The sequence below is a fragment of the Streptococcus sp. HMSC064D12 genome (genome assembly GCF_001837205.1).
Lineage (GTDB): Bacteria > Bacillota > Bacilli > Lactobacillales > Streptococcaceae > Streptococcus > Streptococcus salivarius_D.
The window spans coordinates 1-57,671 of sequence record NZ_KV831736.1 but is presented as its reverse complement, the minus strand read 5'-3'; the positions used below and the strand labels follow the sequence as shown (position 1 = coordinate 57,671).

The following is a 57,671-nucleotide window of genomic DNA, read 5'->3' as shown; positions in this document are numbered from 1 at the left end:
TTGCAGTTAATAAAGCTGCAAAGGTCATTTCTTGAATTCTCTTTTTCGGTTTCATAATCTACTCCTTTTTATTGTATATACATTAGTATATTACAGTGTATAGTTATATAAGTCAATGTTTTTCAGAAAAAAACACTAGAGCAAAATGCCCTAGCGTTCTATGTTTCTTATTTACGTTTTTTCTTAGCTTTTTTCATCTTATTAGCTTGACGCTTCATCGCATGTTTCATGGCAAATGAACCAACCTTACCTTTAAGGCCACCACCAAGCATTTGGCTAAGATCCATATTTCCAAGATCTGGCATACCAGCGCCACCCATCATGCCTTCGAGAGCAGACATATCCATATTACCCATATCAGGCATATTTGGCATGTTTTTTGGCAGATTATTTGGGTTAAGACCCATTTGACGCATCATTTGCTCCATATCACCAGACATAACACCTTGCATCATTTGTTTGGCTTGGTTGAAGTCTTTAATAAACTTGTTTACTTCGATGAAGGTATTCCCTGAACCATTGGCAATACGGCGACGACGACTTGGTGTCAAAAGATCTGGATTTTCACGTTCTTCAGGTGTCATAGATGATACGATGGCACGTTTGCGCGCAATTTGTTTTTCATCTACTTTAACATTAGCCAAGGCTGGATTGTTAGCCATACCTGGCAACATCTTGAGCAAATCCTCCATTGGACCCATATTTTGTACCTGGTCTAATTGGTCAATGAAGTCATTGAAGTCAAAGGTGTTTTCACGCATCTTTTCAGCCAACTCAAGAGATTTTTTCTCATCGTACTCTTGAGAAGCTTTTTCGATAAGGGTAAGAAGGTCACCCATACCCAAAATACGACTTGACATACGGTCTGGGTGGAAAGTCTCGATATCTGTAATTTTCTCACCAGTACCCGTAAATTTAATTGGCTTGCCGGTAATCTCACGAATAGAAAGAGCCGCACCTCCACGGGTGTCCCCATCAATTTTAGTAAGAACAACACCAGTGATATCTAGCTGTTCGTTGAACTCCTTGGCAACGTTAGCAGCTTCCTGACCAATCATGCTATCCACAACCAAGAGAATTTCGTTTGGATGAGCAAAATCCTTAATATCATGCAATTCTTGCATGAGAGTCTCGTCAATCTGCAAACGACCAGCCGTATCAATCAAGACATAGTCATTCTTATTGGCACGCGCTTGTTCCAAACCATTTTTGACAATCTCAACTGCTGGTGTCTCTGTTCCCATATCAAAAACAGGAACATTGATTTGTTGCCCAAAAGTCTTCAATTGATCAATGGCTGCTGGACGATAGATGTCCGCCGCAATCATCATTGGACGGGCTTCTTGTTCCTTAATCAACTTATTAGCCAATTTACCAGCAAAGGTTGTCTTACCAGCCCCTTGGAGACCAACCATCATAATGATTGTTGGAATCTTTGGAGATTTCTCAATTTCAGATGTTTCAGACCCAAGAATCTCTGTCAATTCTTCATTAACAATCTTGATAATTTGTTGTGAAGCATCAAGAGTATCAATGATTTCGTGACCTACAGCACGTTCACGAACACGTTTAATAAATGTCTTAACGACTGGTAGCGCTACGTCTGCTTCAAGAAGTGCCAAACGAATCTCTTTAGTGACTTCTTGAACTTCTTTCTCTGAAAGTTTTCCTTTACGTCTTAAATTTTTGAAAACGCCTTGCAAGCGTTCCGTTAAGCTTTCAAAAGCCATATATCATTTCCTCTCTTACTTTCTGCTTTGATCTAATCTCTATTATCAATGCTGCTGAGCACAGTAATTTGTTCCTGAAGATAGCTATCGTCTGGGTATTTTTCCATGATATCATCAAAAATTTGGCTACGGACGATGTAATCTGAATACATATGTAATTTCATCTCGTAAGCCTCTAAAATCTTCTCAGTACGCTTGATGTTATCATATACTGCCTGACGACTCACACCAAATTCCTCGGCAATTTCTGCCAAACTGTAATCATCCGCATAATATAGCTCAATATAGTTCATCTGCTTATCTGTCAAAAGTGCAGCATAGAACTCAAAAAGGGCATTCATGCGATTGGTTTTTTCAATTTCCATAAGCTCCATTTTACCATAAAATCATGGTGTTAGCACGATTCTTGTGCAGAAAAAAGTAGTGACTTCTAATTGTTCTCCAAATAAAATTCAAAACGGTCACCAACGTAGTAACTTCGAACATATTCGAAAGCCTGACCGTCTTGGAGGAAGGAAATCTGTGTCAGACTCAAGAGAGCATCACCAGTCTTAACCTTGAGATGCTTGGCTAAACTACTATTGGCCAAACTAGCTGATATGGTCTGCTGACTTTTCCCTATTTCATAGCCATTATCGGTCAGTGTCTTGAAGAAATGTTCCGTAATTTCTGACTCCTTAAAACCTCGGATAATTTTCTCAGGGATACTGGCAATCTCATAGGCAACTGGAAGATCATCCGCAAAGCGAACACGTTCCATACGAATCACATAGGACTGTGGTAAGACACCTAAATTTTTGATTTCAAATTCATTGGGATGCACACGTTTATATGAAATAAGCTCACTAGACGGTTTCTTACCTTGAGATTTAACAATCTCTGTGAAACTCGTGGTTCCACGCATCTTTTCCTTAACTCGACTGCTAGCCACAAAAGTACCACTGCCTGGCTTACGCTCTAAAATCCCCTCATCTACTAAAAGTGTTATGGCCTGACGCACAGTCATACGACTCACATCAAAAGTGTCGCAAAGATCTCGCTCGCTAGGGAGACGTTGCCCGATTTTCCAAGTGCCGTCATCAACATCTGCCTTAATCTTATCATGTATGCGAATATATGCTGGTAGCATCTAATACCCCCTTCTTTACCCCTATTTTACAAAAAAACTAATAGAATTGTAAAGGTGACGACAAGACTTACAGTTTATCGTATAAATCTAGGTGCTAAGTCCTTAAAATTGTGATACAATGATTGCATAAGAGTCCATTTGTGACGTAAAAAGAAAGGGTAATAATGACTGACATTTCTACTTTGAATGATGTGCAGAAAATCATTGTTCTAGACTATGGTAGCCAATACAATCAGCTGATTGCACGTCGTATTCGTGAATTTGGCATTTTCTCTGAATTGAAAAGCCATAAAATTACCGCTGATGAAGTCCGTGCCATCGATCCTATCGGTATCGTACTTTCGGGTGGTCCTAACTCTGTTTATGCCGAAGATGCCTTTGGTATTGACGAAGAAATTTTTGAACTTGGTATTCCAATTCTTGGTATCTGTTACGGAATGCAACTGTTGACCCACAAACTTGGTGGTAAAGTTGTTCCTGCTGGTGAAGCTGGTAACCGTGAGTATGGCCAATCAACACTTCGCCTTCGTGCCCAATCAGAACTCTTTGCAGGAACTCCTGAAGAACAAGTCGTTCTTATGAGCCACGGTGATGCTGTTACAGAAATTCCAGAAGGTTTCCATCTTGTTGGTGACTCAGTAGATTGCCCATTCGCCGCAATGGAAAATACTGAGAAAAACTTCTACGGTATCCAATTCCACCCAGAAGTTCGTCACTCTGTATATGGTAACGATATCTTGAAAAACTTCGCTTTCGGTATCTGTGGTGCCAAAGGTGACTGGTCAATGGCTAACTTCGTAGATATGCAAATTGCACAAATCCGTGAAACAGTTGGTGACCGTAAAGTCCTTCTTGGCCTCTCAGGTGGGGTTGACTCATCTGTTGTTGGTGTCCTTTTGCAAAAAGCTATCGGAGATCAATTGACATGTATCTTCGTTGACCACGGTCTTCTCCGTAAAGGTGAAGGTGACCAAGTTATGGAGATGCTTGGAGGTAAATTTGGCCTTAACATTATCCGTGTTGATGCTTCTAAACGCTTCCTAGATCTCTTGGCTGGTGTTGACGATCCTGAGAAAAAACGTAAAATCATCGGTAACGAGTTTGTTTACGTCTTTGATGACGAAGCAAGCAAACTTAAAGGTGTAGACTTCCTAGCTCAAGGAACACTCTACACTGATATTATTGAATCAGGTACTGAGACAGCCCAAACAATCAAATCTCACCACAATGTTGGTGGTCTTCCAGAAGATATGCAGTTTGAATTGATTGAACCACTTAATACCCTCTTTAAAGATGAAGTACGTGCCCTTGGTACTGAGATGGGAATGCCTGACGAAGTTGTTTGGCGTCAACCTTTCCCAGGACCAGGACTTGCCATCCGTGTTATGGGTGAAATCACTGAAGAGAAACTTGAAACTGTTCGTGAGTCTGATGCTATCCTTCGCGAAGAAATTGCCAAAGCTGGTCTTGATCGTGATGTATGGCAATACTTCACTGTTAACACAGGCGTTCGCTCTGTCGGTGTTATGGGTGATGGCCGTACTTATGACTACACTATCGCTATCCGTGCTATCACTTCAATTGACGGTATGACAGCTGACTTTGCAAAGCTTCCATGGGAAGTTCTTCAAAAGATTTCTGTACGTATCGTTAACGAAGTTGACCACGTTAACCGTATCGTCTACGATATTACAAGTAAACCACCTGCAACTGTAGAGTGGGAATAAAATATAAACCTAATTTAAAGTGACTTGATTGATTTAACAGCATTTTGAATTGTTTTAAAACGCTAAAATCTAATTAATTATATTTGGTTCCCCACCAAATACCCCACCAGAATTTCTTTCTGGTGGGGATTTTTTATATCTTATTTAAAAAATAAACCAATAAGCAATGATACGGGGTCAGAAAAATTTTTGCTTTTAAGATGAGAGTAGCTCATAGTTTTTCCTCGAGTTCTGTTTATGTGATTACTTACAGTTTACACCAATGAAAAGCTATGAGTTTTTTGTTGCACTATATTTTACAATTTATCAAATAAAAAAACATCTTGCTTATGCTTACAGATTCATCATTTAATGGTTGTTTGACCAATCTTATATCTTCTAGCAAGATAATCACAGACTTCTCTTCGTTTAGATAGAGTTGAACTACTCTTAGTTTTTTCAACAGATTTTGGACTTCTTTTGGGCGGCAATTCACTTCTAGTGAATTATAGTATTTTCACTGTCCACTGTAAGTGGGAGTTTATCACCTTCACCGTCTCAGAGGATAGGAATTAAGAGAAGATCTCAATAGAAAAAGGACTCTGTATTGAAAAAGAATCCTTAATTTCTTATAATCCCATCAAATAATTTCTTCAAATTCCCAAAACTCACCACTGGAAAGACGAGTCCTGAGTAGAATAAGAGCACGGTGTTTAGAAAATCTACCAAGACTGAAATCCGTTGGAAACGGATGGTCAGTCGAATCATGACAAGATAATAGCCAAGGAAAATCAGGAAACCAATCAGTACTACGAGCAGTCCTTGGAAACTGATGACCTTCAAAGAAAAATGAGTTGGTAAGCTCTGATGAATCAAAAGTAAAGCAATCCAGAAAATCAAAGACAACCAAACAAAGTAAACCACTGCTCGTTGCAGGTAAATTCTATACACTGATTGCAAAGCATACTGGGTGCCAAAAGATTGCCCAGACCGAATCTCGTACTCCAACTCTTCATTTCCCAAGGAAACCACATGGGTCAAGATGAAATAATAATAGAAATAGGACAACTGAAAGTCAGAATTTCCCCTCAAAAGGCTATAAAAACCAAGAATGAAAATGACGTGGTAGAGGGTGTCAAACAGGGTATCCGCCCAGCGTCTCTTGCGAAAGAGATAAAATCGCTTCACTTCATTATACATGGAACAAACTTCCCTTCTTTTTGGCATAGGTCAAACAAGTTTGAAAGCACAAGTAACCCAAAAGCCAGTAAATCAAACCGTATCCCAGTAATAATAAAAGAACGAACCAACTTGGTTGGCGGATAAAACTCACCAAGAGATGAAAAGGCAAGAAACGAGTTAAAGTAGCAATCAAATGACTCGATTGTTCCTGAAAACCAGCCAAAAAGAGAATCCCGTAAGCAAGGAGGCTAGTAATACTGGAAATTTTTGTAAAGACAAAGGAAAAACTGGCAAAGAGAAAGCCTAGACCATAAAGGGACGCAATAACCACAAAGGACAGAAGAAAAGTAACAAATGTAACGACCCAGTCAGTAGGAAAGGCAATCTGCTGAACCAAGGCAACCAAGCAAAACAAAGGAATGGCCTTGACCAAGTCCAACAAAATCTGTACGATAATTTTGATAAAAAGCATGCCAAAGATGCTCCGCCGACTCTGAATCACGTTGATAATGGTGCGGTCTGCAATCTCATCCTCGATAAAATAGGTTGGATGGGTGATACTGTGGCTAGAAAAATACCAAGTAAAAAGCAAGATAAACAACTCAAAAGTATCTTGCTGGCTGTCAAAATAGGTCAGAAAACCCGTAACTAGAAAGAAAATTCCCAGGTTGGCAAAGAGAAGATTGACTTTGAACTGTTTGTATTCGCTGAGTTGACGACTAAACTCTCGCCCAATCGCTGATAGCATCATTTAAGCACCTCATACAGCAAATCTTCCAAAGAGGCAGATTCTCGGGTGAACTGCAAGACTTCCGTTTCTTCTAGCAATAGCCGATAAAGGTCTGGATTTCTGGTCTCTACCGAAATCCCATCATCAAGCACCTTGTAGTCCAGCTCAGGAAAGCTTTGCCTCAGTACACTTTCTGCACTCTTAGCTAGAAGCAAGTGATAGACTTCATGCTGGTGGACATTACCAAAAATCTCCTCAAAGGTTCCTTCACGATAAAGCCGCCCCTCCTGAATTACCACCACCCGAGTGCTGACCTTCTCGATAAAACTAGCGTCATGACTGGTGATGAAAATACTTGCTTGATGATAACGAGCATAATCCTGCAAAAGAGTCATCAGCTGTTTTTTTGCCAGCAAATCTAGCCCATTAGTCGGCTCATCCAAACAGAGTACTTTCGGTTTCTGTACTAAAGCTAAGATTAAGGTCAATTTCTGACGGTTGCCCTGGGACAGTTCTGAAACCAGCGTGTCCTTATAAGGGGTAAACGCCAGCTGGTCACACAAGATATCCACCTCTGCCTTGATATGAGACAAGGCAATCCCATTCAAGCCTAGAAAATATTGGAGATTTTCCATAGCTGTCAAATAACTGTACAACCCCTGCCCGCTCTCCAAGACAAACTTGACCAGCGAGTGGATTTTCTTGGAGCGATTAGAAACGCCATAGACACGAACCTCGCCCTTATCCTGCAAAAAAATCCCTGCCAAGAGCTTGATAAAAGTCGATTTACCGGCACCATTGCCACCAACGATGGAGAAGATTTCACCTGAATCCGCTTGAAAATCAGGAATGTCTAACACCAACTTCTTGTGAAAACTCTTTTGAACTTGTGAAAATGTTATGTTAGTCATTTAAGATAACCCCTTGATTTGGAAGATTCCCTTTGATTTTTTCAATATCTATATTTTCAGTATTATATCGTTGCTTTAAAAGCATTTTGACAGATTTTCTTATTTCTTATACTTTCAAAAAATTGAAACTATATTTCAGATACTTCATATAGTTCGCCTCTAGACTTATTATATAGTATTGTCTTTTTATTTCCCTTGAATTGTCAAATTAAGTGCATACTTTCCCCATAGAATACTTCATAAGGTGTTTTCCAGTTAAGACATTGATGCATATCTATCTTAAACTCTGTTTTTTGTGCTGGACAGTATACGTTTTAATGAAATTATAAACTAACAAAAACACCATCGATACAAATATATCGATGGTGTTTCTCTACTAGACCACTTTCAAAAAATGATTTAAGTGACTTATACCACACCACTCTTCAAATAATCACGATAATATTGAGTGAGATATGTTTACTTAGTGAAATCCAATACTTTACGTCCTTGAATTTCACCTTTTTCCATTTGATCAAAGACTTCTACCGCTGTATCAACAGGAACAGTTTCAACAACCGGTACTACCAATCCTTGTGCACCGAAGTCGAAGGCTTCTTCTAAGTCTTTACGTGTACCTACAAGAGATCCAACAACACGGATACCATCTAGAACTGTTTTGACAATTGAGAGCTCCATATATTCAGATGGGAGACCAACCGCAACGACTGTTCCACCAGCACGTACACTATCGATAGCCTGGTTGAAAGCAACCTTAGAAACCGCTGTTACAACAGCACTGTGTGTACCACCAGTTTTTTCTTGGATATAGCCTGCTACATCTTCAACTTCTTTACCGTTCACCACTAAATCAGCGCCAGATTCTTTAGCCAAATCAAGTTTATCTTGGTTGATATCAACAGCTACTACTCGTGCATTGAAAACCTTCTTAGCATATTGAATAGCCAAGTTACCTAGTCCTCCAGCACCATAAATAGCTACCCATTGACCAGGTTCAACTTTAGCTTCTTTAATAGCTTTATATGTTGTAACTCCCGCACAAGTAATAGATGAAGCTTGAGCTGGATTAAGTCCTTCTGGAACTTTCACAGCATAGTCAGCAGTAACCAAAGCATAGTCACTCATACCACCATCAACACTATAACCAGCATTTTTTACAGAACGACAGAGTGTTTCACGACCAGTTGTACAATATTCACAGTGGCCACATCCTTCGAAGAACCAAGCAATTGATACGCGATCACCTTTTTTAAGTGTCTCAACACCTTCGCCAACTTCTTCAACAATACCAATTCCTTCGTGGCCTAGTATACGACCTGGTACTTGGCCAAAGTCTCCATGAGCTACATGAAGGTCAGTATGGCAAACGCCACAGTACTCAACTTTAACCAAAGCTTGACCATGACCAACTACTGCTGGTTTTTCATGATCAACAACTTCAACACCTGTACTTGCTTGATTAACAACAACTGCTCTCATCTTAATTACCTCCATATGACAACTTTTAACACCTTCATTATAGCGCTTACATAAAGAATTTCTTAGCTTGCAAAACTCTCTATACAAGTTCAATAGTTCAATAAGTACTATTTCTGCTGCTGATATTGCTAAGGTTCAATCATTTCCAAGATATCTATACTGTCTCACAAGTGTCTTGGAATCAACTAGGCTGACTTCAAAATGGAAATAATGATTGCGTCCATCTCTGGCATTCTCTTTATTTAATAGAAAATAATTCTTTTGACTGATAGCCATCTCCCTCATAATATCATCCGTCAAAAAGGTTAAGGGAATATCCATGGCAGAATAGCGATAAAAGTCTTCTTCAAATTTTAAATAGCTATCAGAAAAATAATCAATTTGAAGTTTATCATCATAAATTTTTCTCTTCCTCATCTATGTTTTCAACCCCCAAACTAATTTCTAATATATCCTTTGTTCGAATACATTTATATCGCTTGCAAGATTTTATGATAACTTGATTAAAACCCAAGTCGACCACATAGCCACTACATCTACAGCGCCTACCTTGATCCTTTATCTGGAAATTTCCCAATAATTGACCTGAATAAAGCTGGTTTAATAAAGTAAACTTCTCTAAATCATCCAAATGACTCCTAAAATTTTCTTTAGTCTTATCTTCATGTAGGGAACTTGTATGTTCTGATAAGAAAAAGCCCATCCACTTCATCATTCCCCTATCTTGATGTTCCCTAGCTGATTGAAAGGGAAGGTAACTACGGTCTATCATTTTAAGCCATCTAATCCTCCAGCAGAGTGTCCACCAATAAGCTTACTTCGAGCAAGACTTCTAGATGCCTCCTGTAAAGCAGTTGCTTTTTGAATTGTCGTAAAGCCAAATTCCTGTCGAATACTATCTATAGCTGCCTGAAGTCTTTCTTCTTTATCAATGTCATCTGGATTATCAAATAAAGAAATAATTTGAAGCCTTTCATCTACAAAATTTGCATAAGAGACACTGACACTTCGAACAGCCCCTCCTTGATATTTCTTCCTAAAGAGTTCAATGACATGGCTTATTAGTACTCTTGTATTATTAGCAGGTTCAATCTTCATCTGTGCTTGTAGCGAACGCTTGCCCTCTAACTTTGAAAACCCAATACTAATGGAAACTTGACAAGCTTTCTTATGGGCTCGTCTTAACCTAATAGCTACCTGTTCTGCCATCTCTCTTAGAATCAATTCAATATCAGCTTGACGCTCATAGTCTCGTGGCAAGATTTGGGAATTCCCTAAGCCATGTGACTTTGGTTTATAAGGTTTATGAACATTACTCTCATCGATACCGTTGGCATGAAAAAAAAGATCTAAACCCACAATACCTAACTCCTTTTTAAGAGTATCAGGATTGCTATTAGCAAGTTCTCGAATAGAGAAAATCCCCAACTTGTTTAAACGCTTCTCCATCCGCTTTCCAATCCCCCAGAAATCGGTCATATGGGGGATATTCCAAACCTTAGTCTCGACATCTTCATAGGACCAGTTGGCTCTCATAGTAGCCGTATGTTTGGCCTCATTATCAAGAGCTAACTTGGCCAATAAGGGATTGCTATTAGACATCCCAACTGTCGAGTAAATACCTGTTTCCCTCCAAATATCTCTTTGAATACGCCCTGAAATCATATCTAACTTATCTTTTCTTGTAACTGTCCTATCGGGAATAAAGTAATTCAGTGACGACGTGAGATCAATGAAACCCTCATCAATGGAATAGGGAAGAATATCTTCAACACTGGCATAATTCTGGAAAATGTGTTGAATCTGAATATTCTTTTTTATATAGAGATCCATTCTAGGAGGAACGATAAAGGTAACTTTGGCCCAAGATTCGATGTAATCTACAAAATCTCTATCCGTTGGAAGTCCCTGCTTTTTGGCATTATAATAGTGAAACTTACGAGAATGAATGTCAAAAGGTAAGTCATAAGAACGACTAACATTTGACTTACCAAAAACCTGCTTAAATATGGGCGAGGAGGCTAGTATCAAGCCATTAGCATTTTCAGCCCTACTCATCACACATAGAGAAGTCTTAAGAGGGTGCAACCCACGTTCAACACACTCTACACTCGCATAGAAAGATTTCATATCTACAAAAGCAATATCACTTTGCGGTTCTCTTGAATAATCAAAATATCCCATGCTTGCCCTTTCGTTAGTTTATAAACTAACATTAGTATAAAATATAACTTGTTTTATTTCAAGTATTTTCCACAAAAAAATAACAACATCCCTTCTAGAATGTTGTTATCCTTCTATTTTTTCCCTTTAACTTGGTCGGTGGCAACATCTTCGCCAAACCATTTGTCAGAAATCTTTTGGAATTCTCCATTTTTATAAAGAGTTCTAAATCCTTGATTGATTTTTTTGATCAGTGTCTTATCTGCTTTACGAGCACCTACAGCAAAGCTTTCACCTTCATAACCAGCAGGCATAACATTATACTGATCCAGAACCCCTGATTTTTCTAAGTAGTAATTAGCATACACACGGTCAATCAATAGACCGTCAATACGTCCACTATCAAGGTCAATCAAGGCTTGAGTAAAGGTCGAATATTGGACTGCTTTTTGGTTGGCAACGATATCCTTCAAAATCTTCGGAGAAGCATTGAAAGCATCATAACCGGAAGACCCTGCTTGGGCACCTAAGGTCTTACCTGACATTCCAGCAACAGAATCAATTCCCGAAGACTTTTTGGTTACCAGTACTTGTTCATTGACCATATAAGGTTCCGTGAAGTCCGCAGACTGCTTACGCTCATCCGTGACCGAGTAACCATTCCAAATGAGGTCAATTGTCCCATTCTTCAGTTCTGTTTCTTTCATATCCCAGTCAATAGCCTGCCATTCAACATCGATACCATACAATTTAAAGACTGCAGTTGCAAGATCAATATCAAAACCAACATAGCTACCATCCTTTTCCTCATATCCCATAGGAACAAAGGTTGCATCAAAACCAATTTTGATTTTCTTTTCTTTGGTATAGGTTTGCCACTGATCTTTCTGAGTTGCAAAATGTGAGCGCGAGCTGCAAGCTGATAGCGCAAACAAAGGCAAAATGACAAGACAGCCAAGCAAAATCGTTTTTACTATTTTTTTCATGGAAAATCCTCACTATTTTGGATTGATAGTGACAATCTCATCGGCGATGTGTTGTGCAAACTGCATATCGTGAGTGATAACGATTTGCGTAATCCCAGTCTCACGATTCTGCAAAATCAATTTCTCCACTTCTTGACGCAACTCAGGGTCAAGAGCTGATGTTGGTTCATCATAGCCGACAATTTTCGGATCAATCATCATAGCACGCGCAAATGCAACACGTTGTTTTTGTCCCCCAGAAAGAGAGTAAGGATAAGCATTTCCGTGAGCTCCAAGGCCTAAACGGTCAAGCAGAGCTTGAGCTTTTTTCTGAGCATCCTCCTTAGACATTCCCATCGTCTTAATTGGCGAAAGCGTTAGATTGTCTATGACTGTTAAATGTGGAAACAGTTGGAAATCTTGGAAGACAAAACCGAGCAAATTACGACTTTCCATCTGATCCAAAGGAATCTCTTCATTTTCATAAATAATTTGTCCTGAATCAATGGTTTCAAGTCCTGCTAGCATACGCAAGAGAGTCGTTTTACCACCACCAGATGGTCCGACAATAGCTAAGATTTTTCCCTCTTCGACAGTTAGGTTATAGTTATCAAAAATTTTGTGTTGACCAAATTGCTTGGAAATATTTTTTAATTCTAACATAAGGTCTCCTATTTATAATAGTTGAATTTCTTTTCGATGTTTTTCGAAGCCACAGTCACAACACCCACAAGGATAAGATAAATAGCTCCGGCCACAAACATCGGTGCTAAGGTCGCATCACGGTTCGCAGCGGTACGACTTTCCAAAAGAAGGTCTCCAACCCCAAGAACATAAACCAATGATGAATCCTTAACCAAGTTAATAATCTCGTTAAAGATACTTGGCAAAACAATCTTGACTACCTGAGGAAGGATAATGTAGCGGATGGTTTGGAAAGGACTAAGTTTAAGCATTTTTGCTGCTTCGTATTGTCCTTTCGGAATAGCCAAGATTCCTCCACGGAAAATCTCTGCGAAATAAGCTGCATAATTAAGTGTAAAAGCAAGAATAGCAGCTGGTAGACGATCAAAGACAATCCCAACACTTGGAAGAACGTAATAAACGAAGATCAATTGTAAAAGGAGAGGCGTTCCACGCATAATCCAAACGTAAAGGGTTAATAACCAATTTAAAGGTTTGAATTTAATCTGCATTAAGAAAGCAAGTACAATCCCTAATGGAATCGACAGTACGATAACAATGAAAAATACTTGAAGTGTGACTACCGCACCGTTCAAAAGGGCTGGTAATACTTCCAAAACGTATGACATATAAACTCCTATAATTATTTAGTATTATTGAATATTATACCAATTTTTTTGAAAAAATGATATAAAATTTTGAAAATAGTAAAAAGGAGTGTGACTAGACCCAATTTTCAAAATGAGTTCATAATCACACTCCTGAGAGACTTAAATAGTCTGTCCTGAGAAACAAACAATACTTAATTCTAGCATCCCTAAAGCTTATTTTAGATTTTCTTAACAAATTCAGATTTAAGTTTCATAGCGCCAAAACCATCAATCTTACAATCAATGTTATGGTCACCTTCAACCAAACGAATATTTTTAACACGTGTACCTTGTTTAATATCTTTTGGCGCACCTTTCACTTTCAAATCTTTAATAACTGTAACAGTATCACCGTCAGCAAGACGTGTTCCATTGCTATCAAGAACCACAAGTCCTTCTTCTTCTGCAACTTCGTTTGGATCCCACTCATAGGCACATTCAGGACATACAAGCAAGATTCCATCTTCATAAACATACTCTGAGTTACATTTTGGACAATTTGGTAATGACATAATTCTCTCCTAAGATTGTGATATAGGTACTATTCTACTTTAGATTTCCTAATTAAGCAAGGGTGAAAACGATAAAAACAAACAACATCCCTTACACTGTAAGAGATGTTAGTATTTTTATTCAACAGTAACTGATTTAGCCAAGTTACGTGGTTTATCAACGTCGAGTCCACGATGGAGTGTTGCAAAATAAGCAATCAATTGTGTCGGTACAACCATTGAAATTGGTGACAAGTAAGGGTGAACATTATTAAGAACGATGTCATCACCTTCTTTAGCAACATTTTCCTCAGCAATAGTCAACACTTTAGCACCACGAGCAGCTACCTCTTGAATATTACCACGAGTGTGGCTAGCAAGAACAGCGTCAGACAAGAGCGCAATAACAGGTGTACCATCTTCGATCAAAGCAATCGTTCCGTGTTTCAACTCACCTGCTGCAAAACCTTCACATTGGATATATGAGATTTCTTTCAATTTAAGACTGGCTTCCATAGCAACATAGTAATCTTGACCACGACCAATATAGAAAGCGTTACGTGTTTCTGCAAGAAGAGCTGCCACTTTCTCGTCAATAACTTCTTTTTCAGAGAGTGTTGATTCGATAGATTGTGCTACAAGTGACAATTCATGTACCAAGTCGAAAGCTTTAGCTTTTTCATTACCATTAGCTTCACCGACTGCTTTAGCCAAGAAGGCAAGAGCTGCAATCTGAGCGGTGTAAGCTTTAGTAGAAGCTACGGCAATTTCTGGTCCAGCATGAAGAAGCATTGTGTGGTCAGCTTCACGAGAAAGGGTAGACCCCGGAACGTTTGTCACTGTCAAACTTGGAATACCCAACTCGTTAGCTTTAACAAGAACCTGACGGCTATCTGCTGTTTCACCTGATTGACTAATAAAGACAAAGAGAGGTTTCTTGCTAAGGAGTGGCATACCATAACCCCATTCAGAAGAAATACCAAGTTCAACTGGTGTATCCGTTAATTCTTCAAGCATCTTCTTAGAAGCAAAACCAGCATGATATGATGTTCCTGCCGCAAGAATATAGATACGATCAGCCTCTTGAACAGCCTTGATAATATCAGCATCTACAGTCACTTGCCCCTTGTCATCTGTGTAGGCTTGGATAAGCTTACGCATCACTGTTGGTTGCTCATCGATTTCTTTGAGCATGTAGTAAGGGTAAGTGCCTTTACCAATATCAGATAGGTCAAGTTCAGCTGTATAGCTATCACGTTCTTTTACATTGCCATCATAATCTTGAACTTCAACACTATCAGCTTTCACGATAACTAACTCTTGATCGTGAATTTCCATGTATTGATTAGTTTCGCGAATCATAGCCATGGCATCTGAGCAGACCATGTTATAGCCATCACCAAGACCAATCAAAAGTGGTGATTTGTTTTTTGCCACGTAAATTGTTGAGGCATCTTCAGAATCCATGAGGGCAAAGGCATATGATCCACGGATAATGTGAAGAGCTTTCTTGAATGCTTCAAGAGTTGACAAACCATCTTCTTCAACGAATTTTCCAATCAAGTGAACTGCAATTTCAGTATCGGTTTGACCTTTGAAATGGTGACCAGCAAGGTATTCTTCCTTAATTTCAAGATAGTTTTCAATAACACCATTGTGAACCAAAACAAAACGTTCTGTTTCTGAGCGGTGTGGGTGAGCATTGTCCTCTGTTGGTTTACCGTGAGTTGCCCAACGAGTATGTCCAATACCGGCTGTGCCTTCTACTCCTTCAGTTTTAGCAGCAAGTTCCGCAATACGGCCAACAGCCTTAACCAATTGACTAGATGCATCGCCCGCTACAAAGATACCAGCTGAATCATAACCACGGTATTCTAGCTTTTCAAGTCCTTGAATCAAGATATCAGTTGCATTTGTGTTACCTACAACACCAACAATTCCACACATATTTTTAATAATAACCTCAGATCAAAGAGGTCATGTCTCCTTCATTTAAAATTGGTATAGTCAATAAGCTCTTTAAAAAGCTTAACGAGGACAGTATATTCCATATATTTGACATTGTCAAGCATAAAAATTGGTATAGTCCTAAAAAGACTTTTTACTCGCCTCTTATCCTAAGGAATAATCCTTAAAATATGCTATAATAAGGCTATGCGAATTCAACAATTACATTATATTATCAAAATCGTCGAAACCGGCTCAATGAATGAAGCTGCAAAACAACTTTTCATTACGCAACCAAGTCTTTCAAATGCTGTTCGTGACTTGGAAAGAGAAATGGGAATTGATATCTTTATCCGTAACCCTAAGGGAATCACCTTAACCAAGGATGGCGTTGAATTTCTCTCTTATGCCCGTCAGGTAGTGGAACAAACGAATCTCTTGGAAGAACGCTACAAGAGTCATACAGAGACACGTGAATTGTTTAGTGTTTCCTCTCAACACTACGCTTTTGTTGTCAATGCCTTCGTCTCACTTCTCAAAAGAGCTGATATGACACGTTACGAGCTCTTCTTACGTGAAACACGTACTTACGAAATTATTGAGGACGTTAAGAACTTCCGTTCAGAAATTGGTGTTCTCTTCCTTAACAGCTATAACCGAGATGTCTTGACTAAGATGTTTGATGACAACCGTCTCACATATACCAGTCTCTTCAAAGCTAGACCGCATATCTTTGTCAGCAAGTCAAATCCATTGGCTAAGCATGAAGTTGTCTCTTTGGAAGATTTAGAAGACTTTCCATACCTTAGTTACGACCAAGGGATTCATAATTCCTTCTACTATTCTGAAGAGATTCTCTCTCAGATTCCCCATAAAAAGTCCATCGTGGTTTCAGACCGCGCGACACTCTTCAACCTATTAATCGGTTTGGATGGTTACACCATTGCTACAGGTATTTTAAATAGTAATTTGAATGGTGATAACATTGTCTCTATCCCGCTTGATATTGATGATGAGATTGATATTGTTTACTTGAAGCATGAAAAGGCAACCCTCTCTAAAATGGGAGAAAAATTCCTAGATAACCTCGTTAAAGAAGTCACTTTTGACAACTAATAGATGTTAGTCCCCAGCACAGAATGTTGGGGACTTTTTATCACCCAAACTATCCAATTTAGTGCACAAAAAAAGAGCCTTTCGACTCTCATTGTTATTTATAATTTTTATAGCTTGCCCAAGCCTCATCTATAGATAAGGTCTCAGCATCTGTATATGAGCCCCTATAGCTGTTCCAAACAAGGCCACTTGTTGAACCAGTTGCTTGGGTAACTGGAGCTTGATCATAGGCAGTCAAACCATAGTATGCAATAATGCTATTTAATTTAGAAGCGTAAAGACTGTCAGTTGCATAAGTTCCTGTCAATGCTTGAGTGGCATCTGCATAACTACTTGTATTTGATTTCCATGTGCCAGCATAAGTTGATGACGTCATCAAAGCAGCATAATCGGCTAAAGAATCGCTTAGACTTCCATAAGAACGGAAAGGTTCATCAATCTCATAAGTCTTCCCTGTACCATCGTCTTCCCATGTACGCATGGTCACAGAATTCCCATTATAAGTGCCTTTAATCCCGAAGAAGTTGTAATAAGGAGCTTGACTCAGACCTGACTGACCTGAATTTGATTCCAGAATGGCTTGAGCAATTAGAACAGAAGCATAGATATTGTAATCTTGACCAATCTGTCTAGCAGTCTCTCCGATATTATCAATAAAAGCCGTCGTAGTTTGATTGTAAGCAGCTTCAGCTTTAGCATTAACACTGTTATCATTTTTTCTATCTGTTGTAAAAGCTAGAACCAAAAAAAGTGAACACATAAAAGCTCCCACGGTAAAAATCATATACTTCTTTAAATGACGATACATACAACCCTTCCTTCATAAGATTTTTGATTATAATATTTTAATACTATTCTATCAGAAAAACTGACAAGTCGCAACTTTCAGAACTATTTTCCTTGATAAATAAAGCAAACATCACCTTTACATCATATTTATAATAAGCTATAATATAGTCAAATTTTAAGGAGATAGATGAATGAAAATAAAAGAATTCTTACCCGGATTAAGTATTGCAATACTTATATCTCTCCTAGCATGGTTCCTTGGAAACTTATTCCCTATTATTGGTGGGCCTGTCCTTGGTTTATTTATAGGACTTCTGCTAGGAATTATTTTAAGAGATTCTCAGAAACTTAAAGCAGGAATGCAATTCACTTCTAAAAAAGTATTACAATACGCTGTTATTCTTCTTGGATTTGGACTAAATCTTTCCCAAGTCTTTAAGGTTGGCGTAACATCACTTCCCATTATTCTAGTGACTATTACTACGGCACTGCTTACTGCTTATGTCGTCCATCGCGTGTTCAAGCTAGATAGTGAAATTGCTACTTTAGTAGGTGTTGGTTCCTCTATTTGTGGGGGATCTGCTATCGCTGCAACCGCTCCTGTAATCAAGGCTAAAGATGAATCTATTGCAACAGCAATCTCTGTAATTTTCTTTTTTAACATCTTAGCGGCTTTACTCTTCCCTCACTTGGGATCCTGGTTGGGACTTAGTAATCAAGGCTTTGCCATATTTGCTGGAACAGCTGTCAACGATACTTCTTCTGTAACTGCTACAGCTAGTTCCTGGGATAGCTTACATGGAACATCCATTCTGGAGCAGGCGACAATTGTTAAGTTGACTCGAACACTTGCTATCATCCCTATAACTCTTGGGCTTTCTGTATGGCAGTCGCGAAAGAACAATACAAAGGAAGCATTCTCGCTAACCAAAGCAGTGCCTAACTTTATCCTTTGGTTCCTTTTGGCCTCACTGATTACAACTGTTTCAATGTCACTCGGTGTAACACCTGCCGTCTTTTCACCTTTAAAAGACCTTTCGAAATTTATGATTATTATGGCAATGACAGCTATTGGTTTCCAAACAAATCTCAAAAAACTAATCACTAAAGGAGGCTCAGCACTTCTAGTGGGAGGAGTCTGTTGGTTATTAATCAGTCTTGCTTCTCTTCTCATGCAAAAGGTATTAGGACTTGGGTAAAAGACATCTAAAAAACTCACAATCTTGCTAAGTTTGTGAGTTTTTATTATAGAATCATTTTTTATACTCAAAGACATAGGTTTGAATAACCTTGTCCCCATCGTTTGTTACTTTCAAATCAACTTGATAACTTTTAGTTTCACCGCTAATATCCTGAACCCTATAAACACCGTCTTTTTTTACTGATGTAGGTGCCTGTCCAGAATAATGTTTCACATCAATATGTGAAGAACCATCTAAAGACAAAGGCATAAGCCCGTTTAGAGAATAGAGTCCATAAAAAATAAGGCACAAAACACTAAGTGAACTAAGGCTCACCAAATAATATTTCAAAAAATCCCCTGATTTCAACCCCTGATTACTCACTTCTTCATTATTTTCCTTTAATTTAAGAATCTTTTTATTAGAGCGTTATCAAATTTATTCTACATATATTTGGAGATTTTGTCAAATTATTTGATGTTTATAATCTAAATTGTAAATCCATTACAAACTAAAAACCGTTAAGGACTAACGGCAATTTTTTATTTCTGAAATAACGTATTCAAGACGGCTATAGAGACCAAGTAATAAGTCGTAACTTCGATTTTCATTTTCTTTCAAAACAGTAAAAACTGTTGTACTATAGGTAAATTCAAAGAAGTCATCTAATTCCTTGAGCCAGTCATCAATAACCCCTAAATTTTGATCAATGATTGCAAACAAACTTGGTTGATACCAGATTGTACCTTCGATATAAAGGTTTTTGTCAGATAATTTAGATAGGGATACTTTCAAGTCAGCAAGCTCTCGTTTAGCAAGATTCGGTTCAATCTTTAAATCAAAAAGCAAGCGTGCATCATGATTTAGAATATCGAGTTCTGCTTGAAGCAGTTGAATATAATGTATCGCTACTAAATACTGGTTCATGGGTCTCTCCTGGTCATCTGAAAATCGTACTATTATTGTACCACTAAAGAATGAAAAAATGTAGTAATTATTTAATTTTTTACAGGATTTTTTTAGAAAAAATACCATGCTTTAAATTTCTGTTTAAAAATAATGACACTAGCAATTTTCTAAGAGTTTAAGAAATGAAAGATTTTTTAAAAAAAGAAAAACACTCACGAATGAGTGCAATTCTAGTATTAATGACTAACCATTTCTTGGGCAATTTCCAAACCACTAAGTTTTCCAGGATAGTAAGTTGGCCAATTATCCATCTCTTTTAGAATCTCATCTTGGCTACTATTACCAAAGAAAATATGGAAATGTGCTGAAGTTGTTGGATCTATTTGATGATCTGAAAATTGGACATATTGGTAAGGATTGTCAGCAGCTTGACTGTCAGTTGCTGTGAAGAGATAACGGACACCTTTTTTACCAGAAGCATAAGTCAAAATCTTATAACCATCATAACGATAAGTGTGTGTCACGCTACTTCCATCATTCTTTGTGAAAGTCATGGTCATCTTTTTACCATCAATAGCAATTTTAGAAACATCTGTTTGATAGCCCTTAGTGTAGTATTCTTTGTACTCTTGTGCGGTTTTATCCTTATTCAATAGAGATTTGTATTCAAATACTTGATCTAAAGTACCATCTTGGAGGTAAGGATAGACCGATTGCCACTCACCAGACCAATCAGAAAGTTCTCTATCTTTAACATCTTTATCATCAAAGTAACCATTTTGGACTGTTTTCTTATCATCACTTCCTGTTTCAGGTTGGATAGCTTTCCCTTCAACATCTGTTGTTAAACGAAGATTCTTTAGGTTCTCAGTCATAACACTGACATAATCTTCACCTTTTTTCAACTGTTCCTTAGTTAGTGATTCAATTGGATTTAAAACTGCTGTCTTAACTCCTACTTCATTAGCTAAGGTTTTGGCAACGCTACTTGAAGCATTTTCCTCAAAGTAGATATAGTTAATGTCATATTCTTTGACATACTTAGAAAGGCTAGCGATACGTTTTGCAGATGGATCAGATTCAGCTGAAACACCTGAAATTGGTACTTGTGTCAAACCGTAATCTAAAGCAAGGTAGGCAAAAGCTGAGTGCTGGGTAACAAAACTTTTCTGTTTCGCTTGACTTAAGGCTTCAGTATACTCCTTATCCAAAGTCTTTAATTTTTTAAGGTATTTCTCAGCATTGGTTGTAAAGACTGCTTTTTTATCTGGGTGTTGAGCAATCAAACCGTCCCTAATAGTTTCAACTAATTTTTGAGAACGTTTAGGTGAGAGCCAAACATGAGGATCATATTCGTGGTGATGCTCTTCTCCACCGTGATCATGATCTTCTTCCTCTATTCCAGGTAAGAGAACCATGCCTTGACTTGCCTTAATGATTTTTGTATTTTTAGTGTTGATAGACTTTTCAACTTTTGGAACCCAGGTTTCCATATTTTCATTTAGGTAGACGAAAGTATCTGCTTTTTCAATGTCAGCGACATTCTTAGTAGATGGTTGAAAATCGTGGGCTTCACTACCAGCGGGAATAAGATAAGACACCTCTCCCTCATCGCCAACAACCTGCTTTGTAAATTCATAAACAGGGTAAAAGCTGGTCACAACCTTCAAGTCGCTATTTCCTTTTGAACCGTGGTGACTAGTCGTATAATAAATACCTGCACCAGCAGCTAAAACAACTGCTGCTATTCCTGCTAGGCCAAAAATGCGTTTCTTTTTCATGATATTCCTTTCAAAATACTTAACCAGTTAATAGTTTACTGGTTAAGTATATCACACTTCATTTATTTTGCAAGTACTAAAATAAAAAAATTGAAATATTTCGATGAAAAAGAATTATTTGATATACTGGAAATATCATTTGGAAAGTAGGTTATACATGTTTCGTAAATTAACCCTATATCTTTTTTTATTGCTTGCATCCATTGGCCTGACTTATGATACACAATCATACACCTCAGGTGCCTTGTCTGGTTCAGCATACGGTATTATTGGACTATCAACACTAATTGCCTTATGTTATATCCTACCAGGAATATTTCTGGTTCGATACTTAGGTAAGAGATGGCAGGTGAAACCACTTGTTCTCATATTTGCTCTAATTGGTGGAGTCTTTATTACAGGATGGATAGCTGGTTATGCCAATACCATTTCTCACGACTGGGTGACTGCTCATCTTTCTTCAAAGAGTTTCTTCTACCGCTTTGAGGATGCCCTTATGGCCCCCCTAGTTGAAGAACCCCTCAAACTAGCTGCTTTTCTCTTTGCTATCTATATGGTGCCAACAAAAAGTTACAAGGGACTCTTGCTAGTCGCTATTACGGCAGGTCTTGGCTTCCAGATTAGTGAAGATTTCTCCTATATTCTTTCAGATTTGCCTGATGGTTTTTCTTATACGGTTTCAGGGATTCTTGGTCGAACTATTGGTGCTGTATCGTCTCACTGGCTTTACACGTCCTTCCTTGCTATAGGGCTAGTCCTTATATGGCGTTCACGTCAAAAACTCATTAATTCCAAGTACAGTCTTATTGGTATTCTTTATGCTTGCGGTGCTTTTGCGGCACACTTTGCTTGGAATTCACCTCTTCGAAATTTAGAAAGCGATTTGCCATGGGCATCAGGCCTTCTCATTTCAGTCAATCTTTTCTTTTTCATTACACTTTATCAGATTCTCTCGAAACTAGATGAAGAAAACAAGTAATGTTTAGAATACTAAAAAACCTTTCCAATTTTATGGAAAGGCTTTTTTGATGACTTTAATCACTCATAGAAAAACGATTGGTCATCAAGTTACTTGCATCATCTAAGACTTTTGCCAATAGTTTATCTGTTTCTGACTGAATCTTATCACTAATTTTTTGATTTTCTGCTTCAAAATCAATACTTTCATCATTAGCCAAAGCGGTATCAACATGATTAATCATGGCATGGCCAAGAGCCATAGTTGTTTCTACATAGGCATCTAAATCAGCTTCATGCTGTTGGAAATGAGGATCACAGATAGCAGCAATCAAGCGATTACTCCAGTAGAAATTACCTGTATCTACTTTATCAGTTGTTTGACGGAAATAAGCAGGTGTTGTTCCGACCTGAGTCCAGAATGGCACCATTGTACCGAATGGCATTGATCCATAGGCTAACCACTGAATACCAGTTGTTTCTGATGGTTTGTTAGGACGCATTTGCAAGAGAGCTGTTTGACTAGTACGGTTAATACCGATTGGACGGAATTGGCGTTGACTTACCGCATCTCCTTGAGGTCCATAAGGGTCATAAGGTGTATCTTGGTAATGAAGACTCAAAACGTATTTAACATCTTCAACTGTAATTTTACGGTATGGTTTTTGGCACCATGGAATAAAGAATGATTTTGGATCATAGTCTTTTTCTGGGTTCAAAAATTTCTGCATAGCCCAGGCACGTGGTGTATTATAATGACGATCCTTATCTCGTTGGCTACCAAAAGCATAACGTGGATTAAAGTGTTCATTAGAATAAGTCAAATCTAGGTGATGTTTATTAATGAAGTTTCGAATGTCTGGTGAGGCAAGATAGTCGTCTGGATTTTCAAACTCATAGTGATCGATACCAAGTTGGTTTGGGTTAGTTACATAGGCATCGTCTGGAACACGTCTTGCAATCCAATGGTGACCACCAATTGTTTCCAACCACCAAATTTCTTCAGTGTCTGAAAAAGCAATACCATTTGACTCATAAGTTCCGTAAGTTTCAAGGAGTTGTCCCAAACGAAGGACACCTTCACGCGCCGTCTTGATATATGGCAAGACCAAAGTCAACATATCCTCTTCTCCAAAACCATCTTTAACAAGAGGATCTGCACCGAGAACACGCGCATTGGTCGTGATTGTTTCTGTTGCACTCATGGCAACATTAGCTGAGTTAATACCAGCTTCACCCCAAATACCGTCTTTCCCAAGCGCATCTGGGACAGAAGTATAACGTAGAGGATTATCTGGCAAATCAATTGAAAAATTGCTAAGCACAGACTGGTAATGACGCGGTTGGTCTTCAGGGGGCACGACGAGAAATTCTTTAGGCGTAAAAACGCCTGATTGAGAATCCTCAGTACGTGCAATCATGGTAGAGCCGTCATATGAGGCTTTCTTACCTACTAAAATCGTTGTACAAGCCATAAAAGCTTCCTTTCTACTTACAAATCGTCCGCAATCTTATTGATTTTTCTGAGACGATGGTTAACACCACTCTTGGTCAGAGGAGGTTCTATACTATCTGCAATCTGCTGGATAGAGTAATCTGGGTTGGCAATACGAAGTTGGGCAATTTGGCGCAGCTCCACCGGTAAAATCTCCAAGCCAACCGTATCCATAATCTTGATAATATTATTAATTGTTTTCATGCTAGCACTAATCGTTCTAGCAATATTAGCTGTTTCCGCATTATTGGCACGATTCAGATCATTTCTGGTTTCTCGCATAATTTTGACCTCTTCGAAGACATCCTTAGAATTCATTGCACCAATAACAAGGAGAAAATCCATAATGTCCTCAGCTTTTTGAAGATAGGTCACAAAACCATTTTTATGACTCAAAACCTTGGCATCGAGCATAAATTTTTTCATGAGAGAAGCTAAATCCTCTGCATGGTCTTGGTAAACGGAAAAAATTTCTAATTGATAACGTCCCTTTTCAGGATCACGTACTGTTCCAGTCGCCAAAAAAGCGCCTCGTAAATAGGATCTTCCAGCTTCGTCATCTTCCATTACTGATGTTTCAATACCTGTTTCAAAGCCAAAGAAAGAATCTGCCAATTGTAAATCGGACAAAATATCATTGACATGGTCAGCGACAAAAACCGTGTAAACACGATTTTTCTTGAGATTAGTCTTGTTGTGATGTCTCAATTCAGGATTACTCTGATAACGACTTTCCATTAATTGGTAGATATGTCGCGCAATCTTTGCATTTTCTGTTGAGATGGAAAGAGTCAAGCCTTGATTAGTCAATCCAACCGAACCAGACATCTTAATCAATGCTGACAACTCAGCCTTGTCTTTGCTTGAAGCAGCAATTATCTCTTCTTTAACCTTAATTGTGAAACTCATGACTTGTTCCTCACTAGATGCATGAGCTCATCCACTACCAAGTCACCATGGTGGAAGGCACCACCATTTTCAAGTCGCAAAAAATTAGAAGACACAACTGTTTTAGCTTCACGACGTAAGCCCTCAAAATCATGCTCAACCTGAACAAGGTATTCATCAAATTTATTACTAGCCATGTATTCCTTAGGCACTTTCTTGATGTTAACTAAGACATTGTCAATCACATCAGAGCCAAGATGACGATTAAGAACAGCCACATGGTCGGCATCTGAGAATTGCTCCGTTTCTCCGTACTGAGTCATAATATTACAAATGTACGTGACATCAGCCTTGGTCTCGATAAGAGCCTGACGAATCTCTGGTATAACTAGGTTGGGCAAAATCGATGTATAAAGAGATCCAGGACCTAAAACAATCATATCACTATTCATAATAGCATCTACAACCTTACGACTGGCCTTAGGCTCTTCATCATTATAGGTATTGGTCACATAAACGCGCTCAATCATGCCATCGTACTGGGCAATACTACTCTCCCCTGCTACTTCATGACCATCTTGAAAAACGGCATGAAGCGTCAAGGCTGTCTCACTAGCAGGATAAATTTTGCCTGTAACGTGGAAAAATTTCGTCAGAAGCTGCATGGCATTATAGGTAGAGCCCTGCATTTCTGAAATTCCAGCGATGATTAGATTTCCGAGTGGATGACCAGCCAAAGCACCATCGGTTTTATCAAAACGATATTGGAAAACTCTTTCATAAAGTTTAGGCATATCACTCATAGCTACCAAAACATTACGCAAATCCCCTGGAGGTGTCAGTTGCATGATATCACGCAAATCTCCCGAAGAACCGCCATCATCAGCTACAGTTACCACAGCAGTGATATCAACATCCTTATAACGCAAACTACGAAGAATGACTGGGATACCAGTTCCCCCACCTATTACTGTAATTCTTGGTTTTCTCATGAACGATTCACTGTCTCCTTACGTCGATCCTTATCACGATGTGTTTCATTGACTGTCCAATCATTTTTTAAATCTTGGGCCAGACGATGTGCAAAAGCTACACTACGGTGCTGACCACCTGTACACCCAACAGCAATAGTGAGAACAGACTTACCTTCTCTTTTGTAGCCAGGCAAGATTGGTTTAATAAGCTGTGTCAAGTGATTGTAAAACTCTTCTGATTCCTTATGGTTCATGACATAATCAAAAACCTCTTTATCCAAACCTGTGAGGTTACGAAGTGCAGGATCATAATAAGGATTTGGCAAGAAACGAACATCAAAAACCAAATCTGCATCCAATGGCAATCCATATTTAAAACCAAAACTCACAACTTCAATACGGAAAGAAGATTGGTCTTGTTCAGATGAGAACTGTTCAGAAATAGCCTTACGCAGCTGGCGTGGTGTTAATTCTGTCGTATCAACCACGTTCTGACTCAAACTCTTAAGCGGTGACAAAAGCTCACGCTCTAGCTTGATGCCATCCAAAACACGGCCATCTGCTGCCAGTGGGTGACTACGACGTGTCTCTTTATAGCGAGAAACCAATTCACCATCCGTGGCATCCAAGAATAGAATCTTGAAATTAAGTTCCTCATTGCTTTCCAATTTATCCAGAATATCGTTGATCTCATCGAAGAACAAGCGACTGCGCATATCAATGACAAGAGCAATCTTATCTGTCTCTTCACTATGTTTTACCAATTCGATAACCTTAGGTACCAAAGAAGGTGGCATATTATCAATGGTGAAGTATCCAATATCCTCAAAGGATTGAATGGCCACAGTCTTACCTGCACCACTCATCCCTGTTACAACAACTAAATTAATTTTTTTCGTTCCCATGAGACTCCCTTTCTAGTCTTTCTTCTTTCAAGGCACGAATATCGTCTGACATCTTCTCAACTTGTTGGCTAACCCCCATAATCATTTCTGTCTGCAATTTTTGAATTGTCAGAAGATCTGATTGGTCTTGTTGAACCAAGTGGTCAATTTTTTCATGAAGAAGTCGAATTTCTTCCTTAGACTGGGTATTGACGTGATAGTCGTTACTCGCTTGTAAACGGTCATAATCCGATGCTCGATTCTGACTCATCATAATCAATGGTGCCTGAACGGCCGCTAAAGTGGACAAGGCCAGATTCAACAGAATAAATGGATACTTATCAAAGGCAATCCCAAAAGGTTGAACAACATTAAGCCCCATCCAAATAGCCATAAAAGCAACGAATGACAAGATAAAAGTCCAAGATCCACCAAATCGGGCCACTTCATCCGCTACTTTTTGACCAAAAGTGATCCTACTATCCAATTGTTCTTGGATGTCTTGATCCTCGTACAATAAACTCTTGGTCACATCGTGAACGGTTTCCCGAACATGTTCGTTTTTCTCATTAGCATTAGCAATAACTTCATCAAGAAAAACTAACCTATAATCCAAAAGACTGATATTACTAATAAAATCATGTCCTCTTAAATCAGGGTAATCTTTTTTCAAAAGTATTTGCAAACGACTATTTAGACGTTCGAAATAGGAGCCATCGGTTTCATCGAACCACTCTTTAGAGATATAATCCTGAACTCTCTTAACCTGCATATTTTCGCCTTCTTTCTAGGCTCTATTATACCATATTGAAAGCTTAAACGTTCAATAGATAAAGGAAAAGAGTCCAAGACTAACCTCAGACTCCTCCATTATTGTGACAATTAATTAAAACTCTTCTTATTGATAATTTAAAGTCCAGTAGTAAGTACCGTCACCAGCGACAACACAAGCTACTGCTGCTTGAGTAGCATCTGGACTCATGAGAAGTTCACGAATACCACTACTCAACCATTTATTGGCTACAACTGAACCATCAGATTCACGACGGTAAACAATACCATCACTGTTGTAAGTGTGTGAAATATCTTTGGCATGTGGAAGAGTTGTGCTATTGTAAAGATCATCAGACCATGTAAGTGCTGGCAAACCAGCAGCTGTACGTTGAGCATTGATTTCATTAAAGGCAGCCTTAGCTGAGTCCACTTCAACATAATCAGAGTTTTCAGTTGGTTCTACATGATAAACAAATTTAACATAACCAAATTCAACGTCTTTATAATCTTTGTCATCAACACCACTCTTAAGGTTGGCTGTAATCACATAATCACGTGCCCAAGCACTGCCTTTAGAAGCATTGAAGTTATCAACATCTTCAATTTCCCAAGTTACCTTACAATCCCAACCAGAATTATCTAAGAATTTTGGAGCAAGATTCTTGATAACATAATCTTTGAATTCATCCACATTTTGGAATGGCAAAGCTTCACCTGCTTTACCAGTACCAACGACATTTTCAGAATACAATTTAACACTTGAAGCGTTATCATCATACATGTATTCATCGTTTCCTGCTGGTTTGTGGAAGTCTGGGTCAAGCTCAGGGTCATCATTGGCAGTAGCATTGTAGAGTTTCCACTTTCCATCAACCCATTTGTAGTAACCATCGATACCACGCGCATTTTCTTCATCAGTCATAGCCACACGGTAATAATATGTACCGTTGTCATCTACAAATCGTGGATCTGAGTACATACGATAATCTGTTGGTGGCAATGTTGGTTTTGGCAACTTATCATAGTCAATGTTTGTTTCAGGCGCATATGGTGGTTTTTCAAGTTCAGGAGCTTCAGAACTTGTTTCTGATGTTGAACCTGTCTCTGAAGTTGCTGCTGAAGAAGATTCAGACGTTACAGCAGAGCTTGAGTTACCAGTCGATACTGCTTCTGAAGTTGAATCTACTGTTGAAGCCCCTTCTGAGCTACCCACTGAGGTTGAATCTACTGTTGAAGCTCCTTCTGAGCTACCCACTGAAGTTGAATCTACTGTTGAGGCTCCTTCTGAGCTACCCACTGAGGTTGAATCTACTGTTGAGGCTCCTTCTGAGCTACCCGCTGAAGTTGAATCTACTGTTGAAGCCCCTTCTGAGCTACCCACTGAGGTTGAATCTATTGTTGAGGCCCCTTCTGAACTTGCAGATGAAGTTGAGGCAACGGTTGAGGCCGCTTCTGAACTTGCAGATGAAGTTGAACCTACGGTTGATGGTGCTTCTGGGCTTGCTAATGACGTTGAATCTACAGTTGAAGTTGTTGGAGCTTCAGAATCTGTGCTTGAAGCCTTAACAAGTACCCACTTACCATTTGAATAATAGTAATAATCGCCATTATCTTTCAAATAATAGTGAGTACCATTTTCATAACGGTAGTGAGGGTCATTTCTCAAAACCTCATAACCTGTCGTTGGTGTATTGTTAGAACCACTATTGTTGTTATTATAGTCACCACCACGAACCCAACGACCGTTATAGTTAACATAGTAGCTACCATCACTCAAGATGTAGTACAAATAGCCATTGCTATAGCGGTAAGTACCTGATTCGTTGTAGTTGTTGTAACCAGGATTATAGTTGTTATAGCCATAATCATAGTTATAATTATAGCCATAGTTATAGTTTGGATAGTAATTATTGTAACCGTAGTTATAGCCATAATTGTAATTATAGCCTGGATAATAGCCATTGTATCCGTAGTTATAACCATAGTTTGGATAATAGTTGTTATACCATGGATTATAAGAATAGTTATTATAGTAACCTCGGCCATAATAACTATCGGCCTGTGCACGATTATTACCAACAACCGTTGGTGCTAGTATGGCTGCCCCCAGAACAGCACACGAAATTAAACGTAAACTTTTTCTCATTGTTTTCGTCCCCTTTTTTAAAAACAAATATACCTTTTATAAGCAATCGCTTACATTTCTATTTACACCTTAATTGTAAGAAATAAAACTTCTATTGTCAAATTATTTTAATAATAGAAGTTTCTAAGAACAGACCAATGAAAAACTAACAATACCCTTACTTTTCATTGTAGAAAATAATTCATCAGGTTTCTTTTACGCCCTAAAGACAGGTGTTTAACCAAGAAAAAAAGCCCATTATTTGCATAAGGACTTTTAGCATAATATTAACGATTATCAATATTTTCTGGGTAAAGATCGTGATTAAAGAGACGTTGCTCTGCCATCTTTTCATACTTAGTTTCTGGACGACCGTAATTATAATAAGGGTCAATCGAGATACCACCGCGAGGTGTAAATTTACCCCAAACTTCCAAGTAACGAGGGTTCAAAAGCTCCACCAAATCTTTACCAATGGTATTAATACAGTTTTCATGGAAGTCTCCGTGATTACGGTAACTAAATAGGTAAAGCTTTAGAGATTTAGACTCAACGCAAAGCTGGTCTGGAATATAAGAAATATAAATACTGGCAAAATCAGGTTGCCCAGTAATAGGACAAAGTGACGTAAATTCTGGACAGTTGAATTTGATAAAGTAATCATTATCAGTATGACGATTATCAAAAGACTCCAAGACTTGTGGAGAGTATTCAAAAATATAAGGTGTCTCCTTATTACCAAGGAGAGTGAGGTTTTTCATTTCTTCTTGTTGTGACATTTTTCTTCCTTTGCTGTTAATTTTTATAGACCTTTATGTGGTCAATTTTTAATCTAAATTTCTAATGTTAATCATTAAAAAAGTAAAAATACTATCAATTCTAAGCTTATAGAATGTGAAGATTAGACACCGCGCTCATTATCATAGAGTAGAGTATGAAGCTGAGGGAGAACACGCACATTGCCCCACGAGTCGTCAGCGGCTACTGTCTCCCAAAGCTCTTTGAGGCGATCTAATTGATGTTGGACAATATTACCTTCTGCTTTCGGTTCAGGATTACCAGCCGAAAGAAACATGACATCTGGCTGATAACGTTCTTGAATCATTTTAGCAAAGGCTAAATCATCATCGTCGAAAACAGGAACCTTAAAGGTAACTTTATCAGGATCAAGTTGTGAAACAATAAAGTCAAGGGTTTCCATATTGACTTCCATCTTGGATGATGGTGGTTTAGGACTTAAGGTTACTTGATCAATATCCTTTAACCACTCCTGCCAGCGAGAACCCTGTGTCTCAACGGCCAAAGTTACTCCTCTAGCCTTGAGTTTTGAAACGAGTTCAGCCATATTTGCCGCTAAAAGAGCTGGGTTCCCTCCAGAAAGAGTGACATAGTCGTAAGTTCCTAGCGCATCCAAAGCTTCAATAACTTCATCAGCTGTCATACGTGTTGGCTTCTCTGACCCATCCCAAGTAAAGGCAGAATCACACCAATCACAATGGTAATCACATCCTGCTGTCCTTACAAACATGGTCTTTTGCCCGATAGCTCGGCCTTCCCCTTGAAAGGTCGGTCCAAAAATTTCAAGTACTGGCAGTTTGAGTACACGTTCTCTAGTCATCCAACCACTCCCGTCTAAACTCTGCGAAGGCTGTTGGTGTTTCATAAAGACGCACATATTCCAAACGAAGTCCTCTCTCCTCTGGCAAATGTTGACTCGTCGTCTGGAAAATCCAGAAAACCATATTTTCCGCAGTTGTATTCATATAAGGCAATGTCTCATTGAGATAACGGTGATCTAAGTGAGGTTCCAAATGGTCCTTATAAATGCGCTTAAGGTCACCAAAATCATAGGTCATGCCACGCTCATCCAAGTAGCCACTTACTGCAATCTGAAGATGGTAGGTATGACCATGAAGTGATTTACATTTACCTTCATAATTAAAGAGATGGTGGGCAGCATCAAAAGTAAACTCTTTAGAAACCATTGTACGGTGAGGATTGTAAACCAAGGACTCACCTGTTTCTTTTTTGATTTCTTTCGGTGCAAAGAACATTAAGCTTCTCCTCTTTCTGCTAGATATTTTTCAAGACCTTTTTGACGTAAGTGGCAGGCAGGGCATTCCCCGCAACCAGTTCCAATAATACCGTTATAGCAAGTTAGTGTTTTTTCACGAACATAGTCAAAAGCTCCTAGTTGGTCAGCCAAAGCCCAAGTCTCAGCCTTATCCAACCACATGAGTGGGGTTTGGATAACAAAATCATAGGCCATGGCTAGATTAAGTGTGACATTAAGCGATTTGACAAATACATCACGACAGTCTGGATAACCAGAAAAGTCTGTCTCACAAACACCCGTAACAATATCAGTAATACCACGTTGCTTAGCTAGAACAGCTGCAAAAGAAAGGAAGAGATGGTTACGCCCGTCCACAAAGGTATTAGGAACTTCACCTTCTTCTGCCTCAATCTCAATATCAGATGTTAAAGCATTTTCAGTAATTTGACCAAGCAAAGACATGTCCAAAACATGGTGTTTAAGCCCTTGTTCTTGCGCAATCTCTTTAGCTACTTCAATTTCCAAGCTATGACGTTGTCCATAAGCAAAAGTAACTAATTCAACTGTTTCATAATGTTTTAGAGCCCAAAATAGGCAAGTAGTAGAATCTTGACCGCCACTAAAGACGACCAAAGCTGATTGACGTTTCATAATATTCCTCTTTATTCGTGATGTCTGAGACACATAAAAAGGCCCCTTGGGGGAGCCAAAAAAACGCCAGTAATGGTTTTTTTTAGCGATGGTGTCTCCCAAACATCGAAAATGATTTATCTTTAATAGTCTATCATAGTTGAGAAAAAAAGAAAAGAGCCAAGGCTCTCTTCATTAATCAATCTCAGCGATAACTTCGATTTCAATTTTAACATCTTTTGGCAAACGTGCCACTTCTACCGCAGAACGTGCAGGGAAATCAGATGTAAAGGCAGTTGCATACACTTCGTTAAATGGAACGAAATCGTTAATGTCACTTAGGAAGCAAGTTGTTTTAACAACGTGATCAAAGTCTGTACCTGCTTCTGCCAAAATAGCACCAACATTTTTAAGCACTTGTTCTGTTTGTTCTTGAATTGTTTCACCAATGATTTCACCTGTTTCTGGTGACAATGGCACTTGACCAGAAGCAAACAAAAGATTGCCTACGATTTTACCTTGAACATAAGGTCCGATTGCTGCTGGTGCTTTATCAGTATGAATAGTTTTTGCCATGATAGTTCTCCTTTGACTAATATGTTGCTATTATAACAAAATATTCTGAAAATTGAAATATATAATTCCAAAAAGAAAAGAATCAGCGCTAGGCTAATCCTTCTCCTACTATTTCAGATACTTTTTAACATAGCTATAGTAGTCTGGTTTATCTTTTTTATTAAGTGCAAAGAGCATTTGACCCTTAAGAGGCTCTTTCTCATCATTTGGTTCTAAAAAGAGAGCAACCTCTTTGGATTTAGTTGGGAAAAATACTGTATAAGACGTTTCTTTTCCCTGATCTTTTACTTTTAGCGAATAATAGGTAAAGGCATCTTTAGACTTGGGACCATCAACTGTATAGTTATAATCCTGCTCACCAATCTTGACCTTATCTTTCTTAAAGACAATCGTATAATCCTTCTTTAAGGCATCTTGTGCCTGCCAGTCACCCTCTAGTGAGGGAGCAGACATGCTACAAGCTACCATTGAAACCATACAAAGTAAGGCCAAAAGACCAAGTAACCATCTTTTCATACTTTTGCACTCCTAAAGAATTTTACTTATGGTTTGATACGGTGCAACATACGTGGGAATGGAATAGCTTCACGGATGTGTTTTGTTCCAGCTACGAAAGTAACCATACGTTCAATACCGATACCAAAACCACCGTGTGGTACTGAACCATATTTACGAAGGTCAAGGTAAAATTCGTATTCTGAACGGTCCATTCCGAGTTCATCCATTTTAGCTACAAGAGCATCGTAGTCATCTTCACGCATTGAACCACCAATGATTTCACCATAACCTTCTGGAGCCAAAAGGTCTGCACAAAGAACGCGCTCAGGATTACCAGGAACTGGCTTCATGTAGAAGGCCTTGAAGCTTGCTGGATAATTAACAACGAATGTTGGAACACCAAAATAGTTAGAAATCCAAGTTTCGTGTGGTGAACCAAAATCATCTCCATGTTCGAGGTGCTCGTAATCAGTATCTTCATCATTTTCATGCGCTTGAAGAAGATCGATAGCTTCATCATAAGACACGCGCTTGAATGGCTCGGCAATGTATTTCTTAAGAAGATCCACATCACGTTCAAGGATTTCAAGAGCTTGTGGCGCACGATCAATAACACCTTGAATAAGCGCTTTAACATAAGCTTCTTGCAAATCAAGTGACTCATCATGTGACAAGAATGAATACTCAGCATCCATCATCCAGAACTCAGTCAAGTGACGGCGTGTTTTAGATTTTTCGGCACGGAAAACAGGACCAAAGTCAAAGACACGACCAAGAGCCATAGCACCAGCTTCAAGGTAAAGCTGACCAGATTGGCTTAGGTAGGCAGGTGTACCAAAGTAATCCGTTTCAAACAATTCTGTTGAATCTTCAGCTGCATTTCCTGACAAAATTGGACTATCAAATTTGATGAAACCATTTTTATCAAAGAATTCGTATGTTGCGTAAATAATCGCATTACGAATTTGTTGGACAGCCATTTGTTTACGTGAACGCAACCAAAGGTGACGATTATCCATCAAGAAGTCAGTTCCGTGTTCTTTTGGTGTGATTGGGTAATCATGTGACTCACCGATGACTTCTACTGCTGTCACATCCAACTCGTAACCAAATTTTGAACGTTCGTCTTCTTTAACCACACCGGTCACATAAACTGATGTTTCTTGGCTAAGACGTTTAACAGTATCAAATTTTTCAGTACCTTCTTCTTCACCGTATTTCTCGATGAAGTTAGGTTTGAAAGCTACCGCTTGGAAGAAGGCAGTTCCATCACGCAATTGAAGAAAGGCCAATTTCCCTTTACCTGATTTGTTAGCTACCCATGCACCGATAGTGATTTCTTCGCCCACGTGTTTAGGCACATCAATAATTGAAACTAATTGTTTAGACATGTAATTACTTCTCTTTTCTTTTGATCTATATTAATTCTATTTTTCCATAAAGGCTTTGATTCGGCGGACTGCTTCTTTCAAAGTATCCAAGTCTGTTGCATAGCTAAGACGAATATTTTCAGGTGCGCCGAATCCTGCACCTGTTACCAAAGCGACTTCAGCCTCTTCAAGAATAGCGTTTGTAAAATCATTAACATTTGTGTAGCCTTTAATTTCCATCGCTTTTTTAACATTTGGGAAGAGGTAAAAGGCACCTTGAGGTTTGATGACTTCAAAGCCAGGCACTTCAGCTAGGAGTGGATAAATCGTATTCAAACGTTCCTCAAAAGCTTGACGCATTTCTTCGATCGAAGACTGATCACCTGTTAAGGCTTCAATCGCAGCATATTGAGAAACTGCTGTAAGATTTGATGTCGTTTGACTGATAATCTTAGCCATACCTGAAATAATTTCTGGATCTCCGACAGCAAAACCAACACGCCAACCTGTCATAGCATAAGTCTTTGAAACACCATTAATCACAATTGTTTGCTTACGAATGGCATCTGAAAGACTAGAAATTGGAGTAAAGGTGTTGCCATTATAGACCAAACGACCATAGATATCATCTGCCAAAATCAAGATATCGTGCTCAACCGCCCAGTCACCGATTGCTTGCAATTCTTCCTTGCTGTAAATCATTCCTGTTGGATTTGATGGAGAATTAAGCAAGACAACTTTGGTTTTTTCAGTACGGGCCGCTTCAAGTTGTTCAACCGTTGCTTTAAAGTGATTAGCTTCAGTCGTTTGGAAAGTGACCGGAACACCTTCAACCATTTTAACTTGGTCTACGTAAGAAACCCAGCAAGGTGTTGGAATAATGACTTCATCACCAGGATTGATAACCGTAGCAAAGAAAGCATATAAGATAAACTTCGCACCAGTGCCGACAACAACCTCATTTGGTTTTACAGCATAGCCATAGAAGTTTTCCATGTAAGTGCTAATCGCATCCTTAAGTTCTGGAAGTCCAGAAGCTACGGTATAGAAACTTGCCTTACCATTTTCAATAGAAGCAATAGCAGCATCTTGAATATTCTTAGGTGTTACAAAATCTGGTTCACCAAGTGTCAAACTCAAGATATCACGTCCTTGAGCTTTAAGAGCTTTAGCACGCGCACTGGCAGCTAAAGTAACACTTTCTTCCATTTGTAATACACGATTTGATAATTTTGTCATTTCATTATAGTCCTTCCACTTTAATAACCTGACCTGAGATAAAATCAACCAGATAATACTGGGTTCCTGACTTCACTTCCCAAATAGGAGTTTTGCCATATTTTCCTAGGTGGACATAGGAGATATCCTTAGCACCATAGGCTTTAGCAGCTTTCTTAGCCACTGACTTACTTATACCATCAGATTGCTTGTAGATATCAACCTCACCTGAATGATGACTCACAATAACAGCCAGTTTCTCACCTTGACCAGACTTTCCAAGAAGTCCGTAATAGGTAGCCTCACCATGGTAGATATCAAATTCAGTAACAGTCTTAATATCTGCTTTGCTCTCTGCTATGGCAATAACCTTCTTTTCGGCGTCTACATAAGGCTTAGTCGCTACAATAAGAATAGCAGTCAAAGAGGCAATTAAGGTCACAACGATTACAATTATTCCAAAAATGAACTGTTGCTTTTTGGTCCAGGGTGAACGTTGTTTACGCATAATGCCTCCTAAAAAAGTTTCTGAATTTATTATATCAGAAAATGATAAATCTTTACATAGCAATATAGCTAGTATTGAACAATTAAGTCTATCTTTTTTATAAGTCAGTAAAATTTATAAAACCTGAGTAATCTTAGAAAAGGTTGGTTTTAAAAAGTTGACTTTCTTGTTCTAAGAAATCCTGAATATCCTCTTTGACTTCCTCAAACTTAGCGTGCTTAAGCGCCACTTCTTGTGTAACTTCTTTTAGAAATAGTTTTCCATAACTCTTAACGAGCGGGCGATTATCCATAAGAAGAATAGCTGAGCGCTGTTCTGGACGTCTCTGAGCACGTCCAATAGCTTGTTTAAAACGTAAAACCGTCATGGGAAGACTGTAACTATCAAAGGTGCTCTTTCCTTGCTTAGAAAACCAAGATTCAATCTTTTGATAGAATGGATCCTTAGGATTGTCAAACGGCAGACGTGCAATAACCTCGATTACCCTATCTTGTTGGGCAAAGTCAACACCTTCCCAGAACGACCCCATACCCAGAAGGAGATTGGTCTCACCTCTATCAAAACGTTTTTTGACATTAAAAGCTGTCCCATTTTTCTCTTGAGTTAGGTGACGAACTTCCCTATGATCCAATAAATCTGAAACAGCCATCATACTCTTTCGAGATGTAAATAGTACTAAAATTGGATATTCCATTTCAGATAGCTTCTGGAGACGTTTTGCAAGAGCAACTTCATACTCTTCCTCAGATGCAATACCAATCATAGGCATGCTTTGATCAATCCAAATAGCTTGATTGGGTAAAATATCCATTGGGAGGCTAACCTTGCGTACCTGATCTAAGCCCAACAAATCAGCCACATCTACATCAGGTCCCACATCAATAGTTGCTGAAACAATTATCACTTTTTGAGCACTTGGTAGATAAGCTGAAAGCTCTAAGAGCTCTTGGCGTGACGCCTTTAAATAGGTCACCCGATGTTCCTGATAATAATCTGTTTCAAGCCAGAAATGACTGTAAAGGGGTGTCTTCAGTGGAGACAACATCTCCATCAAATCACTTTCACCTTCCAGTTCAGAAATGGTTTGTAGCAAACGATCTAATTGCTGGCGATTATACTGCTTCTGAGGAAATTGTTGATGTTCTTGGATTAGATGGCTAACTTCAAACTGCAGATTTTCGAGCAAGCGTTGTTGAAGCAAGCTTTGACTACCACTATCAAGAATTCGATGAATATGTTGCAAAAGGACCGTAAGATTGACTTGATGACGTGAAAATTGTTCCAAAGCCAGAACCATCTTTTGCCCCTCATCAATCACAAGAGTCTTTCCTCGAACAAAATCATGATCATCTTCCATACGCGTCAACAGATAAGCATGGTTGGTCACAACTACCCTTGCTTCTTGGGCTTTTTGATAGGACTGTTGCCAAAAATCATATTCGGCAAAAAGACTGTCAGCTTTTAACTTACCATCGTGCTTAATCTCATCGAAATAAGCCATATAGCGCTGTTTCTGTCTGATTTCGTCAAGATCTCCTGTCTCTGTTTCAGTCAACCACACCAAAAGTTGCATTTTGTAACGATTAATCAAACGGTTACTATCCTGACGAAGTAAGGTTTGGTAGAAGGCATCTAACTTGATATAATTCTGAGGTCCTTTGAGACTATGAAAGTTAATATTAAAGACATCCGATAATGCTTTAGCTTCCTGATTCATAATCTGATTTTGAAGGAGCTTGGTAGGAACAGCCACCACCACTTTATCAACATCAGATTGCGCCAACAAGGGAAGCAAGTAGCCATAGGTTTTCCCAATTCCAGTCTGCGCCTGAATCATGGAAATATCAGTATTATCAAGCTCCCTTCTTACTGCCTCAGCAAACTCTCTTTGTTTAGGTCTTGATTCCAAATCTAAGAGAGCAATATTGGTATCAAAATCTTGAGACAGTTTTCGTTCTGCCTTAAAAGTCAAAGGTCTACGAAGAACAATTCCAGATTCTTCAAGCATGACATATTCTTTTGAAAGGCCTAAATTTTGACCTCTTATAGCATCACGAATAACCAACTCAGTCTCAAAAAGAAGATTATCTGAAAAGGTCAAAAGCATCTCAATGGTCTGTCTAGGTAAGCTGGCAATCTTATCCATCAAATGAAACAAAAGCTGTCCGGTCGCTCTCGCATCTTCAATAGCGGTATGGGCCTGAGCTAGGTCAAGATTAAGAACCTTGGATAAATGAGATAGCTTATATTGTTCTAACGTCGGATAAAAGACTTGAGCCAATTCGACAGTATCCACACGAGGAGTTCTTAGTTCGAAGCCCTCCATGAAAAGAGCCTCTGCAAGCAAATTGGCATCAAATTTAACATTATGGGCAACAAAAATACAGTCCTCAATCAGTTCAAAAATGATTCTAGCAATTTCTGAGAAATCTGGGGCTTGAGCCAACTGCTGATCGGTAATCCCTGTTAAATGAATAATGTGATCATCGAGTTCTTGGTGTGGGTTAACATCACTCGCAAATTCGTCAATCACCTGACCATTTTGCATGATGACAATTCCCACCTGTATAATACTAGCCGTTGAAGAAGCGGAGGTTGCTTCCAAGTCAACAATGGCATATTTATTCGTGTTTTTTTCACTCATAGTGACCTTATTATAGCATATCCAAAGCACCAAAAAAAGACAAAGCCATCATTCTGATATTGGAAAAAGCCTGAAATTCGTGCTACACTAGAGCTATGAAAATAAGACGAATTTTAAATCCTGTTGCCCAGGAAAACACCTATATTTTAGAAAACGATACAGCCTGTCTAGTCATTGATCCAGGAAGCGATACTTCTAGCATCTTAGCTGAACTTAAAACAATCGACAAACCAGTTGCTGCTATCCTTTTAACACATACACACTACGACCACATTATGAGTGTTGAGGCAGTCCGCCTAGCCTTCAATCATCCTCCTGTTTACGTTGCCGAAGCTGAAAAAGACTGGTTGCTGAATCCTATTCATAATTTATCTGGACTACCACGTCATGACGATATGGAAGACGTTATTGTCAATCCGGCAGAATACTACTTCGATTTCACTCAGGACTATAATATCGAGGATTTCCAGTTTAAAGTTGTTCCAACCCCAGGACACTCTATTGGAGGTGTTTCTTTTATCTTTGATAAAGAAGAAACTGTATTTTCTGGTGATGCCCTCTTTAAAGAAACAATTGGACGCTGGGACCTTCCAACAGGGAACCACGAACAATTACTCACTAGTATTAAAGAACAACTCTTTACACTTCCTAACCACTACAGAGTTTTCCCAGGTCATGGATGGGACACCACTATTGGTCATGAAAAGGTCTTTAACCCACATTTTTCATAAAAACAAAAGCTTGTCTACACCTACTTTAGTAAGTACTGACAAGCTTTTTTTCTCGAATAAAAAAGAAGGCCGATAGACCTTCTTATCTGAAACACTGTAGTGTGTTTATTTAGATTTGATATAGTTAACACCATCTGCTTTAGGTGCAACGGCTTTACCGAAGAAAGCAGCCAAGACAATAATAGTCAAGATATATGGTGCAATTTGCAAATACACATTTGGTACATGTGAAATAAGTGGAAGCTGTTTTCCAATGATTGCCAATGATTGTGACAATCCAAAGAACAAACTTGAGAGCATAGCTCCGATTGGACTCCAACGACCAAAAATCATAGCAGCCAAGGCGATGAAACCAGGACCTGCAATTGTTGTAACAGCAAAGTTGTTAGAGATGGATTGAGCATATACCGCACCACCAACACCACCAAGGAAACCTGAAATCATAACGCCATAGTAGCGCATACGATAAACGTTAATACCAAGTGTATCCGCTGCCTGTGGGTGCTCACCAACTGAACGAAGTCGCAAACCAAAGCGTGTCTTGAAGATAAGCCACCATGATGCTACCGAAACCAAGATAGCAACATATGCTACCAAGGAAACGTTAGTGAAGAAAACTTTACCCAAGAAAGGGATATGATCCAAGATTGGGAATGATACAGTCTTAAAGTTATGACTGATAGCAGGTGTTTGACCAGCACCATAGATAACACGTGTCAAGAACACTGCCAAAGATGGTGCGATAAGGTTCAACACTGTACCAGAGACAACATGGTCAGCACGGAAGTTAATTGTCGCAACCGCATGGAGCAATGAATAGAGAACACCAACCAGACCTGCTACAATCGCAGCAATCCAAGGTGTCGCATTTCCAAAACTTTCTGCAAAAGTCAAGTTAAAGAGAACACCTGCGAAAGCACCAATTACCATAATTCCTTCAAGGCCGACATTTACGATACCGCCTCGTTCAGAGAAAGTTCCACCGATACTTGTAAAAATCAATGGTGCTGAGTATTTCAACATAGAGGCAACAATCAAGGCTATAATTGTAATAAAGTCCATATTAGTTTTGTCCTCCTTTAGCTTTCACTGATTTATGACGAGGGCGAACCCAATATCTAATGATGTAGTTAGCACCAACAAAGAAGATAATCAAGGCTGAAACAACATCGATAATTTCAGATGGCACACCAATCATACCACTCTTACCAATAGACAAGACACCATAAAGGAGGGCGGCAAATGGAATACCGATAGGTGAGTTAGACGCTAAAAGTGCAACCGCCATACCGTTCCAACCGATAGCCAATGAAGCGTTTTGAACGAAGACATTTTGGAATGTACCAAGTCCTTCTACTGTTCCTCCAAGACCACAAAGAGCACCTGAGATAATCATTGACATGATAATAACACGTTTAGATGACATTCCTGCATACTCTGATGCATGAGGATTAAGACCTACAGAGGTAATTTCAAAACCAGTTGTTGTTTTCTTAAGCAAGAACCAAACTAAGAAGGCAGCTGCAAGAGCCAGGAAGAAACCAATATTGAAACGCGAACCACCAGTTATTCGAGATAAGAACTCTGTTTGATAACTAGCTGAGGCTACAACCTTGTTAGATGCTTCTGAAGAACGCAACATATCAGCTGTAAATCCAAAGCGAATAATATTGTTCGCCACATACAAAATGATGTAGTTCATCATGATGGTTACAATGACCTCACTTGTTCCCAAGTAAGCACGGAGAATACCTGGAATAGCCCCAGCGATACCACCTGCAACCAGACCAATAATGACTGTACAGATAACTGAAACCACCTTTGGCAAATCAGGGAATGACAAGGCAAACCATACAGCAGAAACCCATCCTGCCAAGGCCTGTCCTGGCAAACCTACGTTAAAGAAACCTGCCTTAGAGGCAACAGAGAATCCAAGTGCAATCAGAATCAGCGGACTCATGGCACGAAGAATTTCACCAATATTTTTCAATGAACCGAAGGCCGTTGTGAAGAGATCGTAGTAAGCCCAGAATGGATCGTAACCGAAGATTAACATCAAAACGGCTCCAATCAACATTCCCAAGAGGACAGCAATTAAAGGAACTGCCCAATTTTGTACTTTTTTAGACATTTGCTTCCTCCTTATTCAATTGTCCACCAGCCATAAGAATACCAAGATCTTGCTTATTCGTTTCAGCAGGATCTAGAATTCCCTGAATTGCACCATCATAGATAACCGCAATTCTGTCTGACATATCAAGAATTTCATCCAATTCAAAGCTGACAACAATAACAGCCTTACCTTTATCACGTTCAGCGATAATACGTTTACGGATGTACTCAATAGCACCAACGTCAAGACCACGAGTTGGTTGACTTACAATAAGAAGTTCTGGGTCACGGTCAATCTCACGAGCGATAACAGCTTTTTGTTGGTTACCACCTGACAATTCACCACCAGCAATTAACTCTCCCGCACCACGAACATCAAATTCTTTCATCAATTCACGCGCTTTTGCATTGATGACACTATAGTTCAAGATACCATTCTTAGAATTTGGTTCTTTGTAGTAGGTTTGAAGAGCGATATTTTCAGCAACTGTCATTTCAAGGACCATACCATCACGGTGACGATCTTCAGGAATATGCCCAACACTCATTTCAGTAATCTGACGAGTTGTCTTATGAATAATCGATTCACCCTTGATAGTAATATCACCTGACTTAACTTTACGAAGCCCTGTAATCGCTTGGACAAGTTCTGTCTGACCATTGCCATCGATACCGGCAATACCGATAATCTCACCAGCTCGAACATCCAATGACAGGTTTTTAACAGCAGGAACTCCACGGTTCTCGTTAACCACCAAATCTTTAATAGAAAGAACAACTTCTTTTGGATTTGAAGGAATTTTCTCTGTTTTGAAGGAAACCTGATGGCCAACCATCATTTCAGCCAAGTCAGCATTTGTTGCCCCTTCAATCGTTACTGTATCAATTGATTTACCACGTCTAATGACAGTGACACGATCAGATACTGCACGGATTTCATCCAACTTATGGGTAATAAGGATAATCGACTTACCTTCCTTAACCAAGGTCTTCATAATGTTTAGAAGTTCAGTAATTTCAGACGGAGTCAATACCGCAGTCGGTTCATCGAAGATCAAGATATCAGCCCCACGATAGAGAGTCTTAAGGATTTCAACACGTTGTTGAGCACCAACAGAGATATCTGCTACTTTGGCAGTTGGATCTACTGCAAGACCATATCTTTCAGAGAGTTCAGTAATTTCCTTGATAGCCTTCTTCATATCAAGGACTCCACCAGCTTTGGTTACCTCACTACCCAAAATGATATTCTCAGCAACTGTAAAAGCTTCAACCAACATAAAGTGTTGGTGAACCATCCCAATCCCCAGTTTCGTTGCTTTAGATGGTGAATCAATCGTCACCTCTTGTCCTTTAACCTTAATGGTTCCGCTCGTAGGTTGCAAAAGACCTGAAAGCATATTCATTAAAGTTGACTTACCTGCACCATTTTCACCGAGGAGGGCGTGGATTTCTCCTTGTCTCACATCAAGATTGATATGATCATTTGCCACAAATTCACCAAATTTTTTGGTAATATCGTGCATCTCAATGACATTTGGCTTCGTCATACAATCTCCTTTCAGAATAATTTTTATTTCAGCAAAAGGGATCATTAACTGCTTCCCTTTGCTGAGACAAAAATTGTCTCAGTTTAAGCTCTATAAAGACTTATGCTTAACTATTATTTGCTAAGACCATCAGTTGGTTTCAATTCACCATTCTTGATTTGTTCTTTAGCTTTTTCTACTGCATTCTTGATATCTGAAGGAAGATTAGACGTTACAATGTCAACACCACCGTCTTTGATACCGTAAGTCTTAGTTTTACCACCTTCGAATTTATCGCCTTTGACTTGTCCGTTAGCAATATCTTTAACAACTGTACCAACTTGTTTGATTGTTGAAGTCAAAACAAAGTTAGATTTTTTCTTGTCTGAAGATGTGTAATTACCTTCTGCTGATTGGTCACGGTCAACACCGATTACCCATACTTTCTTATCGCTGTCAGCATCAAGTTTTTCGTTAACTTCTTTAGCAGCTGTGAAGACACCAGTACCAGTACCACCAGCAGCTTGGTAAATTACGTCAACGCCTGAAGCGTACATTGTTGAAGCGATTGTTGTACCTTTCGCTGCATCAGAGAATGATTCAGCATATTGAACTTGTACATCGATATCAGGTTTTACTGACTTAGCACCAGCTGTGAAACCAGCTTCAAAACGTGTAATTGTGTCTGATGTTTGACCACCGATGAAACCAACTTTATTTGTTTTTGTCTGCATAGCTGCTGCGATACCTGCAAGGTAAGCACCTTCGTTATCGGCAAACAAAACGCTCTCAACGTTCTTTTGATCTTTAATAACATCGTCAATGATTACATAGTTCACATCTTCGTGTTCTTTGGCTGCATCTGCAACTGCATCATGAAGAGCGAAACCAACACCAAAGATGAGGTTGTAGCCTTGACTTTGTGCTGAAGACATGTTTGTTGCAAAGTCAGACTCTGAACCAGATTGGAAGTACGTGAAGCCAGAATCTTTTTTAAGTTTGTTAGCTTTACCCCACGCTTGAAGTCCTTCCCACGCTGATTGGTTAAATGATTTATCATCTACCCCACCAGTATCTGTAACGATAGCAGCTTTAACTTTTGAATCAGCTGATGATCCGCCGCGTCCGCCACGTGCACATGCTGCAAGACCAAGTGCCGCAACAGCAACAAGGCCAAGCCCGATAATTTTCTTGTTCAATTTCATCTTGAACACTCCTCCTATAACTTGCAAGAAAACTTGCTTAATAAAGAATAAAACAACTAGACTATTGTAAGTCCGTAAAAGAGTATGGTAACAACTCTCCGACTGTCATCTCGACTGTCGATTTATCTTCAGCGATAAGAATCACTTTAGAATCTGATTTTAAAAATTCGACCATCACTTGGCGACAAGCACCACACGGTGAGATAGGCTCTTTGGTATCTCCGTATACTGCGAGACATTCAAACTCTCTATATCCTTCGGATACCGCCTTAAAAATGGCTGTTCTCTCTGCACAATTGGTCAATCCGAATGAGGCATTCTCAATGTTACATCCTTGAAAAATGTGCCCATCCTTTGTAAGCAATGCTGCTCCAACCCTAAACCGAGAATAGGGAACATAGGCATTTTCAGCTGCTTCTTGTGCTGCTTTTATTACTTGCTCTTTTTTAGTAGCTATCATGACTTTCTTGCCCTTTCATAATGGCCACTCCTGACGAAGTACCAATACGGGTTGCACCAGCTTTGATAAAGGCTTTAGCCGCCTCAAGTGTACGTGCTCCACCAGATGCCTTGACTCCCATAATAGGACCAACAGCTTCTCGCATAAGTTCAATATCTTCAATGGTAGCACCACCAGTAGAAAACCCTGTAGATGTCTTCACAAAATCTGCACCTGCCAGTTTTGCTAATTGGCAAGCTTCGACCTTTTCTTCATCAGTCAATAGACAAGTTTCAATGATAACCTTTACAAGTTTACTTCCACTAGCTTCAACAACAGCTTTAATATCGTCTTCAACTAATTTAAGATTTCTAGATTTAAGAGCACCGATATTGATTACCATATCAATTTCATCTGCCCCATTGGCAATAGCATCTTTGGCTTCAAAAGCCTTAACTGCGGAGGTCGATTCTCCCAAAGGGAAACCAATAACCGTACAAACTTTGACAGAACTATCCTTAAGCAATTCAGCTGCCGTTTTGACCCAAGTTGGATTAACACAGACGCTAGCAAACTCATACTTCTTAGCCTCATCAATTAAGGAAAGAATCTGTTCTTTATTAGCATCAGCTTTTAGTAAGGTATGGTCAATATAGCTATTAACAGACATAAACAAACTCCTTGGTTAGAATTAAATTAAGGGTTAGCGAATTATCTTTAATATTTCTGTCGTTTCTTTACATTCACTACTCATAATAACATTTTTTTCGAATTCAGTCAGCATTTTTTCAGATAAAATTTCTTGGCTATAGACCTTGGCAATAAGGTCTCCCTGAGTCACAGAATCGCCAACTTTCTTTTCAAATACAATCCCTGTTTCATAATTAAGACTATCTGACTTCGTAGCTCGACCTGCTCCTAATTGCATAGCGAATTTTCCAAATGCCATAGCAGGTAACTCTTTAATGTAACCTGTTTCATGAGCATGAATATCTGTCACGACAGGCGCACTGCTATGACGATAAAGATCGGTCAAATCACCACCTTGAGCTTGAATGAGTTCTTCAAACTTAGCAAGGGCTTTTCCACCCACTAAGTGCTGACGAATCTCTTCCTGGCTAGCTTCAACCTGAGCTAAATCTAATAGAATCTCAGCCAACTCACAGATAAAGTCAGTGATATCTTCACGTCCCTTACCTTGCATAATTTCAATAGCCTCTGTGATTTCTAAACGGTTACCAATAGCCTTACCTAGTGGCTGGCTCATATCTGTAATAACTGCAATCGTTTCACGATTGACCTCATGCCCTAGTGCAACCATGGTCTCTGACAATTTTTCAGCATCTGACATATTTTTCATGAAAGCGCCTTGACCAACAGTAACATCCAGTAAAATCTTATCAGCCCCTGCTGCAATCTTTTTGGACATAACAGAGCTTGCAATTAGAGGAATGGAATCTACTGTTGCAGTGACATCACGCAAGGCATAAAGAAGTTTATCAGCCTTAACCAAATGCTCAGACTGACCAATAAGAGAAATTCCAATGTCTTTAACTTGCTGTATGAACGCTTCCTTGCTACGCTCAACCTGATAGCCTTTGATAGACTCTAATTTGTCAATCGTTCCACCTGTGTGTCCGAGACCACGACCGCTCATCTTAGCCACTGGAACACCAAAGCTAGCTACAAGCGGCATAAGAATGATAGTTACCTTATCACCAACGCCTCCGGTCGAATGTTTATCTACCTTAACACCTGGAATTTCTGACAAATCATATTGTTCGCCTGAAGCAACCATATCAGTGGTCAAATCATGGATTTCACGAATAGACATACCTTGATAATAAATCGCCATCGCCAAAGCAGCTATCTGATAGTCTGGTATTTCCCCAGACACATAGCCATTAATGAGATATGAAATTTCCTCTGTGCTTAACTCGCCACCATCTCTTTTCTTTTCAATTAAGTCAACTGTTCTCATATTTTCTCACTTCTAAGGATATAATATCCTTTATCCTTTTTAACGACTTCAGCATTACCAAACACATCCTCCATCTTAGCTTTTGCCGACGGAGCACCTTGTTTTTTCTGAATAACAATAGTTAGGTTACCACCTTGATTGAGATAATCATATGCCTCCTCGATAACTTGATGAACCACCTTCTTACCCGCACGGATAGGTGGATTAGAAATAATATAGTCAAAACTTCCAGTGACATTTTCATAGATATTTGATTGGAAGATAGTAGCTTCAACCTTATTTCGTTGAGCATTTTGTCTAGCTAAATCAATCGCCCTACTATTGATGTCGATCATAGTGACTTTAACTCCTTGGACCTTGGCTAAACTGATACCGAGAGGACCATAGCCACAACCCACATCTAAAAGCGTTTTGCCAGCTTCCAAATCTAATGCACTCAAAAGCACTTGACTTCCAAAATCAATCATTTTTTTAGAGAAAACCCCAGCATCTGTATAAAACTGAAAACTTTCTCCTAATAAATTAACCTTTAAATCATGAATATCATGAGCCGCATCTGGCGTCTCAGCATAATACATTTTTGACATTATTTTTTCCTTCTAGATAGTACTTTTTCTTTATCGTATCATAAATACCAAAGTAAGGCTAGTAATATGACAAGGCTTACATTCAGGCTTTTTTTCTGCTATAATGTTAGCTATGTTAAATGAATTTATCAATTTCGAAACGATATCACGCAAGGAATGGCAACGCCTTCATAAAGAGGACAATGCCCCATTGACTGCAGAAGAACTGGATTCCATTCGCAGCCTTAATGATAAGATTGATGTGCAAGAAGTTAGTGACATTTATCTTCCTCTTATCAATCTCATTCGTATCTATCAGAAAACTGCCAATGATCTGACCTTTTCTAAGAGTATCTTTTTACAAAAATCACAGACTAATCGTCCATTTATTATCGGGGTATCTGGTTCTGTTGCTGTTGGCAAATCCACAACCAGTCGTTTGCTTCAACTCTTGTTGCAGCGTACCTTCCCCCAATCTAAAGTTGAACTTGTGACAACTGATGGCTTTCTCTATCCTAACCAAGTCTTGAAAGAAAAAGGTATCCTTAACCGTAAGGGGTTCCCTGAGTCCTACGATATGCCACTTCTTCTCAATTTTTTAGATACTATAAAAAATGGTGGTGATGTCAATATCCCTGTTTACTCTCATGAAATTTATGATATTGTACCAGGACTTACACAAGAAATCAGACAGCCCAATTTTTTAATTGTCGAAGGGATTAACGTTTTCCAGAACCCTATTAACCAACGACTCTACATGAGTGATTATTTCGATTTTTCTCTCTACATTGACGCTGAAGTTAATAATATCGAATCGTGGTATCTCGAACGTTTTCAAACCCTTCTTGAGCTCGCCAAAAAAGATGAAAACAACTACTACCATCGTTTCACTAAATTTAGCAAGGATGAAGCTTTATCTTTAGCACAAAAAACTTGGCGTGATATCAATTTGCTTAACCTGGAGAATTATATCGAACCTACACGAAGTCGAGCTGAACTGATTCTTCACAAGGGAGACAATCATAAAATCGACTTCATCCACTTAAAAAAATAGAAAAAGCTTGCCAAGGGGCCTAAAATAACGTATAATGACATAGTTAGATAAATTTTGGAGGTGAAAACATTGGCAAATATTAAATCAGCTATCAAACGCGCTGAACTTAACGTTAAACAAAACGAAAAAAACTCAGCTCAAAAATCAGCTTTGCGTACTGCTATTAAAGCATTCAACGCTAACCCAACTGAAGAAGCTTACCGTGCTGCATCAGCTAGCATCGATAAAGCCGCTTCTAAAGGTTTGATTCATAAAAACAAAGCAAGCCGCGATAAATCACGTCTTGCAGCTAAATTGGCTAACTAATTAAAAGCTCCATTTAGGAGTTTTTTTATTACCTAAACCTAAAAAACCTGCTAGCTTATCGTCTAGCAGGTTTTCTTTGTTAATTAAACTCCAGTGATCTTAACTTCAAAAATCGTTCCCTTTGGTTGATTATCTTTAACAACAATTGTTCCTTTTAGGGCTAAAACAATTTGTTGCGCTAGGGATAAGCCAAGTCCAAACCCACCTTTTTGTCTGGTTCTAGCCTTATCTACGCGATAAAATCGATCAAAGATTTTTTTCTTATCACTATCTGATATCCCAGGACCATTATCAGCTACAGAAATATAAAGTTGGCGGTCATTAGTGCGAACAGTAAAGGTAACATGTCCATCATCTTCCGTATATTTAATAGCATTATCAAATAAGATGGTCATTAACTGTTTCAATAGCGTTTTATCAGTTTGGATTGGACGACTAACTTGGTTTTGAGCCGTGAAACCTTTCTCATTTTCTTCTGCAATCATGGCATAATTGGTAAAGACTGTATCAAAGAAAGCAGGTTCTAAGGTTTCGATTTCTGGTTTAATACCATCGTCACGACGAGCCAAGTTCAAGAGATTAGTCGTCAAAAGACGCATATTACGTACTTCATCAAGACTTGATGCAATATTCTCTGAATTATCTAGAATGGTGCTCTCAGGCTTGCGGAAAAGAACTTCTAATCTGTTTTGAATCACAGCAAGTGGTGTCCGTAACTCATGACTAGCATTTTCAACAAAAGCCTTCTGCTTCTCCAAGCTTTCCTGGATAGGACGTCTTGACCACTTAGCCAAATACATACTAGCCGCAACAGATAAGAGCCAGAAGAAACTCATCATGATGACAATGAGCTTAACATAACGTTCAGTAGCTTCTTCCAATTGAGTTGTATTAATCGCAATAACAAGGTACTTAGCATCAGGATAGAGACTATTATCTACTTTTTCAGTAATCAGACGATACTTTTCTGTTTGATCGAAATAATTCTGAGCACTTCCCTTGCTGATAACATCAATGTTATTTTTATCTATTGGTAAATTAGATAAACTTGAAAATTTATCAACGACATTGAGGACTTTCCCATTCTTATCAAGTACCAAGACACTGGTATTTGCCGCAACTGATAAATCGTGAGGGGCATCTTCAATTTTTGATTTCTTCTTAGGTTCTTTTTTAGAGCCACTCGAGTCAGGTGTTTCAGCTGTTGACTCTTTAGTATCATAGGCTTGGTAAATGGTTGTCGTATTATTTTGATCCACCTCAGAAGTCAGAAAAAGTTCCCGTTTTAGCATTTCCATTTCTAAATAAGAATTGGTCTTAGTCGCTGCCATTTTCAGACTAGAATCCACATTGGAATAAACGCCGTAACTCAAAATCTGTAAAATCATGACAGTCATGATAAGGAAAATACCAGAAAAAGTAGCAAAAAAATGAATGAACGACTTAAATCCGTCTGACTTGATTCTCCTAAAGAGATAATTGAAAAATTTAGTCAGCATTCTTCAAAATATACCCCACACTTCTCAAGGTTTGGAGATTGGTAGCAAAGTCTGTTCCTTTAAGTTTCTTACGAATTTTAGAAACATAAACCTCTACAACTGATACTGTGGTATCACTATCAAATCCCCAAAGACGATCAAAAATTTGTGACTTAGGCAAGATGACATTTTGATTTTGTAAGAAGTAAACTAATAAATCAAACTCTTTACCAAGAAGTTCTACTTCTTTATCCCCCACAAAGGTTGAATTTGTAGCAAGATTGACACGAACATCACCAAAAGAAAGTGTATTTTGGTCAAATTTACCAGAGCGTTTCAAAAGTGCTTGAATACGCATCTTCAATTCTTCTAAATAGAAAGGCTTAGTTAGGTAGTCATCTGCACCCAGTTCAAAGCCGTGTCCCTTATCGTCTAGACTTTCCTTAGCCGTCATGATTAGTACAGGGGTTGTTACACCCTTTTCACGTAATTCTCTAAGAACAGTGAAACCATCTTTTTCAGGCAACATTAAGTCTAAAAGAATCAAATCATAGACGCCACTTTCAGCTTCGTAGAGACCTTCATCTCCATCAAAGACTTGCATCACATCAGCAAAGTCATCTAAAAAATCAAAAACTGAGTTCGACAAACTCAAATCATCTTCTACTAGTAGTATTTTAATCATAGTTATCTCCCTTGTTAGGTGTCAAAGATACAAATAACACTTTGACTAAGTTTTATCATTATATCTAAAATAGACGTAATCATCTAGTGCTTTGATCTTCTTTTATTTAGATTTAGTCTACTAAACTTTCCTTAAGCTTTTCATAACTGAAACGAAAAAACAGCACCAATAGGTACTGTTTTATATCGATATTTCTTCTTAGAACAAACCAACAGCTGTTCCGTCTTCCGCTACGTCCATCTTAAGGGCTGCTGGTGCTTTTGGAAGACCAGGCATAGTCATGACGTCACCTGTAAGAGCTACGATAAATCCAGCACCTGTTTTAGGAACAAATTCACGGATAGTGATATCAAAACCTTCTGGTGCTCCAAGTAAGAATTGGTTATCTGAGAAGCTATATTGTGTTTTAGCCATACATACTGGCAATTTATCCCAACCGAATTCTGCAAATTGTTTGAGTTGGTTCTTAGCTTTTTTCTCGAAGACAACTGATTTACCACCATAGATTTCAGTAACAATCTTAGTGATTTTTTCTTCCAAGCTATCATCATCAGAATAAAGGCGTTTATAGTCAGCATTACCATTTTCAACAGCATCAACTACTGCGTTGGCAAGGTCAATACCACCATCAGCACCATTAGCCCAAACGCTAGCCAATTCAACAGGAACATCGATTTCTGCACAAAGTTCCTTAAGGGCTGCAATTTCAGCTTCTGTATCAGCAACAAACTCGTTAATAGCAACGACTGCTGGAAGACCAAATTTACGAACGTTTTCCACATGACGTTTCAAGTTTGCGAAGCCATCACGAACGGCCTGAACATTTTCTTCAGAGAGGTCAGTTTTGGCTACCCCACCGTGCATTTTAAGGGCACGAAGTGTCGCAACAATAACAACAGCATCAGGAGTTGTTGGGAGGTTTGGAGTCTTGATATCAAGGAATTTTTCAGCTCCAAGGTCAGCACCGAAACCTGCTTCAGTAATCGTATAATCAGCCAAACGAAGAGCTGTAGCTGTAGCCAAAACTGAGTTACATCCGTGAGCGATATTGGCAAATGGACCACCGTGTACCAAGGCTGGTGTCCCATAAATTGTCTGTACCAAGTTAGGTTTGATGGCATCTTTAAGAATAAGGGTAAGCGCACCTTCAATTTCAAGATCACGTACATAAACAGGTGTACGGTCATAACGGTAGGCAACTACAATGTTAGCCAAACGTTCTTTAAGGTCATTAATATCAGTAGCCAAGCAAAGAATCGCCATGATTTCAGACGCAACAGTAATATCAAAACCATCTTCACGTGGAATACCATTAAGTGGTCCGCCAAGACCAACGTTTACATGACGAAGCGCACGGTCATTAAGGTCAACCACACGTTTCCAAATGATACGACGTTGGTCAATGCCGAGAGCATTTCCTTGGTGAATATGATTGTCAAGAAGGGCTGACAAAGCATTATTTGCTGTAGTAATAGCGTGCATATCCCCTGTGAAGTGGAGGTTGATATCTTCCATCGGAAGCACTTGAGCGTAACCACCACCTGCAGCACCACCTTTAATTCCCATAACAGGACCAAGAGATGGTTCACGAAGGGCAATCATTGTTTTCTTACCAATTTTGTTAAGAGCATCTGCAAGACCAATTGACATGGTTGATTTCCCTTCACCAGCTGGTGTTGGGTTGATAGCTGTCACCAAAATCAATTTCCCTGGCTTATTGTCTTTGACAGCATTGATTTTATCAAATGACAATTTTGCCTTATATTTTCCGTAGAGTTCCAAATCGTCAAAGCCGATTCCAACTTTTTCAACTACTTCTGTGATTGGTTTTAATTCTACACTTTGAGCAATTTCGATATCTGTTTTCATGAGACACTCCTCTATATTTTTCTAGAGTCTATTATATCAGAGTTTGATAAAAAACGCATTATTTTTGGTTAATTACTTTTCAATGTTCGGTTTTTGTTTTGTTATAAATCGTTATAACTTTAATTTATAGGGGTACACCCCAAAAATACCTACTATTATTTACTAAAGACTCAATTTTTAGTACAATACTACTATGAAAATTTTGATTACATCGGGTGGTACCACTGAAAAGATTGATGCTGTACGTGGAATCACAAACCATTCAACAGGTTATCTAGGAAAGGAAATCGCTGAACTTTTCTTGTCTAAGGGTCACCAAGTAACCTTAGTAACAACCAAGACAGCGGTTAAACCAGAACCGAAAGAAAATCTAAAGATTACAGAAATTACGAACGTAGAAAGTCTTCTCAAAAAAATGGAGCCACTCGTCAAAGAGCATGATGTTCTTATACATAGTATGGCAGTCTCTGATTATACTCCTATTTATATGACGGATTTCGCCGAATTGGAGGACACCGAAGATCTCACTCAATTCTTGCACAAGTCTAATACTGAAAGCAAGATATCATCAGCTTCAGATTATCAAGTTCTCTTTCTTAAAAAGACACCGAAGATCATTAGCCTCGTCAAACAATGGAATCCTGCTATTCAACTGATTGGCTTCAAACTTTTGGTTAATGTAAGTAAAGAAGAGCTTTTTGAGGTTGCTCGTGCAAGTCTGAGACGCAATCAAGCTGATATTATTGTTGCCAACGACTTGAGTGATATTACTGCAGATCAACATATTGCTTATCTAGTTGACGAAAAAAACGAGGAGAAGGTTACGACTAAGTCTGCGATTGCTCGAGCCTTATTTGAAAGGATATGCCATGACTAAACGTATTATCCTTGCTGTTTCAGGATCAATATCTGCCTATAAAGCAGCTGATCTAACAAGTAGGTTAAAGAAAAAAGGTTATGACGTTCACGTCATTATGACTGAAGCTGCTCAAGCCTTTATCACCCCTCTGACACTTCAAGTCCTTTCGAAGAATCCTGTTCACACTGATGTCATGGAAGAAAAATTGGCTGAACGTATTAATCATATTGACTTAGGTAAAGAAGCTGACCTCTTTGTTGTAGCTCCAGCTTCAGCAAATACCATTGCCAAATTAGCACATGGTCTAGCCGATAATATGCTTACTGCTACTGCTTTAGCTTTACCTAGCACCACACCTAAACTAATTGCCCCTGCAATGAATACGAAAATGTATGAAAATCCACTGACTAAGAAGAATTTAGATACTTTGCATGACCTTGGCTACCAAGAAATTCTTCCAAAATCAGGTTTACTGGCTTGTGGGGATACAGGACGTGGTGCCTTAGCTGATATTGATGACATTATTGAATCCATTGACAATGCTTTAACAAAATAGCCTTGCAGAGAATAAAAAGGAGTTTATGATGAATAAGAAAAATAAAGCAAACCAAACGGCTCAGTTATCCCTCTTGATAGCTACAATGGTTGTAATCGAAGTACTCAGTCAAACCATCTTTGCTGCTTTTGTACTTCCAATCAAACCAACCTTAACCCACATCCCAGTTATTATCGCTAGCATCATCTACGGTCCTAAAATTGGAGCTTATTTGGGTGGCTTCATGGGAATTATGAGTATTATTCGAAACACTGTTATCTATACGGTTAGTAGCTATCTCTTTAGTCCTTTTGTTGAAGGGGGAACTTGGGCATCTGCAGTCATTGCCATCGTTCCTCGTATCCTAATCGGTATTTTCCCTTACTTTGTCTACAAGTTACTTCAAAACCGTCTAGGTCTGGCTCTATCTGGGGTTTTAGGTGCTTTCACTAATACATTTTTTGTACTTCTTGGTATCTACTTCCTAATTCCTAACTTCTACACAGCAGGTGGCAAAACACTAATGGCAACCATTTTCACAACAAATTCGATTGCTGAAATGATTATTGCTGGACTTTTGACAGTAAGTATCACTCCTATGCTTTTACGATTGAAAAAGTAAATCATTTAATCTATGGATAGTGCCGAAAATCAGATACTATTCTATAAACCGTTAAGGAGAATTTTTATGAAAAAATCAACCGCTATTGCAAGAATTGCCATCTTTTTTGCAGTAATGCTCACCATTCATTTTGTAACTTCCTTCATTCTCGAATTTGTTCCGTCTGGTATTCAACCGACCTTAGTTCATATTCCTGTTGTTATCGCTTCCGTCATTTATGGACCTAGAATCGGAGCTGTTTTGGGACTCCTCATGGGCCTCTTTAGTGTGACCATGAATACATTGGTTTTGACGCCAGCAAGTTTCCTCTTTAGTCCCTTTGTCTCACATGGAAATCTCTATTCTCTCATTATTGCACTGTTTCCACGTATTTTAATCGGAGTGACTCCTTACTTCGTCTATCGATGGCTACACAATCGTACTGGTTTAGTGACAGCTGCTATTGTCGGGTCTATGACCAATACCATTTTTGTTCTATTGGGAATTTATATCTTCTTCGGTAACATCTATGGTGGTAGTTTTCAACATTTTCTTGCTTTAATTTTGACAACAAACTCTCTTATTGAAGTTATTGCTACAGTTCTTGTCACAACTGCAGCCGTTCCGACACTTGAAAGATTAAAATAATTAGTTAGGTCGAGACTGATATGTCTTGGCTCTTTTATTTTCATTTACATTTTAGATACCATTTTCTTTTTAAAAAGATTTACAATTATCGCTAGAATTTTCTGAAAAAATTTGTTATAATGTAAGCGGTTAAAAATATAAAGGAGATTGCTATGTCTTACACTGAAAATTATCAAAAATGGCTCGACTTCGCTGAATTGCCTGCTTACCTTCATGATGAGTTGGTCGCAATGGATGAAAAAACGAAAGAAGATGCCTTCTATACCAACCTTGAATTCGGTACAGCTGGTATGCGTGGATTGATTGGTGCTGGTACTAACCGCATTAACATTTACGTTGTTCGCCAAGCAACTGAAGGTTTGGCCCAATTGATTGACTCAAAAGGGGAAGAAGCTAAAAAACGTGGTGTTGCTATTGCCTATGACAGCCGTCACTTCTCTCCAGAATTTGCATTTGAATCTGCACAAGTTTTGGCAGCTCACGGTATTAAATCTTACGTATTTGAAAGCCTTCGTCCAACACCTGAATTGTCATTTGCAGTACGTCATCTTCACACATTTGCTGGTATCATGGTAACAGCCAGCCACAACCCTGCACCATTTAATGGTTACAAGGTTTACGGAGAAGACGGTGGACAAATGCCACCAGCAGATGCAGATGCATTGACAGACTACATCCGTGCTATCGAAAATCCTTTCATTGTGCAATTGGCTGACCTTGAAGAAAGCAAAGCTAGCGGCTTGATTGAAGTTATCGGTGAAAACGTCGACGCTGAATACTTGAAAGAAGTTAAAGGCGTTAACATCAACCAAGACTTAATCAATGAATACGGTCGTGACATGAAGATTGTCTACACTCCACTTCATGGTACTGGTGAAATGTTGGCACGTCGTGCTCTTGCGCAAGCTGGATTTGAAGCTGTACAAGTTGTTGAAGCGCAAGCTGTACCAGACCCTGACTTCTCAACCGTTAAATCTCCAAACCCTGAAAACCAAGAAGCATTTGCTCTTGCTGAAGAACTTGGTCGCAAAGTAGACGCTGATGTATTGGTTGCAACTGATCCCGATGCTGACCGTCTTGGTGTTGAAATTCGTCAACCAGATGGTTCTTACCTCAACCTTTCTGGTAACCAAATCGGAGCTATCATTGCTAAATACATTCTTGAAGCTCACAAAACAGCTGGTACACTTCCTGCCAATGCTGCCCTCTGTAAATCAATCGTATCAACTGAGTTGGTTACTAAGATTGCAGAAAGCTACGGCGCAACGATGTTTAACGTCTTGACTGGTTTCAAATTTATTGGTGAAAAAATTCATGAATTTGAAACACAACACAACCACACTTACATGCTTGGTTTCGAAGAAAGCTTCGGTTACCTCATCAAACCATTCGTACGTGACAAAGATGCTATCCAAGCTGTTCTTATCGTTGCTGAAATCGCAGCTTACTACCGCTCACGTGGCATGACTTTGGCAGATGGTATCGAAGAAATCTACAAACAATACGGCTACTTCGCAGAAAAAACCATCTCTGTTACCCTTTCAGGTGTTGACGGAGCTGCTGAAATCAAGAAAATCATGGATAAATTCCGTGGCAATGCTCCTAAACAATTCAACAACACAGACATTGCTAAGACAGAAGACTTCTTGGAACAAACAGCTACTACTGCTGACGGCGTTGAAAAATTGACAACTCCTCCAAGTAACGTGCTTAAATACATCTTGGCTGATGATTCATGGTTTGCCGTTCGTCCTTCAGGTACAGAACCAAAAATCAAATTCTACATCGCTACAGTTGGTGAATCTGAAGCAGATGCTAAAGAAAAAATTGCGAATATCGAAGCAGAAATCAATGCTTTCGTAGGCGAGTAATATTTAAGACTTAGAGCTTAGCTCTGAGTCTCAGAATGAAGACAAACATCGTTTTTGATGTT

The 57,671-nt window shown here is 38.9% G+C and carries 59 protein-coding genes (1 of these 59 running past the window's edge); 12 read left to right on the top strand and 47 right to left on the bottom strand.

The genetic code is table 11. From position 1 onward, the window contains the following. The 4 genes from HMPREF2697_RS03945 to HMPREF2697_RS03930 form a co-directional block, all read right to left on the bottom strand. Positions 1-55 carry the 5' portion of an ECF transporter S component gene (locus tag HMPREF2697_RS03945; protein WP_002883896.1) on the bottom strand. The gene continues 473 nt to the left of window position 1, outside the view, so only the first 55 of its 528 coding nucleotides appear in the window; it begins with the start codon at positions 53-55; its stop codon lies beyond the left edge, outside the window. 112 nt (positions 56-167) lie between these two features. Continuing rightward, a complete protein-coding gene (gene ffh, locus HMPREF2697_RS03940; protein ID WP_070849713.1) occupies positions 168-1,730 on the bottom strand; it encodes a signal recognition particle protein in 1,563 nt (520 codons plus the stop codon). Positions 1,731-1,762: 32 nt separating this feature from the next. Next, entirely contained in the window at positions 1,763-2,095 is a 333-nt protein-coding gene (locus HMPREF2697_RS03935) for a putative DNA-binding protein (protein ID WP_041817212.1), read from the bottom strand. 65 nt (positions 2,096-2,160) lie between these two features. Continuing rightward, entirely contained in the window at positions 2,161-2,859 is a 699-nt protein-coding gene (locus HMPREF2697_RS03930) for a GntR family transcriptional regulator (protein ID WP_002883912.1), read from the bottom strand. Between the two features lie 164 nt (positions 2,860-3,023). Here HMPREF2697_RS03930 and guaA point away from each other — a divergent pair, with 164 nt between their 5' ends. Beyond that, positions 3,024-4,586, top strand: a complete 1,563-nt coding sequence (gene guaA, locus HMPREF2697_RS03925) for a glutamine-hydrolyzing GMP synthase (protein ID WP_070849711.1) — start codon at positions 3,024-3,026, stop codon at positions 4,584-4,586. 600 nt (positions 4,587-5,186) lie between these two features. Here the strand turns inward: guaA and HMPREF2697_RS03920 are convergent. The 12 genes from HMPREF2697_RS03920 to glmS form a co-directional block, all read right to left on the bottom strand. After that, the gene (locus tag HMPREF2697_RS03920) at positions 5,187-5,765 is read right to left on the bottom strand and encodes a hypothetical protein (protein WP_070849709.1); all 579 of its coding nucleotides are present in this window, start codon (positions 5,763-5,765) and stop codon (positions 5,187-5,189) included. Next, on the bottom strand, positions 5,758-6,498 hold the full coding sequence (locus HMPREF2697_RS03915; RefSeq protein ID WP_013990505.1) for a hypothetical protein: 741 nt from the start codon (positions 6,496-6,498) through the stop codon (positions 5,758-5,760). The genes HMPREF2697_RS03920 and HMPREF2697_RS03915 overlap by 8 nt, the downstream gene beginning before the upstream one ends. Beyond that, entirely contained in the window at positions 6,495-7,388 is an 894-nt protein-coding gene (locus HMPREF2697_RS03910; protein WP_014633060.1) for an ABC transporter ATP-binding protein, read from the bottom strand. The genes HMPREF2697_RS03915 and HMPREF2697_RS03910 overlap by 4 nt, the downstream gene beginning before the upstream one ends. 459 nt (positions 7,389-7,847) lie before the next feature. Beyond that, a complete protein-coding gene (gene adhP / locus HMPREF2697_RS03905; RefSeq protein ID WP_045772403.1) occupies positions 7,848-8,867 on the bottom strand; it encodes an alcohol dehydrogenase AdhP in 1,020 nt (339 codons plus the stop codon). A gap of 135 nt (positions 8,868-9,002) precedes the next feature. Continuing rightward, positions 9,003-9,284, bottom strand: coding sequence for a DUF5960 family protein (locus HMPREF2697_RS03900; RefSeq protein ID WP_002891080.1), 282 nt, complete (start codon positions 9,282-9,284; stop codon positions 9,003-9,005). Next, the gene (locus HMPREF2697_RS03895; RefSeq protein WP_070578503.1) at positions 9,262-9,639 is read right to left on the bottom strand and encodes a hypothetical protein; all 378 of its coding nucleotides are present in this window, start codon (positions 9,637-9,639) and stop codon (positions 9,262-9,264) included. The genes HMPREF2697_RS03900 and HMPREF2697_RS03895 overlap by 23 nt, the downstream gene beginning before the upstream one ends. Next, positions 9,636-11,051 (bottom strand): Y-family DNA polymerase, encoded by a 1,416-nt coding sequence (locus HMPREF2697_RS03890; protein ID WP_070849707.1) that lies wholly within the window; start codon positions 11,049-11,051, stop codon positions 9,636-9,638. The genes HMPREF2697_RS03895 and HMPREF2697_RS03890 overlap by 4 nt, the downstream gene beginning before the upstream one ends. A gap of 113 nt (positions 11,052-11,164) precedes the next feature. After that, the gene (locus HMPREF2697_RS03885) at positions 11,165-12,016 is read right to left on the bottom strand and encodes an amino acid ABC transporter substrate-binding protein (RefSeq protein WP_070849705.1); all 852 of its coding nucleotides are present in this window, start codon (positions 12,014-12,016) and stop codon (positions 11,165-11,167) included. A gap of 12 nt (positions 12,017-12,028) precedes the next feature. Further along, a complete protein-coding gene (locus HMPREF2697_RS03880; RefSeq protein WP_070849702.1) occupies positions 12,029-12,658 on the bottom strand; it encodes an amino acid ABC transporter ATP-binding protein in 630 nt (209 codons plus the stop codon). An 8-nt stretch (positions 12,659-12,666) separates the two neighbouring features. Further along, complete coding sequence (locus HMPREF2697_RS03875; RefSeq protein ID WP_014634576.1) at positions 12,667-13,308, bottom strand: amino acid ABC transporter permease; 642 nt, start codon at positions 13,306-13,308, stop codon at positions 12,667-12,669. A gap of 200 nt (positions 13,309-13,508) precedes the next feature. After that, complete coding sequence (locus HMPREF2697_RS03870; protein ID WP_002891088.1) at positions 13,509-13,841, bottom strand: zinc ribbon domain-containing protein YjdM; 333 nt, start codon at positions 13,839-13,841, stop codon at positions 13,509-13,511. 117 nt (positions 13,842-13,958) lie between these two features. Then, positions 13,959-15,767, bottom strand: coding sequence for a glutamine--fructose-6-phosphate transaminase (isomerizing) (gene glmS / locus HMPREF2697_RS03865; RefSeq protein ID WP_002891089.1), 1,809 nt, complete (start codon positions 15,765-15,767; stop codon positions 13,959-13,961). A gap of 207 nt (positions 15,768-15,974) precedes the next feature. Here glmS and HMPREF2697_RS03860 point away from each other — a divergent pair, with 207 nt between their 5' ends. Then, entirely contained in the window at positions 15,975-16,883 is a 909-nt protein-coding gene (locus tag HMPREF2697_RS03860) for a LysR family transcriptional regulator (protein ID WP_002891090.1), read from the top strand. Between the two features lie 94 nt (positions 16,884-16,977). Here the strand turns inward: HMPREF2697_RS03860 and HMPREF2697_RS03855 are convergent, their stop codons facing one another. Continuing rightward, positions 16,978-17,691 carry a glycoside hydrolase family 73 protein gene (locus HMPREF2697_RS03855; protein WP_013990492.1) on the bottom strand — a complete coding sequence of 238 codons (714 nt, stop codon included), beginning with the start codon at positions 17,689-17,691 and terminating at the stop codon, positions 16,978-16,980. A gap of 172 nt (positions 17,692-17,863) precedes the next feature. Here HMPREF2697_RS03855 and HMPREF2697_RS03850 point away from each other — a divergent pair, with 172 nt between their 5' ends. Continuing rightward, a complete protein-coding gene (locus HMPREF2697_RS03850; protein WP_070849700.1) occupies positions 17,864-18,871 on the top strand; it encodes a YeiH family protein in 1,008 nt (335 codons plus the stop codon). Between the two features lie 54 nt (positions 18,872-18,925). Here the strand turns inward: HMPREF2697_RS03850 and HMPREF2697_RS10770 are convergent, their stop codons facing one another. The 3 genes from HMPREF2697_RS10770 to HMPREF2697_RS03835 form a co-directional block, all read right to left on the bottom strand. Next, positions 18,926-19,237 (bottom strand): hypothetical protein, encoded by a 312-nt coding sequence (locus HMPREF2697_RS10770; RefSeq protein ID WP_013990490.1) that lies wholly within the window; start codon positions 19,235-19,237, stop codon positions 18,926-18,928. Between the two features lie 144 nt (positions 19,238-19,381). Further along, positions 19,382-19,780, bottom strand: coding sequence for a hypothetical protein (locus HMPREF2697_RS03840; protein ID WP_004182418.1), 399 nt, complete (start codon positions 19,778-19,780; stop codon positions 19,382-19,384). A 218-nt stretch (positions 19,781-19,998) separates the two neighbouring features. Continuing rightward, positions 19,999-21,543 (bottom strand): metal ABC transporter solute-binding protein, Zn/Mn family, encoded by a 1,545-nt coding sequence (locus HMPREF2697_RS03835; RefSeq protein ID WP_004182417.1) that lies wholly within the window; start codon positions 21,541-21,543, stop codon positions 19,999-20,001. 157 nt (positions 21,544-21,700) lie between these two features. Between HMPREF2697_RS03835 and HMPREF2697_RS03830 the strand changes: the two genes are divergently transcribed. Continuing rightward, positions 21,701-22,522: a PrsW family intramembrane metalloprotease gene (locus HMPREF2697_RS03830; protein WP_049553749.1), complete on the top strand. Its 822-nt coding sequence runs from the start codon at positions 21,701-21,703 to the stop codon at positions 22,520-22,522. Positions 22,523-22,577: 55 nt separating this feature from the next. On the opposite strand, the gene HMPREF2697_RS03825 is transcribed toward HMPREF2697_RS03830, so the two are convergent. From HMPREF2697_RS03825 to HMPREF2697_RS03750, 16 genes are all read right to left on the bottom strand, one after another. Further along, positions 22,578-23,975: a C69 family dipeptidase gene (locus HMPREF2697_RS03825; protein ID WP_070849698.1), complete on the bottom strand. Its 1,398-nt coding sequence runs from the start codon at positions 23,973-23,975 to the stop codon at positions 22,578-22,580. Between the two features lie 17 nt (positions 23,976-23,992). Then, positions 23,993-24,904: a DNA-binding protein WhiA gene (whiA, locus tag HMPREF2697_RS03820; RefSeq protein WP_002891101.1), complete on the bottom strand. Its 912-nt coding sequence runs from the start codon at positions 24,902-24,904 to the stop codon at positions 23,993-23,995. After that, positions 24,901-25,875 carry a YvcK family protein gene (locus tag HMPREF2697_RS03815; RefSeq protein ID WP_004182414.1) on the bottom strand — a complete coding sequence of 325 codons (975 nt, stop codon included), beginning with the start codon at positions 25,873-25,875 and terminating at the stop codon, positions 24,901-24,903. The genes whiA and HMPREF2697_RS03815 overlap by 4 nt, the downstream gene beginning before the upstream one ends. Continuing rightward, positions 25,872-26,762, bottom strand: a complete 891-nt coding sequence (gene rapZ / locus HMPREF2697_RS03810) for an RNase adapter RapZ (protein WP_004182413.1) — start codon at positions 26,760-26,762, stop codon at positions 25,872-25,874. The genes HMPREF2697_RS03815 and rapZ overlap by 4 nt, the downstream gene beginning before the upstream one ends. Then, on the bottom strand, positions 26,743-27,513 hold the full coding sequence (locus tag HMPREF2697_RS03805) for a DUF1003 domain-containing protein (RefSeq protein ID WP_004182412.1): 771 nt from the start codon (positions 27,511-27,513) through the stop codon (positions 26,743-26,745). The genes rapZ and HMPREF2697_RS03805 overlap by 20 nt, the downstream gene beginning before the upstream one ends. Before the next feature lie 126 nt (positions 27,514-27,639). Continuing rightward, complete coding sequence (locus HMPREF2697_RS03800; protein ID WP_045768643.1) at positions 27,640-29,661, bottom strand: CAP domain-containing protein; 2,022 nt, start codon at positions 29,659-29,661, stop codon at positions 27,640-27,642. A gap of 266 nt (positions 29,662-29,927) precedes the next feature. Continuing rightward, on the bottom strand, positions 29,928-30,419 hold the full coding sequence (gene queF, locus HMPREF2697_RS03795) for a preQ(1) synthase (protein ID WP_003097375.1): 492 nt from the start codon (positions 30,417-30,419) through the stop codon (positions 29,928-29,930). Positions 30,420-30,541: 122 nt separating this feature from the next. Then, positions 30,542-31,258, bottom strand: coding sequence for a 7-carboxy-7-deazaguanine synthase QueE (gene queE / locus HMPREF2697_RS03790; protein WP_004182409.1), 717 nt, complete (start codon positions 31,256-31,258; stop codon positions 30,542-30,544). Continuing rightward, positions 31,251-31,694 carry a 6-carboxytetrahydropterin synthase QueD gene (gene queD, locus HMPREF2697_RS03785; protein ID WP_045768642.1) on the bottom strand — a complete coding sequence of 148 codons (444 nt, stop codon included), beginning with the start codon at positions 31,692-31,694 and terminating at the stop codon, positions 31,251-31,253. The genes queE and queD overlap by 8 nt, the downstream gene beginning before the upstream one ends. Further along, positions 31,694-32,347 carry a 7-cyano-7-deazaguanine synthase QueC gene (gene queC / locus HMPREF2697_RS03780; RefSeq protein ID WP_004182407.1) on the bottom strand — a complete coding sequence of 218 codons (654 nt, stop codon included), beginning with the start codon at positions 32,345-32,347 and terminating at the stop codon, positions 31,694-31,696. Before queC ends, queD begins: the two co-directional genes overlap by 1 nt. A gap of 174 nt (positions 32,348-32,521) precedes the next feature. Next, positions 32,522-32,902 (bottom strand): RidA family protein, encoded by a 381-nt coding sequence (locus HMPREF2697_RS03775; RefSeq protein WP_002891112.1) that lies wholly within the window; start codon positions 32,900-32,902, stop codon positions 32,522-32,524. A gap of 108 nt (positions 32,903-33,010) precedes the next feature. Further along, on the bottom strand, positions 33,011-33,418 hold the full coding sequence (locus HMPREF2697_RS03770; RefSeq protein WP_070849696.1) for a hypothetical protein: 408 nt from the start codon (positions 33,416-33,418) through the stop codon (positions 33,011-33,013). 26 nt (positions 33,419-33,444) lie between these two features. Beyond that, a complete protein-coding gene (gene asnS / locus HMPREF2697_RS03765) occupies positions 33,445-34,791 on the bottom strand; it encodes an asparagine--tRNA ligase (RefSeq protein WP_002891115.1) in 1,347 nt (448 codons plus the stop codon). 36 nt (positions 34,792-34,827) lie between these two features. Continuing rightward, entirely contained in the window at positions 34,828-36,009 is a 1,182-nt protein-coding gene (locus HMPREF2697_RS03760; RefSeq protein ID WP_013990479.1) for a pyridoxal phosphate-dependent aminotransferase, read from the bottom strand. A gap of 4 nt (positions 36,010-36,013) precedes the next feature. Continuing rightward, positions 36,014-36,496 (bottom strand): cell wall elongation regulator TseB-like domain-containing protein, encoded by a 483-nt coding sequence (locus tag HMPREF2697_RS03755; protein ID WP_070849694.1) that lies wholly within the window; start codon positions 36,494-36,496, stop codon positions 36,014-36,016. Between the two features lie 133 nt (positions 36,497-36,629). Next, positions 36,630-39,140 carry a bifunctional DnaQ family exonuclease/ATP-dependent helicase gene (locus HMPREF2697_RS03750; RefSeq protein ID WP_070849692.1) on the bottom strand — a complete coding sequence of 837 codons (2,511 nt, stop codon included), beginning with the start codon at positions 39,138-39,140 and terminating at the stop codon, positions 36,630-36,632. A 95-nt stretch (positions 39,141-39,235) separates the two neighbouring features. On the opposite strand from HMPREF2697_RS03750, the gene HMPREF2697_RS03745 reads away from it, so the two are divergent. After that, a complete protein-coding gene (locus tag HMPREF2697_RS03745) occupies positions 39,236-39,871 on the top strand; it encodes an MBL fold metallo-hydrolase (protein ID WP_004182402.1) in 636 nt (211 codons plus the stop codon). 105 nt (positions 39,872-39,976) lie between these two features. Here HMPREF2697_RS03745 and HMPREF2697_RS03740 read toward each other — a convergent pair whose 3' ends face one another. From HMPREF2697_RS03740 to HMPREF2697_RS03705, 8 genes are all read right to left on the bottom strand, one after another. Continuing rightward, positions 39,977-40,933 (bottom strand): ABC transporter permease, encoded by a 957-nt coding sequence (locus HMPREF2697_RS03740; RefSeq protein ID WP_013990475.1) that lies wholly within the window; start codon positions 40,931-40,933, stop codon positions 39,977-39,979. A 1-nt stretch (position 40,934) separates the two neighbouring features. Continuing rightward, positions 40,935-42,002, bottom strand: a complete 1,068-nt coding sequence (locus HMPREF2697_RS03735) for an ABC transporter permease (protein ID WP_070849689.1) — start codon at positions 42,000-42,002, stop codon at positions 40,935-40,937. Next, positions 41,995-43,533, bottom strand: a complete 1,539-nt coding sequence (locus HMPREF2697_RS03730) for an ABC transporter ATP-binding protein (protein WP_070849687.1) — start codon at positions 43,531-43,533, stop codon at positions 41,995-41,997. Before HMPREF2697_RS03730 ends, HMPREF2697_RS03735 begins: the two co-directional genes overlap by 8 nt. Before the next feature lie 113 nt (positions 43,534-43,646). Continuing rightward, positions 43,647-44,711, bottom strand: a complete 1,065-nt coding sequence (locus tag HMPREF2697_RS03725) for a BMP family lipoprotein (RefSeq protein WP_277752649.1) — start codon at positions 44,709-44,711, stop codon at positions 43,647-43,649. 67 nt (positions 44,712-44,778) lie between these two features. After that, entirely contained in the window at positions 44,779-45,177 is a 399-nt protein-coding gene (locus HMPREF2697_RS03720) for a cytidine deaminase (protein WP_070849682.1), read from the bottom strand. Then, a complete protein-coding gene (gene deoC / locus HMPREF2697_RS03715; RefSeq protein ID WP_070849680.1) occupies positions 45,164-45,826 on the bottom strand; it encodes a deoxyribose-phosphate aldolase in 663 nt (220 codons plus the stop codon). The genes HMPREF2697_RS03720 and deoC overlap by 14 nt, the downstream gene beginning before the upstream one ends. 33 nt (positions 45,827-45,859) lie before the next feature. Next, positions 45,860-47,137, bottom strand: a complete 1,278-nt coding sequence (locus HMPREF2697_RS03710; RefSeq protein WP_070849678.1) for a pyrimidine-nucleoside phosphorylase — start codon at positions 47,135-47,137, stop codon at positions 45,860-45,862. Beyond that, the gene (locus HMPREF2697_RS03705; protein ID WP_070849675.1) at positions 47,134-47,724 is read right to left on the bottom strand and encodes a class I SAM-dependent methyltransferase; all 591 of its coding nucleotides are present in this window, start codon (positions 47,722-47,724) and stop codon (positions 47,134-47,136) included. Before HMPREF2697_RS03705 ends, HMPREF2697_RS03710 begins: the two co-directional genes overlap by 4 nt. A 112-nt stretch (positions 47,725-47,836) precedes the next feature. Here HMPREF2697_RS03705 and coaA point away from each other — a divergent pair, with 112 nt between their 5' ends. Both coaA and rpsT read left to right on the top strand, forming a co-directional pair. Beyond that, positions 47,837-48,757 carry a type I pantothenate kinase gene (coaA, locus tag HMPREF2697_RS03700; protein ID WP_004182102.1) on the top strand — a complete coding sequence of 307 codons (921 nt, stop codon included), beginning with the start codon at positions 47,837-47,839 and terminating at the stop codon, positions 48,755-48,757. Between the two features lie 69 nt (positions 48,758-48,826). Further along, a complete protein-coding gene (gene rpsT, locus HMPREF2697_RS03695) occupies positions 48,827-49,063 on the top strand; it encodes a 30S ribosomal protein S20 (RefSeq protein WP_004182129.1) in 237 nt (78 codons plus the stop codon). Positions 49,064-49,146: 83 nt separating this feature from the next. On the opposite strand, the gene HMPREF2697_RS03690 is transcribed toward rpsT, so the two are convergent. The 3 genes from HMPREF2697_RS03690 to HMPREF2697_RS03680 all read right to left on the bottom strand — a co-directional run bounded on the left by HMPREF2697_RS03690 (position 49,147) and on the right by HMPREF2697_RS03680 (position 53,095). After that, complete coding sequence (locus HMPREF2697_RS03690; protein ID WP_037604990.1) at positions 49,147-50,562, bottom strand: sensor histidine kinase; 1,416 nt, start codon at positions 50,560-50,562, stop codon at positions 49,147-49,149. Further along, positions 50,552-51,226 carry a response regulator transcription factor gene (locus HMPREF2697_RS03685; protein WP_004182019.1) on the bottom strand — a complete coding sequence of 225 codons (675 nt, stop codon included), beginning with the start codon at positions 51,224-51,226 and terminating at the stop codon, positions 50,552-50,554. Before HMPREF2697_RS03685 ends, HMPREF2697_RS03690 begins: the two co-directional genes overlap by 11 nt. A gap of 198 nt (positions 51,227-51,424) precedes the next feature. Then, positions 51,425-53,095 (bottom strand): formate--tetrahydrofolate ligase, encoded by a 1,671-nt coding sequence (locus HMPREF2697_RS03680; RefSeq protein ID WP_004182072.1) that lies wholly within the window; start codon positions 53,093-53,095, stop codon positions 51,425-51,427. A gap of 193 nt (positions 53,096-53,288) precedes the next feature. Between HMPREF2697_RS03680 and HMPREF2697_RS03675 the strand changes: the two genes are divergently transcribed. From HMPREF2697_RS03675 to HMPREF2697_RS03655, 5 genes are all read left to right on the top strand, one after another. Beyond that, complete coding sequence (locus HMPREF2697_RS03675) at positions 53,289-53,972, top strand: phosphopantothenate--cysteine ligase (protein ID WP_004182113.1); 684 nt, start codon at positions 53,289-53,291, stop codon at positions 53,970-53,972. Then, positions 53,965-54,510, top strand: a complete 546-nt coding sequence (gene coaC / locus HMPREF2697_RS03670) for a phosphopantothenoylcysteine decarboxylase (protein ID WP_004182014.1) — start codon at positions 53,965-53,967, stop codon at positions 54,508-54,510. The genes HMPREF2697_RS03675 and coaC overlap by 8 nt, the downstream gene beginning before the upstream one ends. Before the next feature lie 28 nt (positions 54,511-54,538). Continuing rightward, a complete protein-coding gene (locus tag HMPREF2697_RS03665; protein WP_070849673.1) occupies positions 54,539-55,111 on the top strand; it encodes an ECF transporter S component in 573 nt (190 codons plus the stop codon). A 66-nt stretch (positions 55,112-55,177) separates the two neighbouring features. Then, a complete protein-coding gene (locus tag HMPREF2697_RS03660; RefSeq protein ID WP_004182060.1) occupies positions 55,178-55,738 on the top strand; it encodes an ECF transporter S component in 561 nt (186 codons plus the stop codon). Between the two features lie 152 nt (positions 55,739-55,890). Beyond that, complete coding sequence (locus HMPREF2697_RS03655) at positions 55,891-57,609, top strand: phospho-sugar mutase (RefSeq protein ID WP_070849671.1); 1,719 nt, start codon at positions 55,891-55,893, stop codon at positions 57,607-57,609. Positions 57,610-57,671: the final 62 nt, after the last annotated feature.

Coding starts and splice junctions, on each gene's coding strand:
- ffh (WP_070849713.1), bottom strand. CDS start 1,730: ATGGCTTTTGAAAGCTTAACGGAACGCTTGCAAGGCGTTTTCAAAAAT.
- HMPREF2697_RS03935 (WP_041817212.1), bottom strand. CDS start 2,095: ATGGAAATTGAAAAAACCAATCGCATGAATGCCCTTTTTGAGTTCTAT.
- HMPREF2697_RS03930 (WP_002883912.1), bottom strand. CDS start 2,859: ATGCTACCAGCATATATTCGCATACATGATAAGATTAAGGCAGATGTT.
- guaA (WP_070849711.1), top strand. CDS start 3,024: ATGACTGACATTTCTACTTTGAATGATGTGCAGAAAATCATTGTTCTA.
- HMPREF2697_RS03920 (WP_070849709.1), bottom strand. CDS start 5,765: ATGTATAATGAAGTGAAGCGATTTTATCTCTTTCGCAAGAGACGCTGG.
- HMPREF2697_RS03915 (WP_013990505.1), bottom strand. CDS start 6,498: ATGATGCTATCAGCGATTGGGCGAGAGTTTAGTCGTCAACTCAGCGAA.
- HMPREF2697_RS03910 (WP_014633060.1), bottom strand. CDS start 7,388: ATGACTAACATAACATTTTCACAAGTTCAAAAGAGTTTTCACAAGAAG.
- adhP (WP_045772403.1), bottom strand. CDS start 8,867: ATGAGAGCAGTTGTTGTTAATCAAGCAAGTACAGGTGTTGAAGTTGTT.
- HMPREF2697_RS03900 (WP_002891080.1), bottom strand. CDS start 9,284: ATGAGGAAGAGAAAAATTTATGATGATAAACTTCAAATTGATTATTTT.
- HMPREF2697_RS03895 (WP_070578503.1), bottom strand. CDS start 9,639: ATGATAGACCGTAGTTACCTTCCCTTTCAATCAGCTAGGGAACATCAA.
- HMPREF2697_RS03890 (WP_070849707.1), bottom strand. CDS start 11,051: ATGGGATATTTTGATTATTCAAGAGAACCGCAAAGTGATATTGCTTTT.
- HMPREF2697_RS03885 (WP_070849705.1), bottom strand. CDS start 12,016: ATGAAAAAAATAGTAAAAACGATTTTGCTTGGCTGTCTTGTCATTTTG.
- HMPREF2697_RS03880 (WP_070849702.1), bottom strand. CDS start 12,658: ATGTTAGAATTAAAAAATATTTCCAAGCAATTTGGTCAACACAAAATT.
- HMPREF2697_RS03875 (WP_014634576.1), bottom strand. CDS start 13,308: ATGTCATACGTTTTGGAAGTATTACCAGCCCTTTTGAACGGTGCGGTA.
- HMPREF2697_RS03870 (WP_002891088.1), bottom strand. CDS start 13,841: ATGTCATTACCAAATTGTCCAAAATGTAACTCAGAGTATGTTTATGAA.
- glmS (WP_002891089.1), bottom strand. CDS start 15,767: ATGTGTGGAATTGTTGGTGTTGTAGGTAACACAAATGCAACTGATATC.
- HMPREF2697_RS03860 (WP_002891090.1), top strand. CDS start 15,975: ATGCGAATTCAACAATTACATTATATTATCAAAATCGTCGAAACCGGC.
- HMPREF2697_RS03855 (WP_013990492.1), bottom strand. CDS start 17,691: ATGTATCGTCATTTAAAGAAGTATATGATTTTTACCGTGGGAGCTTTT.
- HMPREF2697_RS03850 (WP_070849700.1), top strand. CDS start 17,864: ATGAAAATAAAAGAATTCTTACCCGGATTAAGTATTGCAATACTTATA.
- HMPREF2697_RS03840 (WP_004182418.1), bottom strand. CDS start 19,780: ATGAACCAGTATTTAGTAGCGATACATTATATTCAACTGCTTCAAGCA.
- HMPREF2697_RS03835 (WP_004182417.1), bottom strand. CDS start 21,543: ATGAAAAAGAAACGCATTTTTGGCCTAGCAGGAATAGCAGCAGTTGTT.
- HMPREF2697_RS03830 (WP_049553749.1), top strand. CDS start 21,701: ATGTTTCGTAAATTAACCCTATATCTTTTTTTATTGCTTGCATCCATT.
- HMPREF2697_RS03825 (WP_070849698.1), bottom strand. CDS start 23,975: ATGGCTTGTACAACGATTTTAGTAGGTAAGAAAGCCTCATATGACGGC.
- whiA (WP_002891101.1), bottom strand. CDS start 24,904: ATGAGTTTCACAATTAAGGTTAAAGAAGAGATAATTGCTGCTTCAAGC.
- HMPREF2697_RS03815 (WP_004182414.1), bottom strand. CDS start 25,875: ATGAGAAAACCAAGAATTACAGTAATAGGTGGGGGAACTGGTATCCCA.
- rapZ (WP_004182413.1), bottom strand. CDS start 26,762: ATGGGAACGAAAAAAATTAATTTAGTTGTTGTAACAGGGATGAGTGGT.
- HMPREF2697_RS03805 (WP_004182412.1), bottom strand. CDS start 27,513: ATGCAGGTTAAGAGAGTTCAGGATTATATCTCTAAAGAGTGGTTCGAT.
- HMPREF2697_RS03800 (WP_045768643.1), bottom strand. CDS start 29,661: ATGAGAAAAAGTTTACGTTTAATTTCGTGTGCTGTTCTGGGGGCAGCC.
- queF (WP_003097375.1), bottom strand. CDS start 30,419: ATGTCACAACAAGAAGAAATGAAAAACCTCACTCTCCTTGGTAATAAG.
- queE (WP_004182409.1), bottom strand. CDS start 31,258: ATGACTAGAGAACGTGTACTCAAACTGCCAGTACTTGAAATTTTTGGA.
- queD (WP_045768642.1), bottom strand. CDS start 31,694: ATGTTCTTTGCACCGAAAGAAATCAAAAAAGAAACAGGTGAGTCCTTG.
- queC (WP_004182407.1), bottom strand. CDS start 32,347: ATGAAACGTCAATCAGCTTTGGTCGTCTTTAGTGGCGGTCAAGATTCT.
- HMPREF2697_RS03775 (WP_002891112.1), bottom strand. CDS start 32,902: ATGGCAAAAACTATTCATACTGATAAAGCACCAGCAGCAATCGGACCT.
- HMPREF2697_RS03770 (WP_070849696.1), bottom strand. CDS start 33,418: ATGAAAAGATGGTTACTTGGTCTTTTGGCCTTACTTTGTATGGTTTCA.
- asnS (WP_002891115.1), bottom strand. CDS start 34,791: ATGTCTAAACAATTAGTTTCAATTATTGATGTGCCTAAACACGTGGGC.
- HMPREF2697_RS03760 (WP_013990479.1), bottom strand. CDS start 36,009: ATGACAAAATTATCAAATCGTGTATTACAAATGGAAGAAAGTGTTACT.
- HMPREF2697_RS03755 (WP_070849694.1), bottom strand. CDS start 36,496: ATGCGTAAACAACGTTCACCCTGGACCAAAAAGCAACAGTTCATTTTT.
- HMPREF2697_RS03750 (WP_070849692.1), bottom strand. CDS start 39,140: ATGAGTGAAAAAAACACGAATAAATATGCCATTGTTGACTTGGAAGCA.
- HMPREF2697_RS03745 (WP_004182402.1), top strand. CDS start 39,236: ATGAAAATAAGACGAATTTTAAATCCTGTTGCCCAGGAAAACACCTAT.
- HMPREF2697_RS03740 (WP_013990475.1), bottom strand. CDS start 40,933: ATGGACTTTATTACAATTATAGCCTTGATTGTTGCCTCTATGTTGAAA.
- HMPREF2697_RS03735 (WP_070849689.1), bottom strand. CDS start 42,002: ATGTCTAAAAAAGTACAAAATTGGGCAGTTCCTTTAATTGCTGTCCTC.
- HMPREF2697_RS03730 (WP_070849687.1), bottom strand. CDS start 43,533: ATGACGAAGCCAAATGTCATTGAGATGCACGATATTACCAAAAAATTT.
- HMPREF2697_RS03720 (WP_070849682.1), bottom strand. CDS start 45,177: ATGATAGCTACTAAAAAAGAGCAAGTAATAAAAGCAGCACAAGAAGCA.
- deoC (WP_070849680.1), bottom strand. CDS start 45,826: ATGTCTGTTAATAGCTATATTGACCATACCTTACTAAAAGCTGATGCT.
- HMPREF2697_RS03710 (WP_070849678.1), bottom strand. CDS start 47,137: ATGAGAACAGTTGACTTAATTGAAAAGAAAAGAGATGGTGGCGAGTTA.
- HMPREF2697_RS03705 (WP_070849675.1), bottom strand. CDS start 47,724: ATGTCAAAAATGTATTATGCTGAGACGCCAGATGCGGCTCATGATATT.
- coaA (WP_004182102.1), top strand. CDS start 47,837: ATGTTAAATGAATTTATCAATTTCGAAACGATATCACGCAAGGAATGG.
- HMPREF2697_RS03690 (WP_037604990.1), bottom strand. CDS start 50,562: ATGCTGACTAAATTTTTCAATTATCTCTTTAGGAGAATCAAGTCAGAC.
- HMPREF2697_RS03685 (WP_004182019.1), bottom strand. CDS start 51,226: ATGATTAAAATACTACTAGTAGAAGATGATTTGAGTTTGTCGAACTCA.
- HMPREF2697_RS03680 (WP_004182072.1), bottom strand. CDS start 53,095: ATGAAAACAGATATCGAAATTGCTCAAAGTGTAGAATTAAAACCAATC.
- HMPREF2697_RS03675 (WP_004182113.1), top strand. CDS start 53,289: ATGAAAATTTTGATTACATCGGGTGGTACCACTGAAAAGATTGATGCT.
- coaC (WP_004182014.1), top strand. CDS start 53,965: ATGACTAAACGTATTATCCTTGCTGTTTCAGGATCAATATCTGCCTAT.
- HMPREF2697_RS03665 (WP_070849673.1), top strand. CDS start 54,539: ATGAATAAGAAAAATAAAGCAAACCAAACGGCTCAGTTATCCCTCTTG.
- HMPREF2697_RS03660 (WP_004182060.1), top strand. CDS start 55,178: ATGAAAAAATCAACCGCTATTGCAAGAATTGCCATCTTTTTTGCAGTA.
- HMPREF2697_RS03655 (WP_070849671.1), top strand. CDS start 55,891: ATGTCTTACACTGAAAATTATCAAAAATGGCTCGACTTCGCTGAATTG.